55 protein-coding genes, 1 tRNA gene and 2 pseudogenes (2 of these 58 running past the window's edge) are annotated in these 55,796 nt (G+C 68.1%); 21 read left to right on the forward strand and 37 right to left on the reverse strand.

The features are described 5' to 3' along the window. Window positions 1–269, reverse strand: partial view of a hypothetical protein gene (locus tag IPG50_25885; GenBank protein MBK6695612.1) — the start only. 517 nt of this gene lie to the left of the window's left edge; the window shows 269 of its 786 coding nt (coding positions 1–269); it begins with the start codon at window positions 267–269; the stop codon falls past the left edge of the window. 56 nt (window positions 270–325) lie between these two features. On the opposite strand from IPG50_25885, the gene IPG50_25890 reads away from it, so the two are divergent. Together IPG50_25890 and IPG50_25895 are read left to right on the forward strand one after the other, a co-directional pair. Beyond that, the gene (locus IPG50_25890; protein ID MBK6695613.1) at window positions 326–856 is read left to right on the forward strand and encodes a hypothetical protein; all 531 of its coding nucleotides are present in this window, start codon (window positions 326–328) and stop codon (window positions 854–856) included. A gap of 10 nt (window positions 857–866) precedes the next feature. Next, window positions 867–1,682: a phenylalanine 4-monooxygenase gene (locus IPG50_25895; protein ID MBK6695614.1), complete on the forward strand. Its 816-nt coding sequence runs from the start codon at window positions 867–869 to the stop codon at window positions 1,680–1,682. Window positions 1,683–1,685: 3 nt separating this feature from the next. Here IPG50_25895 and IPG50_25900 read toward each other — a convergent pair whose 3' ends face one another. The 4 genes from IPG50_25900 to IPG50_25915 form a co-directional block, all read right to left on the reverse strand. After that, complete coding sequence (locus IPG50_25900) at window positions 1,686–2,132, reverse strand: hypothetical protein (GenBank protein MBK6695615.1); 447 nt, start codon at window positions 2,130–2,132, stop codon at window positions 1,686–1,688. Next, on the reverse strand, window positions 2,129–3,598 hold the full coding sequence (locus tag IPG50_25905) for a carboxypeptidase regulatory-like domain-containing protein (GenBank protein MBK6695616.1): 1,470 nt from the start codon (window positions 3,596–3,598) through the stop codon (window positions 2,129–2,131). Before IPG50_25905 ends, IPG50_25900 begins: the two co-directional genes overlap by 4 nt. Before the next feature lie 225 nt (window positions 3,599–3,823). Then, window positions 3,824–6,364: a sodium-translocating pyrophosphatase gene (locus IPG50_25910; protein MBK6695617.1), complete on the reverse strand. Its 2,541-nt coding sequence runs from the start codon at window positions 6,362–6,364 to the stop codon at window positions 3,824–3,826. 538 nt (window positions 6,365–6,902) lie between these two features. Next, window positions 6,903–7,748, reverse strand: coding sequence for a hypothetical protein (locus IPG50_25915; GenBank protein ID MBK6695618.1), 846 nt, complete (start codon window positions 7,746–7,748; stop codon window positions 6,903–6,905). A gap of 708 nt (window positions 7,749–8,456) precedes the next feature. Here IPG50_25915 and IPG50_25920 point away from each other — a divergent pair. Further along, window positions 8,457–9,041, forward strand: a complete 585-nt coding sequence (locus IPG50_25920; protein MBK6695619.1) for a 4'-phosphopantetheinyl transferase superfamily protein — start codon at window positions 8,457–8,459, stop codon at window positions 9,039–9,041. A gap of 75 nt (window positions 9,042–9,116) precedes the next feature. Here IPG50_25920 and IPG50_25925 read toward each other — a convergent pair whose 3' ends face one another. Both IPG50_25925 and nikR read right to left on the reverse strand, forming a co-directional pair. Further along, on the reverse strand, window positions 9,117–9,650 hold the full coding sequence (locus IPG50_25925) for a hypothetical protein (protein ID MBK6695620.1): 534 nt from the start codon (window positions 9,648–9,650) through the stop codon (window positions 9,117–9,119). A 255-nt stretch (window positions 9,651–9,905) separates the two neighbouring features. Then, window positions 9,906–10,385, reverse strand: coding sequence for a nickel-responsive transcriptional regulator NikR (nikR, locus tag IPG50_25930; GenBank protein ID MBK6695621.1), 480 nt, complete (start codon window positions 10,383–10,385; stop codon window positions 9,906–9,908). A 169-nt stretch (window positions 10,386–10,554) separates the two neighbouring features. Here nikR and obgE point away from each other — a divergent pair. After that, window positions 10,555–11,825: pseudogene (gene obgE / locus IPG50_25935) on the forward strand (GTPase ObgE). Continuing rightward, entirely contained in the window at window positions 11,822–12,889 is a 1,068-nt protein-coding gene (locus tag IPG50_25940; protein MBK6695622.1) for an EscU/YscU/HrcU family type III secretion system export apparatus switch protein, read from the forward strand. Before obgE ends, IPG50_25940 begins: the two are co-directional and overlap by 4 nt. Before the next feature lie 11 nt (window positions 12,890–12,900). On the opposite strand, the gene IPG50_25945 is transcribed toward IPG50_25940, so the two are convergent. Both IPG50_25945 and IPG50_25950 read right to left on the reverse strand, forming a co-directional pair. Then, a complete protein-coding gene (locus IPG50_25945; GenBank protein ID MBK6695623.1) occupies window positions 12,901–14,106 on the reverse strand; it encodes a hypothetical protein in 1,206 nt (401 codons plus the stop codon). A 29-nt stretch (window positions 14,107–14,135) separates the two neighbouring features. Continuing rightward, the gene (locus IPG50_25950; protein MBK6695624.1) at window positions 14,136–14,849 is read right to left on the reverse strand and encodes a PspA/IM30 family protein; all 714 of its coding nucleotides are present in this window, start codon (window positions 14,847–14,849) and stop codon (window positions 14,136–14,138) included. An 80-nt stretch (window positions 14,850–14,929) separates the two neighbouring features. Between IPG50_25950 and IPG50_25955 the strand changes: the two genes are divergently transcribed. Then, window positions 14,930–15,106, forward strand: coding sequence for a hypothetical protein (locus IPG50_25955; protein MBK6695625.1), 177 nt, complete (start codon window positions 14,930–14,932; stop codon window positions 15,104–15,106). 53 nt (window positions 15,107–15,159) lie between these two features. On the opposite strand, the gene lpdA is transcribed toward IPG50_25955, so the two are convergent. From lpdA to IPG50_26000, 9 genes are all read right to left on the reverse strand, one after another. Further along, the gene (gene lpdA, locus IPG50_25960) at window positions 15,160–16,566 is read right to left on the reverse strand and encodes a dihydrolipoyl dehydrogenase (protein ID MBK6695626.1); all 1,407 of its coding nucleotides are present in this window, start codon (window positions 16,564–16,566) and stop codon (window positions 15,160–15,162) included. A 58-nt stretch (window positions 16,567–16,624) separates the two neighbouring features. Continuing rightward, entirely contained in the window at window positions 16,625–17,800 is a 1,176-nt protein-coding gene (locus tag IPG50_25965; protein MBK6695627.1) for a 3-methyl-2-oxobutanoate dehydrogenase, read from the reverse strand. Window positions 17,801–17,908: 108 nt separating this feature from the next. After that, window positions 17,909–18,133 (reverse strand): hypothetical protein, encoded by a 225-nt coding sequence (locus IPG50_25970; protein ID MBK6695628.1) that lies wholly within the window; start codon window positions 18,131–18,133, stop codon window positions 17,909–17,911. Between the two features lie 123 nt (window positions 18,134–18,256). After that, complete coding sequence (locus tag IPG50_25975) at window positions 18,257–19,060, reverse strand: hypothetical protein (protein MBK6695629.1); 804 nt, start codon at window positions 19,058–19,060, stop codon at window positions 18,257–18,259. A 353-nt stretch (window positions 19,061–19,413) separates the two neighbouring features. Further along, window positions 19,414–19,908, reverse strand: a complete 495-nt coding sequence (locus IPG50_25980) for a DUF4149 domain-containing protein (protein ID MBK6695630.1) — start codon at window positions 19,906–19,908, stop codon at window positions 19,414–19,416. Then, window positions 19,905–20,969, reverse strand: a complete 1,065-nt coding sequence (locus IPG50_25985; GenBank protein ID MBK6695631.1) for a HEAT repeat domain-containing protein — start codon at window positions 20,967–20,969, stop codon at window positions 19,905–19,907. The genes IPG50_25980 and IPG50_25985 overlap by 4 nt, the downstream gene beginning before the upstream one ends. 17 nt (window positions 20,970–20,986) lie before the next feature. Continuing rightward, window positions 20,987–21,766, reverse strand: coding sequence for an ABC transporter permease subunit (locus tag IPG50_25990; protein ID MBK6695632.1), 780 nt, complete (start codon window positions 21,764–21,766; stop codon window positions 20,987–20,989). Then, a complete protein-coding gene (locus IPG50_25995; protein MBK6695633.1) occupies window positions 21,763–22,707 on the reverse strand; it encodes an ABC transporter permease in 945 nt (314 codons plus the stop codon). Before IPG50_25995 ends, IPG50_25990 begins: the two co-directional genes overlap by 4 nt. An 8-nt stretch (window positions 22,708–22,715) precedes the next feature. Continuing rightward, on the reverse strand, window positions 22,716–23,363 hold the full coding sequence (locus IPG50_26000) for a hypothetical protein (protein MBK6695634.1): 648 nt from the start codon (window positions 23,361–23,363) through the stop codon (window positions 22,716–22,718). 162 nt (window positions 23,364–23,525) lie between these two features. Here IPG50_26000 and IPG50_26005 point away from each other — a divergent pair, with 162 nt between their 5' ends. The 5 genes from IPG50_26005 (at window position 23,526) to IPG50_26025 (ending at window position 28,462) form a co-directional block, all read left to right on the forward strand. Continuing rightward, window positions 23,526–23,831 (forward strand): YfhL family 4Fe-4S dicluster ferredoxin, encoded by a 306-nt coding sequence (locus IPG50_26005; protein MBK6695635.1) that lies wholly within the window; start codon window positions 23,526–23,528, stop codon window positions 23,829–23,831. Window positions 23,832–23,881: 50 nt separating this feature from the next. Further along, a complete protein-coding gene (locus IPG50_26010; protein ID MBK6695636.1) occupies window positions 23,882–24,727 on the forward strand; it encodes a hypothetical protein in 846 nt (281 codons plus the stop codon). An 83-nt stretch (window positions 24,728–24,810) separates the two neighbouring features. Further along, complete coding sequence (locus IPG50_26015) at window positions 24,811–25,659, forward strand: hypothetical protein (GenBank protein ID MBK6695637.1); 849 nt, start codon at window positions 24,811–24,813, stop codon at window positions 25,657–25,659. 36 nt (window positions 25,660–25,695) lie between these two features. Next, complete coding sequence (locus tag IPG50_26020; protein ID MBK6695638.1) at window positions 25,696–26,523, forward strand: DUF882 domain-containing protein; 828 nt, start codon at window positions 25,696–25,698, stop codon at window positions 26,521–26,523. Beyond that, window positions 26,489–28,462 (forward strand): protein kinase, encoded by a 1,974-nt coding sequence (locus IPG50_26025; GenBank protein ID MBK6695639.1) that lies wholly within the window; start codon window positions 26,489–26,491, stop codon window positions 28,460–28,462. Before IPG50_26020 ends, IPG50_26025 begins: the two co-directional genes overlap by 35 nt. A 4-nt stretch (window positions 28,463–28,466) precedes the next feature. Here IPG50_26025 and IPG50_26030 read toward each other — a convergent pair whose 3' ends face one another. The 3 genes from IPG50_26030 to IPG50_26040 are packed head-to-tail and all read right to left on the reverse strand — an operon-like array spanning window position 28,467 to window position 30,584. Continuing rightward, complete coding sequence (locus IPG50_26030) at window positions 28,467–28,937, reverse strand: hypothetical protein (protein MBK6695640.1); 471 nt, start codon at window positions 28,935–28,937, stop codon at window positions 28,467–28,469. A 49-nt stretch (window positions 28,938–28,986) separates the two neighbouring features. After that, a complete protein-coding gene (gene tmk / locus IPG50_26035; protein ID MBK6695641.1) occupies window positions 28,987–29,637 on the reverse strand; it encodes a dTMP kinase in 651 nt (216 codons plus the stop codon). Between the two features lie 59 nt (window positions 29,638–29,696). Next, on the reverse strand, window positions 29,697–30,584 hold the full coding sequence (locus IPG50_26040; GenBank protein ID MBK6695642.1) for a pantoate--beta-alanine ligase: 888 nt from the start codon (window positions 30,582–30,584) through the stop codon (window positions 29,697–29,699). A 155-nt stretch (window positions 30,585–30,739) separates the two neighbouring features. Here IPG50_26040 and IPG50_26045 point away from each other — a divergent pair, with 155 nt between their 5' ends. From IPG50_26045 to IPG50_26055, 3 genes are read left to right on the forward strand one after another with little or no spacing between them, the layout of a single operon-like run. Next, entirely contained in the window at window positions 30,740–31,177 is a 438-nt protein-coding gene (locus IPG50_26045; protein ID MBK6695643.1) for a hypothetical protein, read from the forward strand. Continuing rightward, complete coding sequence (locus IPG50_26050) at window positions 31,174–32,076, forward strand: hypothetical protein (GenBank protein MBK6695644.1); 903 nt, start codon at window positions 31,174–31,176, stop codon at window positions 32,074–32,076. Before IPG50_26045 ends, IPG50_26050 begins: the two co-directional genes overlap by 4 nt. A gap of 1 nt (window position 32,077) precedes the next feature. After that, complete coding sequence (locus IPG50_26055; protein ID MBK6695645.1) at window positions 32,078–33,175, forward strand: hypothetical protein; 1,098 nt, start codon at window positions 32,078–32,080, stop codon at window positions 33,173–33,175. A gap of 15 nt (window positions 33,176–33,190) precedes the next feature. Here IPG50_26055 and IPG50_26060 read toward each other — a convergent pair whose 3' ends face one another. The 9 genes from IPG50_26060 to IPG50_26100 all read right to left on the reverse strand — a co-directional run bounded on the left by IPG50_26060 (window position 33,191) and on the right by IPG50_26100 (window position 41,399). Then, complete coding sequence (locus tag IPG50_26060) at window positions 33,191–34,036, reverse strand: hypothetical protein (GenBank protein MBK6695646.1); 846 nt, start codon at window positions 34,034–34,036, stop codon at window positions 33,191–33,193. A gap of 456 nt (window positions 34,037–34,492) precedes the next feature. Beyond that, complete coding sequence (locus IPG50_26065; GenBank protein MBK6695647.1) at window positions 34,493–35,410, reverse strand: hypothetical protein; 918 nt, start codon at window positions 35,408–35,410, stop codon at window positions 34,493–34,495. A 463-nt stretch (window positions 35,411–35,873) separates the two neighbouring features. Next, window positions 35,874–36,974 carry a serine/threonine protein kinase gene (locus IPG50_26070; GenBank protein ID MBK6695648.1) on the reverse strand — a complete coding sequence of 367 codons (1,101 nt, stop codon included), beginning with the start codon at window positions 36,972–36,974 and terminating at the stop codon, window positions 35,874–35,876. Between the two features lie 156 nt (window positions 36,975–37,130). Beyond that, window positions 37,131–37,328 carry a hypothetical protein gene (locus IPG50_26075; protein MBK6695649.1) on the reverse strand — a complete coding sequence of 66 codons (198 nt, stop codon included), beginning with the start codon at window positions 37,326–37,328 and terminating at the stop codon, window positions 37,131–37,133. Beyond that, a complete protein-coding gene (locus IPG50_26080; protein MBK6695650.1) occupies window positions 37,321–37,647 on the reverse strand; it encodes a hypothetical protein in 327 nt (108 codons plus the stop codon). Before IPG50_26080 ends, IPG50_26075 begins: the two co-directional genes overlap by 8 nt. Further along, window positions 37,644–37,859: a hypothetical protein gene (locus IPG50_26085; GenBank protein ID MBK6695651.1), complete on the reverse strand. Its 216-nt coding sequence runs from the start codon at window positions 37,857–37,859 to the stop codon at window positions 37,644–37,646. Before IPG50_26085 ends, IPG50_26080 begins: the two co-directional genes overlap by 4 nt. Window positions 37,860–37,903: 44 nt before the next feature. Beyond that, window positions 37,904–37,977, reverse strand: a tRNA-Ile gene (locus tag IPG50_26090). Window positions 37,978–38,144: 167 nt separating this feature from the next. Then, the gene (locus tag IPG50_26095; GenBank protein MBK6695652.1) at window positions 38,145–39,464 is read right to left on the reverse strand and encodes a hypothetical protein; all 1,320 of its coding nucleotides are present in this window, start codon (window positions 39,462–39,464) and stop codon (window positions 38,145–38,147) included. A 63-nt stretch (window positions 39,465–39,527) separates the two neighbouring features. Next, window positions 39,528–41,399: a bifunctional homocysteine S-methyltransferase/methylenetetrahydrofolate reductase gene (locus tag IPG50_26100; protein MBK6695653.1), complete on the reverse strand. Its 1,872-nt coding sequence runs from the start codon at window positions 41,397–41,399 to the stop codon at window positions 39,528–39,530. Window positions 41,400–41,432: 33 nt separating this feature from the next. On the opposite strand from IPG50_26100, the gene IPG50_26105 reads away from it, so the two are divergent. Then, window positions 41,433–43,493, forward strand: a complete 2,061-nt coding sequence (locus tag IPG50_26105; GenBank protein MBK6695654.1) for an FAD-binding oxidoreductase — start codon at window positions 41,433–41,435, stop codon at window positions 43,491–43,493. Between the two features lie 5 nt (window positions 43,494–43,498). Here the strand turns inward: IPG50_26105 and IPG50_26110 are convergent. Then, a pseudogene (locus IPG50_26110) lies at window positions 43,499–43,839 on the reverse strand (histidine triad nucleotide-binding protein). A 164-nt stretch (window positions 43,840–44,003) separates the two neighbouring features. Between IPG50_26110 and IPG50_26115 the strand changes: the two are divergent. Together IPG50_26115 and IPG50_26120 are read left to right on the forward strand one after the other, a co-directional pair. After that, window positions 44,004–45,413 (forward strand): serine/threonine protein kinase, encoded by a 1,410-nt coding sequence (locus tag IPG50_26115; protein MBK6695655.1) that lies wholly within the window; start codon window positions 44,004–44,006, stop codon window positions 45,411–45,413. Window positions 45,414–45,460: 47 nt separating this feature from the next. Then, complete coding sequence (locus IPG50_26120; protein MBK6695656.1) at window positions 45,461–46,372, forward strand: PEGA domain-containing protein; 912 nt, start codon at window positions 45,461–45,463, stop codon at window positions 46,370–46,372. 95 nt (window positions 46,373–46,467) lie between these two features. On the opposite strand, the gene IPG50_26125 is transcribed toward IPG50_26120, so the two are convergent. Next, window positions 46,468–46,887, reverse strand: coding sequence for a hypothetical protein (locus IPG50_26125; protein MBK6695657.1), 420 nt, complete (start codon window positions 46,885–46,887; stop codon window positions 46,468–46,470). Between the two features lie 289 nt (window positions 46,888–47,176). Between IPG50_26125 and IPG50_26130 the strand changes: the two genes are divergently transcribed. Then, a complete protein-coding gene (locus tag IPG50_26130) occupies window positions 47,177–49,054 on the forward strand; it encodes an adenylate/guanylate cyclase domain-containing protein (protein ID MBK6695658.1) in 1,878 nt (625 codons plus the stop codon). Between the two features lie 164 nt (window positions 49,055–49,218). Here the strand turns inward: IPG50_26130 and IPG50_26135 are convergent, their stop codons facing one another. From IPG50_26135 to IPG50_26155, 5 genes are all read right to left on the reverse strand, one after another. Then, the gene (locus IPG50_26135) at window positions 49,219–49,713 is read right to left on the reverse strand and encodes a hypothetical protein (protein MBK6695659.1); all 495 of its coding nucleotides are present in this window, start codon (window positions 49,711–49,713) and stop codon (window positions 49,219–49,221) included. After that, window positions 49,706–50,818, reverse strand: a complete 1,113-nt coding sequence (gene prfA / locus IPG50_26140) for a peptide chain release factor 1 (protein MBK6695660.1) — start codon at window positions 50,816–50,818, stop codon at window positions 49,706–49,708. The genes IPG50_26135 and prfA overlap by 8 nt, the downstream gene beginning before the upstream one ends. Window positions 50,819–50,820: 2 nt before the next feature. Next, window positions 50,821–51,894 (reverse strand): DUF1385 domain-containing protein, encoded by a 1,074-nt coding sequence (locus IPG50_26145; protein MBK6695661.1) that lies wholly within the window; start codon window positions 51,892–51,894, stop codon window positions 50,821–50,823. Between the two features lie 325 nt (window positions 51,895–52,219). After that, window positions 52,220–52,432 carry a 50S ribosomal protein L31 gene (gene rpmE / locus IPG50_26150; protein MBK6695662.1) on the reverse strand — a complete coding sequence of 71 codons (213 nt, stop codon included), beginning with the start codon at window positions 52,430–52,432 and terminating at the stop codon, window positions 52,220–52,222. A gap of 116 nt (window positions 52,433–52,548) precedes the next feature. Beyond that, window positions 52,549–53,061 carry a single-stranded DNA-binding protein gene (locus IPG50_26155; GenBank protein ID MBK6695663.1) on the reverse strand — a complete coding sequence of 171 codons (513 nt, stop codon included), beginning with the start codon at window positions 53,059–53,061 and terminating at the stop codon, window positions 52,549–52,551. 174 nt (window positions 53,062–53,235) lie between these two features. Here IPG50_26155 and IPG50_26160 point away from each other — a divergent pair, with 174 nt between their 5' ends. The 3 genes in view from IPG50_26160 to IPG50_26170 are tightly spaced (at most 9 nt apart) and all read left to right on the forward strand, a layout consistent with a single transcriptional unit that may run on beyond the window. Then, the gene (locus tag IPG50_26160; GenBank protein ID MBK6695664.1) at window positions 53,236–53,961 is read left to right on the forward strand and encodes a glycosyltransferase family 2 protein; all 726 of its coding nucleotides are present in this window, start codon (window positions 53,236–53,238) and stop codon (window positions 53,959–53,961) included. A 6-nt stretch (window positions 53,962–53,967) separates the two neighbouring features. Continuing rightward, window positions 53,968–54,333: a hypothetical protein gene (locus IPG50_26165; GenBank protein MBK6695665.1), complete on the forward strand. Its 366-nt coding sequence runs from the start codon at window positions 53,968–53,970 to the stop codon at window positions 54,331–54,333. A 9-nt stretch (window positions 54,334–54,342) separates the two neighbouring features. Next, window positions 54,343–55,796: the 5' portion of a glycerol-3-phosphate dehydrogenase/oxidase gene (locus tag IPG50_26170; protein MBK6695666.1), read on the forward strand. It continues 295 nt past the right edge of the window; the window shows 1,454 of its 1,749 coding nt (coding positions 1–1,454); it begins with the start codon at window positions 54,343–54,345; the stop codon falls past the right edge of the window.

The following is a 55,796-nucleotide window of genomic DNA, read 5'->3' on the forward strand; positions in this document are numbered from 1 at the left end:
TCGGTGCCCGCGTCGGCGGCGTCGGTGCCCCCCTCGCTGGCATCGCCCGCATCGCCGGCATCCGAGAGCGTCGCGTCGGAACCCGCGTCGACGTTGCCGCCGCCTTCGCTCGTCGACACGTCGGCGCCTGAGTCGGACGTCCCGACATCGGCGGTCGCGTCTTCAGGAACGTCGAGCGGACCGAGCTTGCCGCGATCGAACTCGACAAGGAGGGAACAGCCGGCGGCTGCGGAGCCTAAAATGAGGACGAGAGCTAGCCTTCTTCGCACGAAACCCTCCCAAACGAGAGGTCGCAGCGTATCATGACGGTGCCTTCGGCACGACCATGCACCTGCGCCTTTTTGCCACGCTCATTGCCGCGACGGTCTCGCTCACCGGTTGCTCCAAAATCCAGGAGAAGCTCACGGAGAAGGCGGCCGAAAAGGCGGCCGAGGCCGTGATCAAGTCCCAGACGGGCGAGAACGTCGAGATCAACGCCAAGGACGGAAAGCTCACGGTTCAGGGTAAAGACGGCGTCGCCACGTTTGGCGCCGGCGCCAAGATCCCCGACGATTTTCCCAAGTCGGCCCCGATCTACCCAGGCGCCAAGGTGCAGGGCGTCATGACCAGCGCCGGCGCGCAGGGCTCGGGAGCCGTCGTCACCCTCACGACGCCCGACGCGAGCGAGAAGGTCGTGGCCTTTTACAAGGCCGCCGCGAGCAAGGGCAAAAAGGCGCTCCTCGACATGGCGACCCCCGCGGGCCAAATGATCGCGTGGCAAGCGGCGGACGATGCGCAGATCTCCACCGTCATCACGACCGACCCGGCGGCCGGCGGGACACAGATCGTCGTCACGGCGGGCGCCAAGAAGCCGTGAGTCCCGCGGGATGAAACCGACGGCGCTCGTTACGCTCGATCGCGACCATCCCGGATTCCGCGACCCCGACTATCGAGCGCGACGCGACGAGATCGCAGCGCTGGCCCTTTCGTGGCAGCCGGGGCACCCGGTCCCGGAGGTGCGCTACACGGACGTCGAGAACGAAGTTTGGTCGACGGCTCTCCGCGAGCTTCGGCCGCTCCACCAGCGCTACGCCTGCGACGCGTTCGCGAGGGGCTGGGCGCGCCTCGCCTTCGACGAGCATCGCGTTCCATCGTTCCGCCGCGTCAACGAGCACCTTGCGCAGACGAGCGGCTTCACCCTCGTCCCCGTCGCGGGCCTCGCGTCGCCGGCGGAGTTCATGCTTGAGCTCGCCGAGGGGCGATTCCTCGCGACCCAGTACGTACGCCACGCCTCGCGTCCGCTCTACACGCCGGAGCCGGACGTGCTGCACGAGATCATCGGCCACGCGGCGCTCCTCGCCGACCCGGCCTTCGCCGAGCTCAATCGCCTCTTCGGCAAAGCGACGCGGCGCGCCGGAGGCGCGGATATCGAAGCGCTCATTCGCGTCTATTGGTACACGCTCGAGTTCGGCGTCGTCGGGCGGGGTGACGACTACGAGGTCATCGGAGCGGGCCTCTTGTCTTCCTTCGGCGAGCTTGGCCGCTTTCGCGAGAGCGTCCCCAAGCGCGCCTTCGACTTGGACGAGATCGCGCGCACACCGTTCGATCCGACCGACTACCAGCGCGTCCTCTTTGTGGCGAGCGACGTCGAAGCCATGAAGGCGTCGCTCAGCGCGTGGCTCGAGGCGATGGCGCGACGATAGTCGCTAGTCAATGGCCCCTGCGATGCGCGCGTGATCTTCGAGCGCGGCCACGGCCACGCCGTGCTCCTTCGAGACCTCGGCCATCCAGCCGCCAATGCGCGCGCGGACGGCGCGCTCCGCCACCCACTCGGCGAGAGCGAGCGCTCCGAGGAGCGGCGCAAAGAAGACCACGACGAGGGCCAAGGTGCCGAAGCGACCACCGAGTTGCTCCGCGAGGAACGCCTGACCGGTGGTCGCCAAGACGACGCCGAGAGCGAGGCCCGAGAGCATGCAGGTGAGCGACGCCTTCTTCCGCGTCCGCTGGATTCGTTCGTGAAGCGCCTGCGCGGCGCGGATCTCTTGATCGTCGTCGCCCGTCGTCTTGGCGCGGTAGCCGCTGGCAATGGCCTCGGAGGCGGGCGCGTTCGCCGCGTCGTCGGAGACGACAGCTTGCTCGTCGACGTCGCTCACTTCACCGGCGCCGTGGGCGCTTCCTTCTCGTCTTGCACGCAAGACGAGAGATCGAAGAAGAGAAACGCGAGCGCCTTCTCCTCCGGCGTCAGCGTCGTGCCGCACGAGGCGGGGAACGCGTCGTCGGGCAGGCCTGGCAGCGCTTGTTCGTCGCCAGCATAGAGGTGCATGTCAGCGAACGTCGCCTTGCCGCACTGTTGGTCGGTGGGCTTGCCGACGGGCGCGTTCACCGTGAGGTATTTCGTCGGCTCGGGGCGGATGGGATCGGCGATGACGCCCGGGATGACCCACTTCTTGCCGTAGACCCAGCGCTGCGCGGAGGTCGAGAGCACGCGGCCCACGTTCTCGCGCGGCTGCGAGATGGGCATCTCGCCCTTCGTGGTCGAGGCCTGCACGTTCACCAGCCAATCGGCCAGCGCCGCGCCCTTCGGGAAGCTCGTGTCGATGGAGAAGGGCCCGGGCGGATTCTCCGGGTTTCCCGGCGCGCCGAACCAGTCAGCGACGGACCGCAGCTCCGTCGGACCGTTTTGGAACCAGGTGTAGTGGAAGTGCGACGCGAAGACGCGACCGCCGGCTGAGGCGTACGCGTACATCGCGTCGAGGGCGGCCTGCGGTTTGGTCTCGTTGTGCTCGCCGCATTCGCAGGAGAGCATCACCATGTCGTAGGACTTGAGCTGGTTGACGTCGTTCCAGAAGAGCTGCGCGTCGGTGGTGCCGGCAGGCGCCGGTGCTGGCGCAACGGCGGCCGCGCCGAGCGGCTTGGCCTGACTGCCGCGGTAGAGGTGGAGGCGCCCCTTCGTCTTGTCGAGCGAATACTCGCTCGCATCGAGGCCGAGCTTGGGCAGGAGGCACGCGAGCTGATCACACCAGCCGGTGCTGACGGCGATCCTGGGGATGTGCCCCTCCGCCGAGTTCTTGGGAAGACGCGTGGAGTTCACGTCGGTGATGGGATTGTCGACGCACTTCTCGACGGCGATCTTGAGCTCGCGGCGCCACTTGCCAACCTGCACCACGAGCGGGATGTCTTGGCCTACGGGGACGTTCTTGAGCGTGAACTTTCCGTTGGTGTCGGTGATGGTCGCGACGACGGGCTCACCAGAGACGTTGCCGCAGCGATCGCAAGACGCACCCTCCGGCACCGGATCGAGCGGCTTGTTCGGCACGAACACGATGGCGTTGTAGAGCGGCAACGTGCCGTTCGGCGCGGTCACAGTGCCGGTCACCGTGGTGGTCACGCCGGGCCCGCACTTAACCTGAGCGCAGTGGAGACCTTCGCAGGGCTCCTTGGGCGCCGCATCGGCCTCGAAATCAACGACCGGGCCCGTGGGTGACGTGGTGGCCACACCGCCTTCGGGAACCCGAGTGGTCGCGAACTCCGAGTTGTCGGAGCCACAGCCGGCCTCCGCGATCCCGAGCAGCGTCAGGAACACGGCCGTTGCGCCAAGGACCTTGGTGGTTCGAAGCAAGCGGTTCCTCCGAGAGCGTGGGTGACTCGTTGGGTTTGCGAGGACCCGGCGAATCCGGGGCATTCTTTAGCGCGCCTCGGCCGGATGTTCCATAGCGCGTTTCACTGAGACGCAATTCGATGGTCCGGCGTATTTCAGCGCAAAAAGCTCGAGGCTCCCGGACACTTGGTCGGGAGCCTCGAGAGGAGCGGCCCCTGGGAGCCGCGGCTTGGTGTCAGTCGTGTGTCACTCGGCCGGCGAGGGAGCCGCGGCTTCGCCGGAGCCCTTCTCGCTGACTTCGATGCGCATGCCGTAGAAGGACTTCCAGACGAAGTACGACATGATCGCGAAGAGCACGACAGCGAGGTAGACGCGCTGGGTCGGGATCTGCTCGGCGAGCTCGACGGCCAGGAGGCCGAAGAGCGTCGTGAACTTGATGACCGGGTTCATCGCGACGGACGAGGTGTCCTTGAATGGATCGCCGACGGTGTCACCGACGACGACCGCGTCGTGGAGCGGCGTGCCCTTGGCCTTGAGCTCGACCTCAACGATCTTCTTGGCGTTGTCCCAGGCGCCGCCGGCGTTGGCCATGAAGAGCGCCTGGAAGAGACCGAAGAGCGCAATGGCGATGAGGTACCCGATGAAGAAGTACGACTCAAAGAACGCGAACGCGAGGGTCCCGCAGAAGACCGTGAGGAAGATGTTCCACATGCCCTTTTGCGCGTAGATCGTGCAGATTTCGACGACCTTCTTGGAGTCCTCGATGGAGGCCTTCACAACGCCATCGAGCTTGATGTTCGCCTTGATGAACTCGACAGCGCGGTAGGCGCCGGTGGTCACGGCCTGGGTGGAAGCGCCGGTAAACCAGTAGATCATCGAGCCGCCGACGATGAGGCCGAAGAGGAACGGCGGGTGAAGGAGCGAGAGCTTCGCCATCTTCTCGACGTTCGAGAGGCCGTCGGTGAGGACGACAATGATGCTGAAGATCATCGTGGTCGCGCCGACGACGGCGGTTCCGATGAGCACGGGCTTGGCCGTCGCCTTGAAGGTGTTGCCGGCGCCGTCGTTCTCTTCGAGGAAGTGCTTGCCCTTCTCGAAGTTCACGTCGAAGCCGAAGTCCTTCTTGATCTCTTCCTTGATGCCCGGAATGGACTCGATGGTCGAGAGCTCGAAGACGCTCTGCGCGTTGTCGGTGACCGGGCCGTAGGAGTCGACGGCGATGGTGACCGGGCCCATGCCGAGGAAGCCGAAGGCCACGAGGCCGAAGGCGAAGACGGCGGAGGCGTCGACCTTGCCGACGGTCATGAGGACCCCGAGGCCCTGCATGCTGAACCAGTAGGCCGTCCCCATGAGGACCACGAGGATGATGCCCATGTAGTAGGCGCTGAAGTTGCCGGCCGTGAGGCCCGACAGGATGTTGAGCGACGCGCCGCCTTCACGAGACGAGGTGACGACTTCGCGAACGTGACCCGACTCGGTCGACGTGAAGACCTTGATGAGCTCGGGGATGATCGCGCCGGCGAGCGTGCCGCAGGTGATGATGGCCGAAAGCTTCCACCAGAGCGACGGGTCGCCGGCGAGGTTCGCGATGAGCGAGTGCGAGACGGCGAACGTGAGGGCGACGGAGATGAGCGAGGTGATCCACACGAGCTGCGTGAGGGGGGCCTCGTAGTTCATCTTGTCGGCGTTCAGATACTTGGCCTTCGCGAGGACGTCGTTGATGAAGTAGGCGACGGCGCTGGCGAGCACCATCACGATGCGCATCACGAAGATCCAGACGAGCAGTTGCACCTGGACGGCGAGGTTCGCCGAGCCGTCGGGGTTCTTGACGGCGAGGAGGATGAACGAGATGAGCGCGACGCCGGTGACGCCGTAGGTCTCGAAGCCGTCGGCCGAGGGGCCGACCGAGTCGCCCGCGTTGTCGCCGGTGCAGTCGGCGATGACGCCGGGGTTGCGCGCGTCGTCTTCCTTGATCTTGAAGACGATCTTCATGAGGTCGGAGCCGATGTCGGCGATCTTCGTGAAGATGCCGCCGGCGATGCGGAGCGCCGAGGCGCCGAGCGACTCGCCGATGGCGAAGCCGATGAAGCAGGGGCCGGCGTAGTCACCGGGGATGAACAGGAGGATGCCGAGCATGATCAAGAGCTCGACGCTGATGAGCAACATGCCGATGCTCATGCCGGCCTTGAGCGGGATGGCGTAGGTCGGGAACGGCTTGCCAGCGAGCGAGCCGAAGGCGGCGCGCGAGTTGGCGAAGGTGTTCACGCGAATGCCGAACCACGCGACGAGCGAGCTGCCCGCGATGCCGACGAGGCTGAAGATGAGGATGATCGCTACGCGCGAGAGCTCAAACTTGAGGATCGCGCCGTAGTAGATCGCAACGACGAGTCCGATGAAGGCCTCAAGGATGAGGATGAACTTCATCTGCGTCATCAGGTACGTCTTGCAGGTGGCGTAAATGAGCTCGGAAACCTCGAGCATCGACTTGTGGACCGGCGCGTTCTTCAGCTGGCTGAAGATCACGAGGCCGAAGGCCACGCCGAGGGCGCAGACGCCGAGTCCCATGTAGAGGAGGCTCGAGCCCGGCATGCCGAAGAAGCTGGCGATGGTCGGGTCGTTCAGCTTGGGAACGATGAGGTTGGCTTCGCCACCACCGTGGTGGGGCGCCCCTTCGCCGCCAGCAAACGCCGGCAGGGCGACGAGCAGGGTAAGAATCGACGCCCAAACGCTCGCGAAAGCGGGGCCAAAGCTCGTGTGAGCTTTGTCGTTACGAAACGCGGATTTCATCAATGACCTCTCCGAGTGGGGGTCCGCCGCGTCCCGGGGCGCCTTATGAAGCGCGTGACCGAAAGTGTGCCCGAGATTGACGGAAGACCCGCGATCTCGAGGGGTTGGCCGTCGGTGGCTGTCCGCCGACGCTTCAGCACGCCTCGTCTTCCCTCCTACGAGGAGGAAGCGGCGGCGATGTAGCAGACGGCCCTTCACCTGTAAAGGACGGTTGGGCTGGTTCTGCTTGCCTCAGCGTCCCAAGCCCACAAAAAGACCAAAGGCACGGGGCGGAGGACCCCATGCCTTTGTGCCTGTCGCACCGCGATAGCGTCCGCGAGCGAGGACACGGTGGAGCGTCGCTCTCGCGGGCACGACTTCTTGGGCGGCAACCCGGACCAGGGTCACCGCGCCATCTTTAGCTGCCCACCATTCCTTCCGCCGACAGCCTGAAATTCATTCTCGACATGTCACACCTGGGACTTTCGCGGGGCTCGCCCCGACCAACGGCCGAGCGGGAGCCACGCCAATTTTTTTTTGATTCGCGTGAAAGGCGGGCTCAGAGCGGCGCGCCGGTCACCCGAAGCTGGCTGATCGTGGTCGCCGTAAACGGCGAGCAGTCATTCCAGTCGACGCCCTTTTCGGTGATGGTGCACGTGCGGTTGTACGCGCGGCCACCGTCGACCGAGAGGAAGGTCTGGGCGAGCACCTGCTGGTCACCGTCTTGGTAGGTGTACTGACCCGCGCCGGCCGCAGAGACGAACCGAATGCCGTAGTCCTTGAGCGGAGCACGCGCACCGAAGCCGCACTTGTAGGAGGCCACGAGCGGGCTGGCGTTGGCGTTCACGCAATGGCGGTCCCAGAGCAGGGAGCCGTCGATGCTGAGCACGCTCTGAACGACCACGGACTCTCCGTCCACCGAGGTGTAGGAGTAGTGCATGTCGTCACGGAGGGAGGAGGCGCCCGGAACGTCGAGCTGATGGGTGTCGATGGCGAGCTTCTCCCAGTCGCTGCACTTTGCGTTGACCGGCTCGCGCTCGATGGGGCAGATGCGTCCCATTCGGCGGTCGCCGCGTTCGCTAAAGACGGTCTGAGCCAAATACTGCTGGTCGAAGTTGCCGGTCTTCTCGGTCCACACGTAGGTGTTCATGCCCGCGATTGGGCCAAAACCCGGTAGGCCGAGGTCGGACACGTCATGACCGAGGTCCCAAGAGCTGCACGTGCTCCAAAGCACTCCGCCTTTGGGGCCGACGCGGCAAGCTCGCGTCCAGTAGGTGTGGCCGCTCTCGTCGATGAGCCACTGAGAGAGAATCTGGTTCTTGTTCACGTCGCGGTAAACGAACGTCGAAAGGTCCCGGTACACCTCCGAGAACTGGGCCCTCTCGTCGCCGAAGTGCGTGTCCACGATCCTCCGAACGTGGTCGACTTGCGACTGGTCGCTAAGGGTCGTCGTAGGACGACCTGCGCGCGGGTCTTCAGGCGTCGGTCCAGGGTCAACCCCCGCCGCACACCCGGTTGCGCTGAGTATTGAGATGATTCCGGCTAGGCCGGAGAATTTAGGGCAAATGGGTCCTCGCATACTTCCTTGATACGGGGATCGCGCAAGGACCTCAACAATTTGTTTTTGTGCCAGCGAGGTTTTGGAGGAGCACTTCGCCCCATGTCCCAGGCGCGTCTCTCTCGCCCTACAGCGGCACCTCCAGCGTAGTCAGAGCGCTCGCCAAGGGCCAAATTCAAGCCATATTTGGCCAACTTCCGCCCGCCCGCGACGACATCATTTGCAGCGGCCCACGCGTGGCCAGGCGTCGATCGCGCGCTGGCGAACGGAGCTCGCGCCGAGCGATCGGGCTCGCGATATTGCAGTCTACATTCTTGCAGAATACATACATAGCCTCCCGCGGCGCGCGCCGGGAATGGACGCGCGAGGCGGCCCCCGAGCGATCTATGCTCCGCCGCGATGTGGAGTCTCGCGGCCGACGAAGCGCGGATCTTTCTGGTGGATCCGGCCTCTCTGGAGCCCGGCGCCGCCGCCGCTCGCTATGGCGACTGGCTGGCGCCCGACGAGCTCGCGCGCTGGCGACGGTACATTCCGCCCGTCGTGCGCCATGAGTTCATGGTCACGCGAGGCCTTGGGAGGCGCGTGCTCGCAGAGCTCTTGGGCGCCGAGCCGCGGGCCCTTTCGTTCGAGCTGGGGCCCTACGGGCGACCAGAGCTGCGCGACGTGGCGGCGCCCGCAATGGCACCGGGCCGGCGGCTTCGCTTCAACTTGTCGAACACGCGAGGCCTGGTGGCCTGCGCCGTCGCGTGGGACGTCGACATTGGGGTGGACGTCGAAGCCATGGACCGAGCCACGGAGACGGTCGGCGTCGCCGACCGCTTTTTCTCCGAAGCGGAAGTCGCGGGGTTGCGCGCGCTGGCGCCCGAGAGGCAGCGCAGACGCTTCTTCGAACTTTGGACGTTGAAGGAGGCTTACATCAAGGCGCGCGGCCTGGGCCTCGCCATTCCTCTTGGGAGCTTCTCCTTCTCGGTCGACGGCACCATGCGCCCCACGGCGACCTTCGACGAAAGCGCCGGGGACCCCGGCGGCGGCTGGTTCTTCGAGCAGGCGTTCCCTTCAGCACGACACGCCATGGCGGTCGCAGTGCGGGGTAACCCGGGCCCGCTGCGCACGATCGTCACTTGGCTCGACGCGCCATGAACGGCGACCACCGCCCCTTCGCGCGCCCACGCGGCGGTCGCCGAGGCTTCTAGCTCGCCGGCCCGAAGATGCGCCTCAGGCGCCGCCGGGCGCCGCAAACGGCTTCTTCTTCCAATAGGAGAAGGCCCTCCTCGAGCGAACCTTTGCGAGCGGCTCCGCCCAACAGGTGCCCGACGTGTACCCCGAGAGGCGGTATTCAACCGGCAGCGCTTTGCACAGGCGAAACGACTCTCGCATCACGCGCAGGCCGCTCTTGAGGCAGCGCTTCCGGTCGTCCACCAGATCTTGTCCCGTCCACTGCTCGGGCGTCTTGCCGTAGACCTGTACTTGCAGAATACACCAACTTCGCCCGTTGTCGCCGCGCAGCTTGCCCGTGTCGACCTCGCGGCGAAAATCCGATTCGAGCGAGGCCACGGCGGCGAGCAGCAAGGCCGTCTGTGCGCGGCCGGTGGGACCGTCGAAGAGCGGAGCCTGCTCCGCCTCGAGGGCCACCGACGCGAGGTCGCGAGCGATGGCGCCGTACCGCGCGAGGGCGGCGTCCGCCCCTTCCTTGTGGTGGTTCTGGGGGGGGCTCCAGGACACCATCGCTCCCAGAAGCCAAGTCGCCATTGCATCGACCGTCATTGCACGGACCTCCTTTCCGGGCCGCGCGACACCATCGAGATGGAGCGTTGCAGCCAGCGAGCCTGCCGTTTTCCGACTTCGGGCCGATCACGTAAAGAGGGTTATTTTCCCCACCGTAGGCGCGATCGTTGGTGTGCCAACGATTGTCGCCTGATCTCGGCGAGTTTCGAATTCGTGCCAACGAAATGAAAATTCGTCCAGCTGGACGAGTGAGCACGCGTATTAGGGCGATGAACGCCCCTACGGATGCGCGTGCTTGCGCGGCGAGGCGCCGGGGCGCTCGGTCCGAACGAGCTCGAGGGCGCCGTGTTTTACGCCCTTGGTGCCCAAGAGCCGGTCGGCCACCTCGTGCAGTTCGCGCGCACGGCCCATGAGCACGATGACTTCAAGGCAGTGATCGTGGTCGAGGTGAACGTGCAGCGTCGAGCGGACCGCGTCGCCGAGGTCGTGCTGCATTTGGTTGAGCTTCTCGCTGAGGTCCCGCACGTGGTGGTCGTAGACGAGCGTGAGGGTTCCAACGGCCTTCGCGTCGGAACGCTGGTGGGCACGGGTGATCTCGGCGCGGGCAAGGTCGCGCAGCAACTCGGAGCGCGTGCTCCGACGCGCGTTAACGATGGCGTCGAACTCGTCAAGCAACGAAGCCTCCATCGCGACGCCGAAGCGAACGAGCGGGTCGCGGGCTGGTTCGGTCAGTTCGGGCGGACGCTTCTTGGCTGCCATGGTGGGCGCCAAGGTACGAAAACCGCGCGACCTCCGCCAGCGAGGCCGGCGGCCTGGTCTCAGCCATTCGCTGGCTCCCCTTCCGCGCCCCAGACAGGCCCACGACGCGCATCGACCCCGTGAATCGATGCACTGGAACGTGGGAAAATAGGCGTATAACCCACTCCCCATGAAGTTCGTCGACTCAACCCTCGTGCATCTGTTCGCCGGCAAGGGAGGCAACGGTTGCGTAGCCTTTCGCCGAGAGAAATTTGTGCCCCATGGCGGGCCCTCGGGCGGCGATGGAGGCAAAGGCGGCGACATCATTTTCGTCGCTGATCCCGGCCTCTCGACGCTCCTCGACTTCACGCACCAGCGAAACCTTCGCGCCCCCGATGGCGAGCCGGGGCGCGGCAAAGACTGTTACGGACGCGGCGGCGCCGACCTCGAGATGCGCGTCCCCGTGGGGACCCAGATCGTCGACGTCGCGACGCACACCCAGATCGCGGACTTGAGCGAACTCGGCGCGCGCGCCGTGGTGGCCCGCGGCGGCCGCGGCGGCCGCGGCAACATTCACTTCGCGACGTCGTTTGACCGGGCACCGCGCCGCGCGGAGCCCGGCGAAGCGGGCGAGGAGCGTGACGTTCGCCTCGAGCTCAAGGTGATGGCGGACGTTGGCTTGCTCGGATTTCCCAACGCCGGCAAGTCGACGTTCATTCGCGCGTGTTCCGCCGCGCGTCCGAAGGTGGCCGACTATCCGTTCACAACCCTGGTGCCACACCTGGGCGTCGTTCGCGTCGATGACGAAGCATCCTTCGTGATGGCGGATATTCCAGGCCTCATTCCTGGCGCGTCGCAGGGAGCGGGGCTCGGCGTTCGCTTCTTGAACACGTCGAGCGGACTCGGGCGCTCTTGCACCTCATCACGTTGGACCCGGGCGAGGACCGAGAGCCGGTGCGCGACTACGACGTGCTCATGAAAGAGCTGAGCCGCTTCGATGCGGCGCTCGCCAAGAGGCCGATGATCGTCGCCCTCAGCCAAGCGGACCGAACCGATGTCCGCGAGGCCTTTCCGCGTATCCGCGCGGCCCTGGCGAAGAAGCGCGTGGACGTGCGGCTTGTGTCGGCCGTCACCGGTGAAGGCGTTCGTGAGCTGCTCCTCGATCTCTTCCGCATCGTGCGTGGCGAGGTGCTGCCGTCTCCGTTCGGAGAAATCGCGCTCGAGCACGCAACTTCGGCTGCGAACTCGCCGAAGAAGAGAAAGGCCGTCGCCAAGAAGGTGGCTGCGCCGGCAAAGAAGGTCGCGAAGAAGCCTGCGCGATCCAAGACCAAGACCAAGACCAAGACCAACGCGAACACCAAGACGAAGTCGAAGTCAGCCGTGAAGAAGTCGCCAAAGAAGGTGGCCGCCAAGGCGGCAACGAGACGGAAGAAGGCAAAGGCCCCCGCACGCAAACGATGAGCGCGAAGACCGAAGCACCGACACCAAGGCGCCTCAAACAGGCGCGGGAGCGAGGCGACAGCGGCGTAAGTGCGGCGGCGACGCAATCGGTGACGTTCGCGGTCGTGGTGCTCGCGGTGCTCCCCTTCGCGGCGCGCCGACTCCTCGAGACGGCGACCCACGGAATTGTCGCGGCGACTTCTTCGAGCCCAAGCACGAGCCTGACGGAGCTGGCCACGCTGGAGCATCGAGCGGCCGAAGCCCTCGCGCTCGTCGTCTCGCTCTCCTTCCCTGTCCTCTTGGCGGCACTCCTCGTCAGCGCCGTCGCGACCATGGTGCAGACCGGCGGTACCGTAGCCCTCAGTCGCCTCGCTCCCGACGCGTCGCGCCTCAACCCTGTGCGCGGTCTTGCGGAGCTCGCGACTCCGACGCGGCTCTTCGCGACCGTGCGCGCGCTCTTGGTCGCGAGCGCCATTTGCGCCATCGTCGTGACCACCCTTCGTGACCACCTTCCCGATCTGTTGGCTCTCGTACGCTTGCCGGCGCGCGGCTCGCTCGCGGCGCTATCCGTCGCCGCCGTTCTCGCCCAGTCCATCGCGTCGTGGGCCGTCGCGCTCGGACTCGGCTTGGGTGCCGCCGACTTGGCGTTGACGCGACGCGGGTGGATGGCGCGCCTCCGCATGACGAAGGCGGAGGTGCAGCGCGAGCACAAGGAGAGCGAGGGCGACCCTGCACTCTTGGCCGCTCGGAAGCGCGCGCACGAGGAGCTGTTGGCCGCGGCGAACGCGGGCGCCGTGAAGGGAGCGACCGTCGTGATCGTGAATCCGACGCACTTGGCTACGGCGCTCCACTACGACAGCGAGGGTGAGAGCGCGCCGGTGATCCTCGCGAGCGGTGAAGGCGTCGTCGCCGAAGCCATTGTGCGTGCGGCCCGTGACTTTGGTGTGCCCGTCGTGCGCGACGTGCCCCTCGCGCACGCGCTCCGCACGTTGGAGGAGGGCGCCGAGATCCCGGAGGCGCTCTACGAGGCCGTCGCGGAGATCTTGAGAGAGATCCTCGTTCAGCGCGAGGACCTCGGACCCTAGGCCGGGAAAAACTAGGGGGAAGCGTCGAAGTCTTCGAGATCGATGTCGACATCGAGCTCATCGAGCAGGGGCTCCGACGGCGGCTCGAGGCGTGCCGCGGTGAGGCGGCGAAGGAAGCGCGCGCAGGCGTCGGCGGCTAGGGCGTCACCTAGTTCGCGAGCACGCGCCAGCGCGTCGAGCGCTTCAAGGAGCGCGTCGTCGGCCTTGCCAACGCCGGCGAGCATCACCGCGAGGGCCAGCGCCGCCTGCACGCGAGCGCCGCCGCGCGCTTCGTCGCGCGCTTGCTCGAGGGCTCGGAGCGCGGGGCCTACGTCGCCGCGCGTAAAATCCGCAAAGGCCCGGAGGCGTCCCGCGGACGTCGACGCTCCGCCCTCCAGCGTGGCCGCGGACTCGGCGAGGGCGAGCTTGTTTCGGGCGAGGAACGCCGCGCGTGATGTGCGAACGGCGGCGGCCATCTCGGCAGCGGTCGCCCGCGGGCGCGGCGTCTCGGGCTTTTCGTCGTCCTCGATGGCCACGATGGAGGGTGCGGGAGGACGATTGGGGATCGTGCGCGCCTCGCTGCTCACCGACAGGCGCGCCTCGTTGGTCACCGAAGGGCGCGGTGGTGGCACGGGCAGCGCCGCGGCCGCGCCGCTAGCCAGGTTGGGCGCCTTCACCGCTCCGGGAACCGCGGCGAGCTTGGCCGGCGGCGGCGGGGGGCTCGGCTCAACGGCAGCGCCCGAGTGAGGCCGGCGGCGCCAGGGGCGCTGAGGGTCAAGGCGGCTGCCACGCACCTCGAGGCCTCCGTCGGTTGCTGCGCGCACCTCCATGAGTCGAAGGGCATCGATGGCGGAGAGCCCCGTGTGTACGAGCGCCTCGCCGGAGCGCGCCACCCGCGACAAGGTCAGCGACACAACGAGCGGCTCACCCCAGGCAAGCTCGTTGCGCTTGTCATCGAGCGTCTCCATGGAGCCCTCGGCCACGCCGGCAGCCCAGCGTTCGCCTTCGGGGCTCACCTCCGTGATGAGCGACACTACGAGGTCGATGGCCTCTTCGAGGGCATCAACCGGGAACGCGAAGGCGACGGTCATCGCGCTCCACGAACAGAGGGTGGCGCCGAGGGCCTCGGCACGACTCGCGAGCGACCGCGACCGCACGAGGTAGCTCGACGGCTCCCCGGCGCGCACCCCTTGAGAGGGCATGCGGAACGTGACGACGATGCGGCGGTCTTGGGTCACGGGTCGGAATGCATCCGGTCAGGGCAAGATCAGGTCACGCGGACGCGTTTCTTGAGCGCGGCGAGCTCTTCTTCGATCTCCGAGCTCGCGCCACCGCCACCACCGGGCGCCTTTCCGCGCTCAAGGTCGCGGAATTTCGCCTCGAGGTCGTCGTGCTTCTTGCCGCCACCAACGGCCTCCTCGACCTCGCGCATCGCCGCGGCCTCCGCTTCGCGGCCCTCGATCTTGTCTTCCATGCGGCGGAAGTTGTCGAAGGCGCTCGAGCCGCCACGCGCCCCCAGTCCTTCGCTGCCGCCGCCGGCCTTGGCCTGCTCGGAGCGCGCCGCGATGGTGCCTTTGCGAAGGCGGAGCTCGTCGAGCTTCTGATCCATGCGCTCCAGCTCGGCCTTCATGTTGAGCGCCTGCGTCGCTTGCTCCTGCCGCGCCTTCTCGGCATTTTGCGCTTCCGTCGAGACGCGCTTCTTCTGCTTGAGGGCGTCTCTCGCAAGATCTTCGTCGCCGGCCTTCATGGCGAGCTCGGCCCGCTTGTCCCACTTCTCGGTGTCGGCCTCGAGCTCGGCGACGCGCTTCTTGAGCTGCTTTTCCGAGGCGACGGCCGAGATGACCTCCTGGCGTCCGCGCCGCAGCTGCTCCTCCATCTCCTCGACGGTGAGGTCGAGGAGCTTCTTGTCGTCCTCGGCGCGGTCGAGCAGGTTGTTGACGTTGCTCGAGATGACCTTGCCCATGCGATCGAAGATGCCCATCGTAGGTTGCTCCGGCGTCGGCTAGGGACCGTTCGCTTGGCTTAGGTTAACATGGCAACCCGAGCCGAGAGGAGGCCCCCATGCCGATCTGCAAAGAATGCGAGTCCGAGGTCGATTCGCTCGTGAGCGTCAAGGTGGACGGGAAGGCCAAAAAGCTCTGCGAAGACTGCGCCGATCGAGCGCGCGAACAAGCCGAGATCGCCGAAGCGAGCGAAGGCGCGGTCCAGCAAATGATGGGCTTCAAGGGCCGGCGCTGAGCGGGCCGGCGCGCTCTCGGACCGGCCCCTGCGCGGCGCGGCGCCCGGCCGGCCTACTTGTTCATGACGTGGACGGCTTGGCCCAGGCCGTGAAGGCTCGCTTCCATCATGCCCTCGCCGAGCGTCGGGTGCGGGTGGATGGTGAGGCCGATGTCCTCGAGGAAGGCGTGCATCTCGAGCGCGAGGGCGCCCTCGCTGATGAGATCGCTCGCCGAGGGCCCGACGATGTGGATGCCCAGGACCTCGTGGGTTTTGGCGTCGGACACGACCTTGAAGAATCCGTCGGTCTCGGCGACAGCCATGGCGCGGCCCAGCGCGGCGAACGGGAACTTCCCGATGCGCACCTCGAGGCCTTTCTCCTTGGCCTGCGTCTCCGTGAGACCCGCCGTCGCGATCTCCGGATCGGTGAAGATGGCCGCGGGAATCGCCACCCAGTCCTTTGCGGCCTTGTGACCGGCGATGATCTCGGCCACGACCTCCCCTTCCTTGCTCGCTTTGTGGGCCAGCATCGGGTTGCCGCTCACGTCACCGATGGCGTAGATGCTCGCGACGGTCGTGCGGCCGGAGATGTCTACGGGCACGTAGCCGCGCTCGACCTTGACGCCGACTTCCTCGAGGCCGAGGCCGGCCCCGTTGGGGCGCATCCCGACGGCGACGAGGACCACGTCGCACATCACGGTGTCGTGCTTCCCGCCGCCCATGTCGACCTTGACGGCGAGCGAGCCGTCGGCGTTTCGCTCGTAGCCCATGGCCTTGGCGTTCTTGATGATCTTGGCGCCGTGTTTCACGAGCTTCTTCTCGACGACGGCCGTGAGATCGGCGTCGACGCCGGGCAGGAGGCTCGGCGTCGCTTCGACCACGATGAGCTCGGAGCCGAGCTTCTGGTAGACGCTGCCGAGCTCGAGGCCGATGACCCCGCCGCCGATGACGAGGAGCCGCTTGGGCACGGACTTCAAGCTGACGGCCTCCTTGGCGCCGATGATCTGCTTGCCGTCGAACTTGAAGGTCGGAAGCTCCACCGTCGAGGAGCCGCTCGCGACGACGATGGCCTTCGCGGTGACGGTCTCCTTCACTCCTTCACGGGTCACGATCTCGACGCTCGTCGGTCCCGTCACGCGGGCGGTCCCGTAAACAAGCTCGGCGCCATTGCCCTTGAGCAGCGTGCGCACGCCGCCGGTGAGCTTCTTGACGATGCCGTCCTTCCACTCCTGCATCTTGGGGACGTCGACGCGAATGCCGTCGACCACGAGGCCCATCATGCCGCCGTCGCGAGCCTTCTCGTAGGTGTGGCTCGCCGAGATGAGCGCCTTCGAGGGGACACAGCCCCAGTTGAGGCACACGCCGCCAACCTCTTCCTTCTCGACGCAGAGCACCTTCTGCTTGAGCTGGCCAAGCCGGATGGCGCACACGTAGCCGCCAGGTCCACCACCAATCACGATTGCGTCGTAGCTCTTCGACATGTTTTGTTCCTCGACCTATCTCTCAGTGCGCCCGCTCGCGGCGGGCGTTCGTGTTCTCTCAGCCGTGTGTAGGGGCCGGCGGCAATTTGGCGAGCGCGGCCCTCTGCTCTTCGAGGTGCCAGGGCAACGTGGCGTACACGTCATCGAAGAGCGTCGCGCGATCGGGCGGCGGCAGGGCCTCGACGTCTTTGATGGCAGCCCCTATCTCCGAGGCGAATTCAAGGTCGAGCGCCGCGTCCGACGCATCGGTCACGAGGCCCAGACCGGCGAGGTGCTTGCGCAGCCGATCGACGGGATCTTTGCGGCGCCAGTGCTCGACTTCCTCGTTGGAGCGGTAGCGCGTCGGATCATCGCTCGTGGAGTGCGCGCCCATGCGGTAGGTGACGCACTCGACGAAGCTTGGCCCTTCCCCGCGGCGAGCGCGCTCGAAGGCCGCCTTGAGGACGAGGTACACGGCCAAGAGATCGTTGCCGTCGACGCGTGCCGTGGGGATGCGATACGCGCGCCCCTTGATGGCGAGGGTGCGTGACGCCGTCTGTTTTGACGTAGGAACGCTGATGGACCAGTGGTTGTTCTGCGTGACCAAGACCGCCGGCACGTCGTATCGGACGGCGAAGTTGAGAGCGTAGTGAAAGTCCGGCTGGCTGGTGGCGCCGTCGCCGGAAAATCCGACGGCGATGCGGGGGCCGTCTTCGGCGCGGCGCCGCTTCATGGCCCACGCGGCGCCCACGGCCTGCGGGATCTGGGGGCCGATGTTCGACGACCAACTCACCTGATGAACGGCGCGACCCGAGTGGTGGCTCGGCATCTGCCGCCCCTTGAGGACATCGCCGGAGTTGCCAAAGACCTGCGCGATGAAGGCCCGAAGCGGAAAGCCACGCACGAGCATCACGCTCTGCTCGCGGAGCGCCGGGAAGACCCAATCGTTCGCTTCGAGCGCGAGGCCCGTGGCGATGGGCACCGCTTCCTGGCCCGTGCACGCGCCGTAGAAGCCGACGCGCCCCTGCCTTTGCAGCACGATCATGCGCGCGTCGATGGCGCGGAGCCGGCGCATCTCGCGGTAGCCGCGGAGCAGGATGTCGGAAGGAATCGTCGGCGCGCCTGCGGCGGCCCGCGCTTCGTCGTCGAGGACGCGTAAGAGGCCGACGTCGTGGGGGTCGGCGTCGCTCGCCACGCGTGGAGCGCCCCAGGGTAGAGAGGCGGAGGAGCCCGAGTGACCGGTGTCGAGCGTCATGCGGCGCGCAGCATACTCAAGCTTGCGGCGTTCGACGACGGCGCACTTGGGCGCCCCGCGAGCGCGGCAACGGGGGGTCCCTCGGGGGAGCCTGCGTGCGAGAGCTGTTTAGCGATCCCCTAGCCCGGGCGCGGCGTCGGCTGGGGCGGGGGCCGCCGACGCGTCGCCAAGGTCGATGAGCCCGGGGCGCGCGAGCCTCACGCGCTGGGTGGTTCGGCTCTTCTGAAGGTCGGTGCCGGGGGCGGTGCCCTCGCTCGACGCTTCGCCGCACCGTCCGCAGGCGGCCAGCGAGAGGGAAATCGCTGCCAAGGGTAACCAGGAGGGAATCTTCATGCTCTTCCTTGAATCAAGGGACCACGTCGCGGAGCAACGCTCACAAAGGAGCGAACAAAAAGACAGAGGGGCGGCCCCGCGAGGAACCGCCCCTTGTCATGTTCGCGTCACGTTGGCGAAGGCTCAGCCGCCTTCGGTCGGCGAATCCTTGGCCGCGTCCGTGCCGCCGTCGGTGGTCGCCGTGCCGCCGCCGCAGAACAGCGTGGCGAGGTTCGTCGCGCGCTCGAGGAAGCCGGTGCCCTCGAGGCACTTCTCAGCCGCGCCGCCGGCCTTGGTGAGGTCTTCCGCGCAAGCCGCGTCGGTCGAGAACGACTCGCAGCCGCCCGAGAGCGCTGCTTCGGTGCACGCCTGGAACGCCTTGAAGCCTTCCGTCGTGTCCGTGGGGCAGTTGGCCTCGCACGCTTCATCCGCGCACTGATCAGCCGCTTGGACCTTTGCGCCGCAGTCGGCCGCGGTGGTCTTGCCTTCCGAGTTCGCGATGCAGCCTGCGATGTTGAGGCTGATGACGCCGCCGGAGGTGGAGACCATGAGCGGGCCGGGGTTCTTGGCGCTGGAAGGCGTGTAGATACACGCGAGGCAGTCCTTGTTCGCCGCGTCCTTGCTCGCCTTGTCGCAGGTGGCCTGGTCGGCGTTGTCGTCGATGGCGCACATGAGCGCTTCGATTTGGAGATCGGTGCACTTCTTCGTCCCGAAGGCCGCGGGCACCTTCCAGGTCGGCTTGAAGGAGGCCACGTCGCCGGGGCTGCAGGTTTCGGTCGTGCCGCCGTCGCTGGTGCCGGTGGTGCCGTCCTTCTTAGTGGACGCGTCACTCGCGGGCGTGGTGCCGGAATCGCCGCCGCCGACCGCGGTCTCCGAAGACGAACAGCCATTCGCGAGCATCATCAAAAGAGCCGCGCTGGAAGCGAGACCCAAGGACATCTTCAACATGTAATTGCCTCCTCATCGCGGCCGGGGCCGCAAGCCAACGAAGTCGCCGAAAGGAAGGAACGATGATCCGTCCGCTCGGGCCCGTTACCGTGACGCCCCTTGGACCGTGGCGCAAGCTGCGCCCTGGCCAAGAGTGCGCGGACTATACTGACCGGCCCCCGAGCGTCAACACGTTCCCATACCTTTCGTGCTGTCTCGACCGCATCACAGCTCCCGGGCGGGTGGGGGCGGAGGGGCGAAACGGCGCCGGAAGCGCGGTTTTCTACGTGGAGCGGAGCGGTCAGCTGCGGCATGAAGGAAGGAAGTCCAAGGGGCCGGCGCGGGATCGCACGCCAGCACTCGGCCGTGACTCTTCAGACGGGGAGCCGCTTCTTGGTATTCACGCGGCCGAGGAACAAACACCCCGCAAGCAGCAGCACCTGCGTCTTCGCCGAGCGCTCGGCCCAGCGGTGGAGCACCTCGAGGCGCTCGCCGGGAGCGCCCCGGCCGCGCACGGCGCCTTCGCGATGCAGGGCTTCGATGGGCGCCGAGAGGGCCATGGCTTGGACGAGGGCCAGCGCCGCAGCCGCGAAGAGCATCACCGTGTGGCTCCGCACGCGGGCGTAGCCCCACGCGAGGGCGGCCCCTTCAGCGAGGCACGCGACGATCGCTGCGCCAAGAGCGACGCTGTCAAAGCGACGAAACACGAGCGTCATGGCGTCGGCCGCCGTGGGCATCGGCACGGTACGAAACACGATGGGCGCGACGACGGCGCCGAGCACGACGAGGCCGCCGAACCAGACGGCGAGCGCCAGCGTGGAGACGGCATCGAGGGCCAGGGCCCGACGCGGCGGTCGCGGCGCCTTCAAGGTGCGGCCTCGTCGAGGAGCCCAAGCGCCTCGCGCCGAAGGGCCGCATCGACGGACGCGTCGTCGAGCGACGCGATGACGCTGCGCAAGGACACGAGCCGCGCCCGGCCCGCCGCGACCACCGCCGCGGCGCGCGTCGGGCCGCGCCGCGCCGTGAGATCGCGCGTGATCTGCTCGATGGCGCGACCGTGCCCCAAACGCGCGAGGGCGATGGTTGCGTGGAAGACGCACGTATCGCGGAGGAGCCGCGCGGCGCCGTAGGCGCGTCGCTCCAAGTCGGGCACGAGGTCTGAGAGGCCAAGCTCGCCGGCGAGTTCGACGGCCTCCTGCTCGTCTTCCTGCTCGATGGGCGACAGCGCGCCGCGCACCGCGTCCCTGACGAAGCGCGCCGCTTCGTCGCGACGGCCGGCACGGGCGAGGAGGATCGCGGCTGGGAGCACGAGCCGCGGCTCCAAGCCTTTCTCCACGCAAAGGCCGGCGGCGGCCTCGACGAGCGGCGCAAACGCGGGCAAGGCCGCGGGGCTATCTTTGACGAGCTCGACGAGCCGCTCCTCGCCGACGCGAAGGGCGATGTACCGGACCGCTCCATCCGAGTCGGCGAGCGACGCCGCGAGCACCTCGGCGATTTCCGAAGGCGACGCGAGGCGCGCCACGGCGATGACGGCCTGGTACCGAACCTCGGGGCGCTCATCGGTGAGCGCGCGCCGTAGCCGCGGCAACGCCCGCTCGTCGCCGAGCTCGCCGAGCGCCGTGAGCGCCATCTGGCGCACGTCGTTGTTCTCGTCTTCGACGCAGAGCAGGAGGCGCGGCAAGCTCTCCTTGGCCTCGAGCTCACCGAGGCCGAGCGCCGCCGCCGAGCGAACGAGGGGCGCCGCGTCTTCGAGGGCCGCCGATAGCGCTTGCACGGCCCGTTCGCGCAGCTTCGCGTCGGCGAGGGCGTGCCGCGCCACATCGCGCGCCGCCGCCGCGCGCACGTCGGACTTCGTGGAGCCGACATCACGGAAGGCAGCCTCGATGGAGCGGGGCAGCGGAGGGGAGCAAACACCCGCGCAGTCTTGCACAGGCCGAAAGCGGTGCGTCAGCGATCGCTACGAATCGGCGTCGCGGAGCCGGAAGCCACGAGCAACGCTCCGCTCGTGACGAGCACCGAGAGCGAGCCCAACGCGAGGACGTGCGGCGCGCGCAACATGCCGGCGACGCCTTGATCCATGAGCGCGCCGAGCGACACGCCGTCGGCGGGGCCAAGGCCCACGAATGCCAGCGCCGCCTCGCCCACGACGACGCCGGCGGCCGTAGCGCCGAGCTGCACGCGCCCGACACCAACGAGGTTGGGAACGATGTGACGCAAGAGCACGTGGCCCGGAGCGGCGCCGAGGGCCACGGCCGCCGAGACGAAGGTCGCCTCTCGGAGGACCCGCGTTTGCGAAAGCGCGAGGCGCGCAAAGGGCGCCCACGCGGTCAAGAGGAAGACCGCCCCCAAGTGAGCGCGCGACGGCGCACGCACCGCCGAGAGGACCACCATCGCGAGCAAGAACCCGGGAAGGCTTGCAGCAGATCGCGTGCGCTCGGTGGCGCGCTCGACGGAGCCGCCGCGCAGCGCCGCCGCCGCTCCGACGACGGTGCCGATGACGAAGGCCAGGGCGGCCACGCCCGCGGCGAGCACGACGCCGCGCAAGATCCCGTGCGCCACGAAGGGCAAGAGGTTCACGCCTCCCTCGCCGCACCCAAGGAGCCGCGATGCTGAGGGCGCACACCAAGCGTGCGCCGGCTCAAGGCGCGTCGGTGAGCCGTGTCCCTTTGCCAAGAGACACGCCGCCGTGACGAGCGCGAGCGGCGCCATGCGCCACGGTGCTTTCACGAGCGCACCCGCGGGTCGAGCGCCGCGTGAACGAACGCGGCACCGGTCTGCGCGAACACGAAGAGCGCTCCGGCCGCCACAACGCCCGCCTCAAGCACCGGCAGATCGCGAGACGCGTAGGCTTCGAGGATCAGGGTCCCGAGCCCGGGCCGCTCGAAGAGTCGCTCAAGGACCACCGCGCCGCCGAGGAGCGCGCCCAACTGCGTGGCGAGGACCGTCACGACGGGGCCGACGCACGCCGGCAATGCGTGGAGCCAGAACGCGCGAGCGCTGCTGCCGCCCTTGGCGCGCGCAACCACGATGAAAGGGAGGTCGACGACCTCCGCGAGCGCCGCGCGGGTGATGCGTCCAAGCTGCGCCGCCAACGGAATAGCCAAGAGGCCTGCCGCGAAGAGGGCGCCGCGAAAGCCCGCGTCGGGATCACCGGGCAACGGCACCACGCGCCAGCGAGCCGCCAGCAGGTACGTGAAGAGCGGGGCGAACGACAAGAGGGGCGTGGCGGCCACAACGACGAGCGCCCGGTCGACGTAGCGCCGACGGCGACCAAGCCACGGTCCCACAGCGAGGACGGCGACGGCGAGCCCGCCCGTCGCGCCGATGCCCATGGCCAGGAAGGTGAGCTCGGCGGTAGGACCGAGCGCGACGGCGACGCGGCTGGAGGCCCGCACTCCGGGGCGACGGAGCGATTCGCCAAAGTCGAGCCGCGGCAGGCCCCACAGGAAGCGCCCGTATTGTTTCGCCATCGGTTCGTCCAGATGGAGCCGATTGCGCAAGAGCGCGAGCTCGCGAGGGCTCGCTTGATCGCCGAGGACAAGCGCCGCCGGATCGCCCGGCAGGAGCCGGAGCGCGAAGAAGACCAGGGAGGCGAGCAGGACGAGGACGGCGAGCGCTTCGCCGGAGCGGGTAACGACGAGACCGATCGCCGGGGCGCGCCGTGCCAAGTGGGAAACTACCCGCCGCTCGCGGCGTCGCTCGGTAGCGCGGCGTCGGTGCCCGCGTCGGCGGCGTCCGTGTTGCCAGCATCCACGATGGGGGTCGCGGCATCTCGCCCTGAATCAGCGCCTGCATCTGGGGCCACCGAGACCCCAACCCCCGCGTCGCCCGAGAATGCCGAACAGACGGGCGCCGACGCCGTGAGCCGCGTGGCCGTAGACGGGGTCGCTGGGACGATGCAAACACGCTTGCTCGTGTCGTCGTCGAGGATAACGCCGAGCCAGGGCGCAGCCTTCGCGTCGACGCAGACGTAGCCGCCGCGGCAGTCGGTATCGTCGGCGCAAGCCGCCATGCAGTAGGAGCGCCCGACGCGACTTGGGGCGCGACTGTCGAACGCGCAGCCGGGGACCGTCGCCTCGAAGAGGACGCAGGCGCCGTCGTCGGGGCAGCCGTTGCCACGGCAGTCGCGAATCGTGCAGTAGCCGCCCGGTTGAGATGTGTCGCACGTCCGATCGCCGCGGAGCGAACAGTCGGTCGAGAGGACGCACGGGTCGCCGAGGACCGGGGTGCATCCAGCGGCCAGGGCGGCGAAAAGCGCCAAGGCGGCGTAGTGCACGAGGCCGATGCGCATCATGGGCGCGGTCACGCTGGTGCCGCTTGCCATTCACGTCGAGCGATAAGCAGCGAGCGGAGGCGCAGCTGTCCGCGACGGCGCCTACCGCCACGCGACCTCGGCCTCCGGAGCGGCTCGCACGGGGTCATCCAAAAGGCCCTTTCTTGGTGGCGAAATGGGCTATAGAGACCCCGAGGTTTCGGACCAAACGCCATGGCGACCCACATCACGGCTGACTGCATCAATTGCGGGGCTTGCGAGCCCGAGTGCCCCAACGAAGCGATCAGCGAGGGCGATGAGATCTACGTCATCGATCCCGAGCTGTGCACAGAGTGCGTGGGCTTCTACGACCACGAGGCCTGCCAGGCCGTGTGCCCCGTCGAGTGTTGCCTCCCCGACCCCGCCCACTCGGAAGCCGAACAGAATCTGTTGGAGCGCGCGTTGCGCCTTCATCCCGACGACGAGGAGCTCAAGAAGCGCGTCTCGACGAACGTGTTTCCGTCCCGGTTCCGCAAGTAGTGCAATCAGGGGTGGGCCGGCGCGCGGTCGCCGGCGAGCGTGAACGCCACGTGTCGTCACGACCTGTCACAGCGCACGGCAGCCTTGCAGCGAGCCGCGTGGCGCTCCTGGTGCCGCTCTCCGTTCTTTGCGCGTGCGGCGGCGGAGGCCCACTCCTTCATCCGGCCCGAACCCTGTCTCGCGGCGACGTGCGCGCCGTCGCCGGGACCAGCGCCCAGTTCGCGACCGGCGAGCTGACCGGCGCGCTCACGTCCGCTCGCGAGCAGGCAGCCTCGGGTGCGGCCGTGCCAGGACCTCCCGGGACCAACGCCAGCTACGCGCGTGGCGCGCTCGTGGCGGCCGCGGTCGCGCCGGGCTTGGCGCCCTTCGTCGCCGCGCGCGCCGGCGTAGGCGCTTCGTTCGAAGGCGGTCTGGCTTACACCGGGCGCGGCCTGCGGATCGACTTGCGTCGCAGCTTCCCTCTCGCGAGCCAGTGGGACCTTTCGCTCGGTGCCGGCGCGTCGGCCCCGTTCTACGGCGGTGACGACGGGTCGCTCCGCAACGTGGACCTGTCGAAACTCCGAGGCTACGGCGCCGACGTTCCCGCGCTCGTGGGCTACGAGAGCCCGTCGAGCGCCTACAAGGCGTGGTTCGGAGCGCGCGGCGGCTTCGACCGCGTTTCGCTCGAGAACGTCTCGACCGATCCCCGCCCCGGCGTCGCGGAAGCCGTGGTCTTGGAGGCGGACCGCCTCAGCCTGGGCGCGGTGGTCGGAGGAGCCCTGGGCTATCGCTACCTGCACGTCGGCTTGGAGCTCCAAGCGGGGTTCATTTCAATAAGTGGTCGCTACAACGAGACCGCCGCAAAGGTCTCGGGGCTGGCCATTACGCCCGCAACGGCGCTGAGTTGGACCTTCTAGACCGACCCTCCTTGCCTCCTTTTTCGACCCCCGTGCGCTGGAGCGGTTGCGGGAGCATGGGCACCCCAATAAACTGGGTAGGCATGCACGGCCGGTTGCTTTTTGCGTCGCTTGCCCTTGCCGGCGCCTCCGGATGTTCCGCCAACGTGGGCGCGTCCGCCGAGCTCGACGCCGAGGCGAGCGCCGCCGCCGCAGCGATCGTCATCGAACGCGTAACGGGTCCCGATGGCACCCGCAGCGACGCGAAGGCTCGCTTTGTTCGGGGCCGTGCGGGCCCTCTGACAGAAGACGTGCTGCGCTTCCTCGCCCTCGACGAGGCGCCGCCGCCCCTTGGATCTTGCGTGCGCGCGAGTGGAGAAGTCCCTTCCGTGCCCGTCGGGGGCCTGCGACTCCTCGACGTCGGCAAGGTGACGCTGCACGCAGACAGCACGGCGGCGCCGTTCGAGCTAAGCAAGCGCCGCGTGCCCGACGTCGTCGACGTCGTCTCCGGCGTCATTTACGGAGCGAGCCGACTCGACGTTGCGAGTCGCGCTCCCCTGGAGGTTCGCGTCGCTGGCGAGCCGGAGCTAGGGCCGGTCCGCGTCGCGATTGAAGCGCCGGGCGACGTCGGTGGTCTGCGAATGGATGGTCACGACCCCGCGCATCCCGTCGCCGCTGGCGGGGACGTGGAACTGACTTGGGAGCCGAGCGCCGAGCGCGAGCCCATCTCCGTCGACGTCACGGCCATCGACGGCGAGGGTCGGCGGAGCACATGGCGGTGCGGTCAACTCGACACCGGCCACGCCACCGTCGCAGGCGCTCTCCTCGGCGACGGCGACGGCATCATCGCCGTACGCCGATCGCACCGGACGACGTTTCGTTCGGCGGGGATCGACAAGGGCGAGCTCCGCGTCGACTTCGTGCGCGAGCTGCCCTACACGCGGCGCCGCTGATCGCGTCCTCGCCTCGAGAAAGCCGCCACCTCTCCCATGAAGGCCGTTGCCCTCGCGCTGACGCTCGCATGTTCGCTCTCGGCGTTGGCCCTCGCGACGGACGCAGCGTCGGCGCCCCCGAAGAAGGCCGTACCGCCGAAGCGCGCCAAGCCAGAGCTAACGGCGAAGTATGTGCAGGCGGTAAAGGCGTGGCACACACGACCAACAGGACGAACGGCGCCGCGCGACGAAACGGGACGCGCCAAGCTGGTGCTCGCATCGCTCAATACCGGGGACCGCGTTGAGATCGCGGCGGCGACCGACCGCGGCACGTTCCTGGCGCGTGACCTGGACAAGGCCGCGAAGGCTCTTCGCGACTCGTCTAGCGCCTCCGAACATCCCATCGAGCCGCGCCTCATCGATCTGCTCTACCAGCTGCAACGAAAGTTCGACGCGCCGGAGGTCCGCCTCGTCTCGGGCTACCGGCCGGGACGTGCCGCGAGCGAACGGCCGCCGGTCCGCGGCCGCGGCTCGAATCATTCCTGCGGACGGGCCGCCGACATCGTCATCCCCGGCGCGCGCGACGAAGACGTGGCGAAGGCGGCGCGCGACTTGGGCTTCGTCGGCGTGGGGCTCTACCCGACGAGCGGATTCGTCCACGTCGACGTGAGGGAGAGAAGTTACTTCTGGGTCGATCGGAGCGGTCCTGGCCGCAAGAACCGTGAACGGGGCATCCTGGCGGACCTCGCATCGAAGAGCGACGCCCGCGCGAAGACGCGCGGTGAGGAGCCGACGAACCCCTTCGCCATCGGCGCCGAGGTCGAGGCCTCGCTCGACGCCAGGACCGACGGTGAACCGGTCCACGACGAAGACGACGAGGACTGAGGTGGACGCCGACATCGAGCGTCTCATCCTTGCGGAGCGCTTGCGGGAAGCGGCGACGCTCGCGGAAGCGCGCGGCGACTTGCAGCTCGCGGCCGAGCTCTACGAGCGGGATTGCCTCTTTGCCGAAGCGGGCCGGGCAGCCCTTCGCGGGAACCTCCCGGAGCGCGCGCTCCTGCTCGCCTGCGAGGCCCACGACGACGACACAGCGGAGTCGGCGCTCGCCGACCTAGACGACGCTCGCTTGCCGACGCTCGCGAGCGCGCTCTCCATGAAGGGACATCACGGGTGGGCCGCGAGGCTCTTCGAGGCTATCGGACAAGGGGACGCGGCCGCCACCGCTTGGTCTCGCGCCGGCCGCGAGGAGCGCGCCGCCGACATCCTCGAACACCGGGGTGATCCGGCGGCCGCGGCCCGCGAGCTAGAGGCGGGCCTTCGCCGCGTCCCGGAGCGGTGGGACCTCAAGCTACGGCTAGGCCGCCTCCTCGACCGACACGGTCGTCGCGAAGCGGCGATTCGCGCACTGCAGGAGATCCCAAAGGGGGCGGCGGAGCGCGGCCCCGCAACCATGGAACTGGCGCGCATCTTCGGCGCGATGAACCTCGGCGCTGCCCAAGGCGAGTGCCTCACGGAGCTGGCGGCGCTCGGCTTCGAGACGAGCCCCCCGTCGCAGCGCCCCGCGGCAATGGCGCGCGACGAGGAGACGTTCTTTGGTCGCTACCGGCGGAAGCGCGACGTGGCGTCGACGGCGAACGCGCGCGTCATCGAATGCATCGATACGCTGACGGAGGAGCACGTCGCGCTAAAGGTCTTTGCCGGCAACGGTCTCCGCGGCGTTGGGCGCGATGCGCTGGTGCGCTTCGAGCGCGAGGTCACGATCTTGCGCGGACTTCGCCACCCCAGCGTCGTCCCGCTGCGCGAATACGTCCCGGAAGGTCCCGCGCTGGTGCTCGCGTGGATGAGCGGTGGCTCGCTCGCGGAGATGTTGGCGAAGGAGCCGCTCGCGCCGGCGCGCGCCGTCGAGATCGCCGCGGCGGTCCTCGACGCGTTATCCGCGGCGCATCGCGCGGGCGTTATCCATCGCGACGTCAAGCCGTCGAACGTTCTCTTCGATGGCGCCGGCGCAGCCCGACTCGCGGACTTCGGGGCCGCGCACCTCGGCGATCTCGCAGCGACGGCGACGGCCGGCGTCATCGGGACGTTCGCCTACATGAGCCCGGAACAAAAGCTCGGCCACCCGGCAACCATCCAGAGCGATCTATACGGCATCGGGGCCATGCTCTCGGAGATGCTCGTGGGCAGCGCGGCGGCGGGCACGCTACCGAGCGCGCTTCATCGCGACCTCGATCGGCGACACGACGCCGCGCTCGCCGCGCTCCTCGCGAAAGAGCCTCAGGCACGCCCCGCGGACGCCGCCGCCGCGCGGAAGCTTCTGCTCGAGCTTCGGTGGCCGACCAGCTTCGAACCGGTGGCGCGCCCTCTCCCAGAAAGTGCACCGGAGCTGCCCGCAAAGTCGCGACTCGAAAGCCTCGGCAACGACCTCTACCGCGACGAATGGACCGGCCGTTTGGTTCGTCTGGTGCCGCTCACCGAGTCGACGTTGACGCGGGCCCGCGCCTTCGCGCAGGCCCTCGCGAGCGTGACGGGCGGTGTTGAAGTCGTTCTCCGTGTCGACGCCTCCGCCGCAAAACTCTGGATCGAAGCGCGAGAGGGCGCGCCGCTTGAGCGGCCGCTCACGGCATCGGAGAGTCGGCGCCTCGGCGCCGTGTTGTCGGTGCTGCACCAGGCCGGCGTCCCTCACGGCCGCGTCGATCGAGCACACATCCGTCTGTTGCCCAGGGAGGGCGCTGTCCTCGCGTTTACCGCCGAGACCACGCCGACGGCAACGCCCGATCTCGACCTCATCGCGCTCTCGGAGCTGTCGCGAGGCGCGAGCAGCTGAGGGACTACTTCTTGGCCCGATCCTCGATGGGGTAGCGCAACTCGCGGGGCTGACCGTTTCGCTCGACGATCACGCGAAGCTCGGGTGCCGTTTCGAGGCCATGAAAGACCGCGAGGGCGTGCTCAGGGCGCTCGATGCTCGTGCCGTTAATGGAGAGCAGAACATCGCCCGGCTGCAGGTCGACGCCGGCCCAAAAGGACGGGTCACCGACGAGACGCGCGACGCGAAAGCCCTTGAAGCGGCCTCGCTCGAACGCAGGCTGCTCGGTCAGCTCCACACGTTGCAAGAAGGCGCCGAGGCCGTCGCGAACGGTGCGACGAACGTCGTCGCGGCGGAGGAATCGGGGCGCCGCAGCGCTGCTGACTTCCGTTGCGACGGGCGGTGCCGCCGTGGGTGACTGAGCCGAACCGCGAGCCACCGGCTCTTGTGCAGCGCAGCCAGAGGTGACGAGCAAGGCGAGGACCCAAAGGCGCATGGCGGGAGGATGCCAATGGACACGTCGCAGGGCAAGAAACCCTCGCGGTTCAGCGCTTTGGCGAGGTAGCCGCGAAGTCCCGAAAGGCCGCGTAGACGAGCTCCTGCACCTCGTCGATGGGCTTCGAGCCATCCACGACGACGACCCGATCATCCGGCTGATGCTTCTGCAAGTCCTTGTAGAAGTCCGCCAGCGCGCGCTGCACCTCGTTTTGTTCGTAGAGTTGGGCCGCCTCGCCGCGCGACTCGCGGCGCGACGCCCCGACGCCGGCGCTCACGTCGAGGACGATGGTGAGGTCGGGGCGACGGGCGTGTCGGTTGATGTGACGGATCCACTCGAGCGCTTGAGCCCCCTCGGTTCCGCTCGTGACGCTTTGGTAGGCGAGGCTCGACGCGTCGTACCGGTCTGACACGATGACGCCACCGGCGGCGATTTGCGGCTCGATCTCGCTCTCAACATGATCGAGGCGGTCGGCGGCAAAGAGCAACGCCATGGTCGCCCAGCCGGGAGCGCGACCACCGGGGACCACAATGCGCCCTGTGAGGACCTGCCGCACCATCATGCCGACGGGACCATCGCTCGGCTCGCGGGTCGCGCGCGCATTGACACCGTCGCGACGGAGGCGCTCCACGAGCCTCGCCGCTTGCGTCGTCGTGCCGGCGCCATCGATGCCTTCGAGTACGACGAACAGGCCTTCCATGATCGTTTGCCTTCCTTCACGTAACGGAGAGTCGAAGATCGCGCGGGGCGCGCTGCGCGTCAGTGCTGACCAGAGGTGATCGGCGGCGGGTCTTCGCCGAGGACCGTGTTGTCGATGAGGCGCGTCTTGCCGATGTGACACGCGATGGCGAGGAGCGCCCGCTCGGGGACGGTCCCAGAAAGCGGCGCCAAGGAGTCGGCGTCGGTCAGGTCTACGTAGTCGATGCGATCGGCGGCTGGCTCGACCTCGCGACGCACGCGCGCAACCAGGGCGCCGATCGACCGCTCGCCGGCCGCGAACAGCTCCGCCGCAGCGGCGAGGCCACGTGAAAGCGCGCGCGCTCGCTCGCGCTCCGGCGGCGTGAGGTATGCGTTGCGAGAGCTCATGGCGACGCCGTCGGCCTCTCGAACGATAGGCGCGCCAACCACCGTCGTAGGCAGGTAGAGATCAACGACAAGGCGACGAATCACGGCGAGCTGCTGGTAGTCCTTGCGGCCAAAGATCGCGTCCGCCGCCCCAACAATTGAGAGCAGCTTCGCGACAACCGTCGCGACACCTTCGAAGTGTCCTGGACGGAAGGGGCCGCACAGCCCTGCGGCGAGGCGCGGCACGGCGACCCGCGTCTCATCACCAACGGGATACATTGCGTCACGCGGTGGCGCGAACAACAGATCGACGCCAACGCCGTCGAGGAGCTTGGCGTCCGCGTCGAGATCACGCGGGTAGCGGGCAAAGTCCTCGTTGGGACCAAACTGCGTCGGGTTCACGAAGATGGAGACCACGACGAAGTCCGCGCGGGCGCGGGCCTCACGCACGAGCGAGAGATGACCTTCGTGAAGCGCGCCCATCGTGGGCACGAACGCGACACGCGCGCCACGGCCTCGTGCGGCATCGCAAGCGCTGCGGAGCGCCTCGGGGCGCACGACGATGGGAAACCTGACCGCCATCAGAATCGTACGCTACCGCAACTTGATGACCCATGGGGGGCTTGTACCTGGCGAGGTGCGAGGCCGGGAGCCTGTGGCGTTTGCGCTCTTGTCCTAGTACGTTGCCGCGCGTGGTAGCCCAAGCGATTCCCCTCTGCGCGCGAGTTCTTGGGCTCATGGTTCTCGCGACCGCGATTGGGTGCGGCAGCCGTGGGCCGCTCGACTTCGAGCCCCTCGGCGACGCGTCGGTCACCGCGGTCGCTGTCGATGCCGCCGTTTCTGCCGATGCGGGCGTCGACGCCGCGGGTCCCCCCGATCCCATCCAGGAGCTCGTCGGCTGCGCGACGTGCGTCGCTCAGAAGTGCGGCAGCAAGGTCACCCGCTGCTTGCAGCAGCCGGACTGCAATCGCGTGCTGCAGTGCGTGGCACAGAAGTGCCTGGCCGCGAGCCTTGACCTTCAATGCCTCGGCACCTGCACGACGGACCCGCAAGCGTCCCTGAAGGCCTTCGAGATCGTGCAGTGCGTCACGGGCGTTTGCGGCAACGCCTGTGGAGGCGCCTTGCCGTTCGGTGGACTCGGCGGCCTCGGAGGACTCGGAGGGCTCGGCGGATGAACGCGCGCGCGGCGCTCGCCGTGCTGCTCTTCGCCACGGCGTGGCCCGCCGCCGTCGTGGCGAAGGAGCCCAGCTCCGCGGAGCTGGCACAGGCTCGCGAGCTCTTCTCGCTCGCGGAGAAGGACGAGAGCTCCGGTGCGTGGGCCGCGGCGCTCGAAAAGCTGGAGCGCGCGGTGCGCATAAAGGCGACACCCGGTCTGCGCTTTCACGTCGCCCTCTGCCTCGAGAGCCTAGGCCGCCTCACCGAAGCCCTGGAGGGCTACGAAGGGGCCGCCCGCGCTGCCCAAGCCGAGAACGTGGCCGAGGTGCTCGAAGCGACCAAGGCCCCGCTCGAAGACCTCCGCGCGCGAGTCCCGTCGCTCTCCGTCGCGCTTGTTGGTGTCACTGCGGCTGAAGTCGACGTAACCCTCGACGCGGCCCCCATCGACACGACGACCCCGCTACGACTCGCGCCTGGTCGTCACCGCCTCACGGCTCGCCGCAAGGTTGGCGACGGCTCGCTGTTCATAAAGCAGGTAGACCTGAGGGAGCGGGAGGCAGTGACCGTCGAGGTGAAGCTGCCGAAGGACGAGCTCACGTCGACGCCCGCGTTGTCGGCACCGCCTGGGCCACGAGGCTTCGGAACCGCGGCGCTCGCCGCGGCCGCTGGGGCCGTTGTCGTGGCTGGCGCCGGCGTCGGTGCGTTCTTTGTCGCGGGCAACGCTCAAGACGAGCTTGCCGATTGTAAGACCGTCGCCTCATGCGAGGACACGCGCGACCGCGTCCGCACGTGGGACACGGTGGCGCTCTCGGGCTTCGCCGTCGGCGCCGCCCTCGGTATCACCGCCGGCATCTTCTGGTGGATGACGCCCGCGAAGCGAAGCACCGCGCTTCCGGCGACGCTGCGCGTGAGGTTTTGACGTGCGACGGTTCGCCATCGCTGCGGCCCTCGTCATGCCAAGCGGCGTCGCCGCTTGCGTCGACCTGTTTCACGACACGAGCTACGAGCTGCCCGAGGCGGGTTCCCTCGACGCCAGTGTTGAAGCCTCCGCCGCCGACAGCGCGACGCAGCTCAAAGAGTTCTGCGACCTCGACTTCGACGAGGCGACCGCGATGGCCAAGCGCTCGTGCGCGCTGCTCGCGGCCTGCGAGTCACCGATGGGAAGCAACGCGACGGGAAAATGCCTCGAGGACGCACTCCCGACCTTCGCTTGCAAGGCCGCGCCGGGGCGCGCGCCGCGCGGCGCACGGCTCGAGTACTACCGATGCATCGCCGCCGCGAAGACCTGCGACGATACCGTCAAGTGCATCTTCCCGACCGGCGTACCGGCCGACTGCGGTCAAATCGCTGATGGCGGGATTACCACCTGCGGAGCGGCCGCCTCGCCGCTCGCCGAGGTGCGTCTCGATTGCCGTCGCTCGGGAAGCCGCGCCTACGGCGAGGCGTGCATCGCCAAGGGGCGCACCTGCCGCCGCGTGGCCGACTACCGCGGCGAGTGCACCGGAAGCGGTGGCCTCGGCGCCTGCGCCTCCAGCGGTTGCGTTGGAACGAGCCTGCGCCAGTGCGTCGGCGGCAACGACGTCGGTTTCGACTGCGCGAGCGTGGGCGCCGGTCGGTGCGTCGACGTCGCGCACGGCTCCGCGTGCGTGCCGACCGGGAGCGGCACCTGCCCTGCCAGCACCGTTGTGACGTGCCAAGGCACAACCGCGTCGGGTTGCCCTGGCGGCGTGCCCGAGGTCATCGACTGCGCGGTCTTCGGCTCGACCTGCCATCGGATCGCGGGCGCCAGCGCCGACGCCGGTGCCCGCGAAGGCGGTGCGCCTCGGTCCTGGGACATTGCCCGCGCCTGCGACGTCCCCGTCGACGCCGGCGCATGCTCGGCCGATCGCTGCGTCGGTGACAAACTCGTCGCGTGCGTGCGGGGCGCGCCCATTGAAATCGACTGCCGCGCGCTCCTCGGCTCCCGTTGCGGGAGCTGGCTGACCGCCGAGGGTGAGCGCTTCGCCTGCGTGCGCTAGTCGCCGCGCCGCTCGCTAGAGGGCGCCTTCGAGTTGCGCCTTGGCGAGGGCGTCGGCGGCGGCCGCGGTGATACCCAGCTTTTTGCCGAGTTTCGGGGCGTCGCCCTTGTCGCTCTTCGCTTCAGCCTTTTCGACCTTCGCCTCCGCTTTCTCGACGCGTTCGGCCTTGGCTTCCGCCTTCTCCGTGCGTTCGGCCTTCGGCGACTCCTCCTCGCTCTTGTCGTGTCTCTCCGCCTTCTCGGCGCGCGCGAACCGCGGCGGCTCGCGACGTACCGGCGCCGCAACCTTCACTTCCGTCTTGGCAACGGCGCGCACGGGGCCTTTGAGAGTCTCGATGTTCTTGCGAGGACCGCCGAGGTCGATGGGCTCGCCAATGATGGGCGCTGCGGCGGCGACGACGGCCGTGCCGTGGGATGGCACCTGCGCCGCGTGCGCCGGCTCGGGCCGGGGCGCGGGAGCTGGCGCCGACGGTGGAGCCGACAGCGGCGGCATCGCAGCGACCACCGGCAGCGTCGCCGGCCGCGGCATCCCCATCGTTTCGGCGCTCGGATCGATGAAGGTGACGCCGGCGCGAAGGATCGAATCGGTTTCACCGCCGGCCACAATGGCGGTCACGACCCCGCCGAACACGCCGAGCGCGACGAGGGCCATCGCCCACGACGCGCTTGGCCGCGCGATCGGCGCCGGGTGGTGCGTGATGGACATCGGCTCGATGGCGTCGGAGCTCGGCGGCTTGCGTTGAGGAATTGGCGGCGGGAGCGCTTCGGCGAGCAAAGCGGCCACGGCGGTCCCTTCGCGCCCGGCGGCTCGGTCGAACTCGTGACTCGGGGGCGCCATGACCGACGCACGGGGTAGCTCCATCGGCGAACGACCGGGTCGCGCCGATCCCCTCGGGGACGCGGGACGTGCGGTCGGGAGGGGCGGCGGCCCCTTGGACGGTCTCCGGCCGAAGACCGGCGAAGGCACCGGGGCCGGCGTACTGAGCGGCGACGCCTGAACCGAGGTGATCTCATCGGAGACCGACACCCGAGCCTTCTTCGCTCCGAGGGCGAAAGGATTCGCCGCTGGCTCTGCCGGTACCGTCCGCTTACGAGGGAGCATCTTCCTCCGCCCCGGTTGGTTGGGGGGCGGATTGTCCAGTGCACCGAGCGGGCCATCGCAGGGTCGACCCGAAACTCAATCTATCTACTTGAATTCAATCGCTTCCACGCATCCCACATGGGGGCATCAAGGTGGCGTTTTCGTGCGACCAATGGGCTGACCGTGGGGGTCCATTGATCCACCCCCGGCGCCGGCGCGACCTAGAGATTTTCACTCTCAGAGGAGTGACTCGAGCTGCGCCGCCGCGATGTTCTTGGCTTCCTCGGAGAGCGCCCGCTCCTTGCGGGGCCGAGGCGCGGGCACCGCAGCCGCGGTGGGCTCGGCAGGGACGAAGCGACTCGCTCGACGCGGGGCGGGCGCGGCAGCCGGCGAGGCCACCGGAGCGGACTTGGCAATCGCAGCGGGTGCGACGGGCGCGGCCATCGGAAACGCGGGTCCTGGGAGCGCACCCAACGGGAGCGGAGGAACGGAGCTCGCGACAACGCCGGTCATTGCGCGAGCCGTGGGCGCCGGATCGAGGACGCCCGCCGGAAGCGGCGGGAGGCCGGAGTTGATGGGAGCGGCGACGCCTTGCGCGACCGCGGGAGCGGCAACAGGTGCGGGCGTGGCGGGCAGGGCCGCGGGAGCAACTGGAGCTGCGGGCGGCGCGGCAGCCGTGAGGGCGGCGACGGTCGGCAGCGCGGGTGTTGCGGGGGCTTGTGCCGCGAGAGCCTTAGCGCCAGCCGCCTTCTTCGCCGCCTTGCCTGGCGCCTTCGCCGCGGCCGCGGCCGTCGTCGCCCTCGATTCGGCGCTCTTCATGAAAGCACCACCGATACCGACGAACACGCCGAGGGCAACGAGGACGACGGCCCAGGAGACCGTGGGACGAGCAACCTTCGCGAGGGCGCCGGTACGAACGCGCGCCGTCTGAACGTTGATGCTGGGCGCCGTGTTACCGATGGCAAAGCCGTGAAGCGACGACGGCGGCGCGGGAACAGAAAGCGGCGTCGGCTGGGGAAGACTGGAGGCGGCGATCGAGGGCAGGGTCGGCTGACGACCGACGACTTGCTCAACGGGAGACCACTGCCGGGGGATCCGCGCCGTATGCGCGTCGGGCGGCGGCGGGAGGGCCGCGGCGCTCCTCGACGGCATCATCGTCGTCATTTCTTCGTCGCGAACCGGGGCAAAGTCCGGACGGACCGAGCGCGCGCCGCCAGCGACTGAGGGGCGAACCGTGGAGACCGGCCGAGTCGTCGGCCGCATCGTCTCTGGGGTTCGAGGGGAAGCGGTTACGCCACTTCGCCGCTGATAGGGCAGCACCTTGGGAGCCTCCTTGGGTTCGCAGGGACCGATGCAGGCCCCGCGCCAAGAAGATTTCCAGCCCTGCTGCGCGCCAACTGCGCAATTACCGCGGTCGGCGAGCGCCGTGCCCTTCCCGTTGTTGCCCTAGTTGAGCAACATGGGGGTCTCCCGATCCAGCGCCTTTTCCGGTGAAAACGGACGAAAGTGCTACTGGGTAAGCGCCACAACCACCAAGATGCCGAGCACTACAACGGCCCCTACAATGGCTGGGATCAGCCATGCGGGACGCCCGGAAACGGGCAAGACCAGCGGCTCTTCACGGGACGCAGCGAAGGCCTGATCCATCGCCATGGCGCCTTGAGCGCCCCCCGGCCACGAGAGCGGCTGGCGGAGGCGCGGCAAACGGATCCGCCGCCGCCTCGAGCGCGCCCACCTTGGGAGCCATGGCACGGGGCAGCGCGTCTTGAACCTGGGCGCCGAGCGCCTGCTCCGACGTCACGGCCCACACCTTGTGATCACCCGCGAGGCCGTATGCGTGACCGAGCGCGTCGGCGAAGGCGCCCACGCTCGGCGTCCGGTGCGCCGGATTCTTTGCGAGGCCCAGGTCCAGGACGTCGTCCATGGCTGGCGGAATCGGCGACGGCGCATCCTTCCCCTTCACCGTGGCCGGTAGCGGATCTTGCGTGAGGATCGCGAGGAGGATCGAAGGGCCGTTGTGGCCGCCGAAGGGGACGCTGCCGGTGATGCACTCGTAGGCGATGGCGGCGAGGGCGAAAACGTCCGCGCGCGCGTCGAGGGTGTCGAGTCCCTGAGCCTGCTCGGGCGCCATGTAGTACGGCGAGCCGATCGTGGTGCCGAGCACCGTGAGCTTCTTCGCGTCCGTGTTCTTGTCTTTCACCGAACCGAAGTCGAGAATTTTTACGACGTCGCCCTCACGGGTTCCACAGAGAAACAGGTTGTCGGGCTTGAGATCGCGGTGAACAACTGGCTGCCCGTGCGCGGCGTCGAGGCCAATGGCGACCTGCGACATCATACGAACGAGCTTCTCGGGCTTGAGAAACTTGTCGCGCTTGAGGACCACGCGGAGCTCCTCGCCATCGAGGAACTCCATGGCCAAGAGCCACACCTTGGAGGTGAGGTCCTGCTGGAAGTCGAGGACCTTGACGATGTGGTCATGGGGCAACCGCGAGCTGATTTGGTACTCGCGCTTGAAGCGCTCCAGCGAGACGTCATCGCGCGAGACGTCGTCGTGGAGGACCTTGAGTGCGATGCGCGTGTCGGATTGCTTGTCGACGCCTTCGTAGACGCGCCCCATGCCGCCATCGGCCACGACGCGCCGAATCTCGTAGCGCCCCGCGAGCCGCGAGCCGATGCGGGCGTCCTGGTCGGGCGCGACGGGCACGAGGCTCGTCGACATGAGTGGCGTCCCATCGCTCGGACAAAAGCCCGCGTCGTTGGGAAAACTACGCTGGCATTTCGGACAGCTCTTCACCGGGCGCTCTGCTCGTTCGGCGCGAGAATCATCGCGTCGACGTTGGTAGGTTCGTTTGGGTCATCGCCCAGCGCTTGACCATCATCCACCGGCCGCAGTGGGTGGGGCGACGAAGTAGATGAGGCGGAAGCACGAAGGGCACTGCTCCAGGAGCGGTTCGCGACGCAGGCGATGAAAGAGCTGCGGCGGCAGCGACATGTGGCACGCGCGGCAAGTGCCGTCGGTGGTTTGCGCGATGGCGGAGCCCTTCTTGCCTCGGACCGTCTCGTACTTACGCAAGAGCTGCGGGGGAAGCTTCTTCTGGGTCGCCTCGCGCTTGGCGAGGTACTCGGCGCGGCCCGTTTCGATCTCGGCGATACGCGCCTGCGCGGAGCCCCTCGGTGGACCCGAGCTCGGCCCGGACCGTGGCGGCTTCACCGTCGCTGCTCTCGATCTGGAGGCGCACCGCGTCGGCGTCGGCCGTCGCGCGATTCGCGTCGACCTCGCGATCGCGAACCAGCTTGCGAAGCTCCTCTAGCTCACGCTGCGCCGCGTTGGTCTCGCGCTCGTTGCGCGCCCGATTCATCTTGTCGCGCGAGTGGTCGATCTGTCCGCTCAAGGTGCGCAGCTCGCCAACCATTTCGTTGCGCGTCTTCTCCAGCAGCGCGAGCTGCGCGCGATCGGCGAGAAGCTTGTCATCGAGACGCTAGGGGTCGCCTTCATGCCGTCGAGGCCGGCGCGCTCGAGGCCGAGCTTGTCGTCGAGAATCTTGAGCTCCGCGTCGATGGCGGCAAGCTCTTCGAGGGCTGCGATGTGGTCGGGGATGCTCAAGCGGCGGCTCCTCTGTACGGCAAAGACGAAGAAGAAAATGGACGTGGGCCCACCTGGGTTCGAACCAGGAACAGCCCGGTTATGAGCCGGGGGCTCTGACCGATTGAGCTATGGGCCCCAAACGCGGGGCAGACGACGCCAGAAACGGTGCTTCGCGCTGAGCGGGCGGGCCTTGAACAAAGTCGAGTCGCAGACGAATAGGGCACTCACGCTCTCCTGCACGACACCCGCGAGGGCGGCCGCGGCTCAGCGGCGAGCGGAGCCTAGTCCAACCGCGACGTGCATTCAACGCTCGCAGAGCACGAGATGTGCCTCGGCACCGCGGTCAGTGACCGACGCGCCGATGATCATGACATCACTAGGAGAAGCTGGCTTCGCCCCCTTTGGCAGGGCCCCGTCGCGCAAGAACGGTCCGAAGGCCGCGGCGGAGCGCCCGACGAGCGGGCGCACGCCATCGAAGGCCGCCTCGGGAAACGAGCGCGGGCTCGGTTCGGCGGCGTCCGCCACGGCGTCCTGAGGTACGAGGTGCGTGCGCTCCGCGGGGTCGCCCACGAGCACAAGGCCATCGCCGCCCGGTGGCACGAGGAGCGGCTCGCGACCGCCGACGCCGTCGCGGAGAAGGACGCGCGCCGCCTCAAGGCCAAGGCGGCCGTCACTGAGCTTCGCCACTTGCCTCACGAGGCGAGCACCACGCGCGTCTCCGACATCGTCGCGCATGAGCACGAGGGCGAAGTTGTCACCGGCGCCAAGGTCGAAGTCGGTCACCCGCGAAGGCTCGAGGCGCACGCTGGCGGCCACGTCGCCGGCGCGGGTCACGTGCGTGATCTCGACCCATCGGATTTCGCGCGCTTCCGGCGACCTCTCCAAGTAGTCTGCCCCGCCGTCCGCCTCAGCGGCGCGCGCGATCCACGCGACGAAGACGCCGCCCTGCCCGTCGCCGACGAGCCGCGGCGACTCGGCATCGCTGCGCGGCGGCGAGATGACAAGCGGCGCGCCGGCGTCGCCGGTGGCCCAAGCGCCGCGAATCACGCCGACGCCGCGGTCGTCATCGTCCCATGCCGCGAAGGCCGCGTCGCCGCTCGTTGTAACGTCGAAGGCCAGCGACTCGTCCTTCGACTGCGCGAAAGATGCCACCTCGGTACCGGGCGACGCGACCGCTTGGAGCACGAGGCGACGAGAGGTGCGCGTTGAAACGAGCCGTGCCGACATCAGTTGCTCACGCAAGAAGAACGCGTGCGGCGCCGGATCATCGCCGGTGGCGGAGCCAAGCTCGGCGAGCGTCGGCTCGGCACCGATGGTGAACGACGCGACGGCCGCCAAGCTGCCGCCGTCTCCGCTGCGGGCGAGGCCGATGGCCACCGTTCCCTTGGCGTCGATGGCCGCCTCGCCGACGCTGATGGCCCCGCCGATGGCGAGTCGTCGCGGCGGCGACGCCGCGCGGCAGCGCGGTTTGACGAGGCCACCGTCGGCCATTCGTACGGGCTCTGCGGTCTCCGACTCCGCGTGATGGACTGGCTTCTCCATCGTACGCACCAGCACCCAAGCGGCGACGAAGGCCAGCAGGGCAACGAAGAGCCATGTGAGGCGGTCGGACGACTTTGCCATCGCCGCGTCTCGCCTCAGCTCACGAGCGCGCGCGGAGACGCGAGGGGACGCCCCGCGAATCCGTCAACGACCTCGAGCAAGCTCGTAGCGTTCGAGCGGCGGCATGACGTACGCGCCGACCACTCGATCGTGAACGGCGGAGAGCATCTCGCGCGCGATGGCGACGCCCTCTTTGCGTGCGGCGGCGCCGGTGCCGGCTCGGCGCATTCGTTCGCGCACCGACTCGGGCACCTGCATGCCGGGGACCTCGTTGTGCAAGAACTCCGCGTTGCGGTAGCTCGCCAAGGGCAAGAGGCCCACGAGGACCGGCAGCTTCAAATGGGCGATGTCGTCGAGGAAGCGGAGGAGCACCGCCGGATCGTAGACGGGCTGCGTCATCACGAGCTCGGCGCCGGCGGCCTTCTTCTGGGCAAGGCGCTCGAGCTCGCGTTGATAGTTGAGCGCTGCCGGTTCGGCGCCGGTGGCGAGGACGAAGCTGGTGGTGGCACCTAGCGGCTTTCCGCCTGGGTCGATGCCGTGGTTGAGCCGCGCCGCGAGCTTCAGGATGCCGATGGAGTCGAGGTCGTAGACGGGCGTTGCGTCGGGGAAGTCGCCCATCTTGGGCGGATCGCCGGTGATGATGACGAGGTTGCGAACGCCGAGATCGTGGGCACCCAAGAGGTGCGCGAGGGTCCCGAGAAGGTTCCGGTCGCGACCGCAGACGTGCAAGATCGTTTCGACCTCGGCTTCGCGCTGCATGCGCACGGCGAGAGCGAGGTTGCTCATGCGCGACTGCGCCCGTGCACCGTCCGCGATGTTGATGACGTCGACGGTCTTCTTGAGCATCTTCGCGGCGTCGATGGCGCGCTTGGGGTCGATGCCAATGGGAGGGTTCACTTCTACCGAGACGACGAACGTGTGGCCGAGCTTCTCGGCGAGCGTGCTTCGTTTTGCAAATGGCACCGGATCGTGGCCTGTTGCCGCGACCGCGAGCATGCTCCCGACGCTAATGGCCGTGGCGCTGTCAGCCCGCTCGCGGGCCTCGTCGTGATCGTCGGAGGCGCCCACCATGCGCGCCGAAGCGGCGATGCGGCGCACGTGCTCCGGCGTGGTGCCGCAACATCCACCCACGAGGTGAACGCCAAGTTTGTACATGCGGCGCGCGTAGACGCCGAAATACTCGGGCGTGGAAACGTAGACGAGGCGGTCGTCGACGCGGTGAGGCAAGCCGGCGTTGGGAAGCGCACAAACGGGAACGCCGGCGGAGAGCATCCGCTCGACCGCCGCGAGAACGTGCATCGGACCATCGGAGCAGTTGACGCCAACGGCTGACGCTCCCCAATCGACCATCATGCGCGCGATGTCGGCGGCGTCGGTGCCGTCGGCCATGCGGCCGTGCTCGTCGAGCGACGCTGCGGCGATGACCGGCAGCTTCCCCCCCGACGCTTCGACGGCGGCTTCGATGGCGACGCGCAGCTCCGCCGTCTGACGCACCGTCTCGACCATGAGGACGTCGACGCCGCCTTCGACGAGCACCTGGGCCTGCTCCAACAGGGCGCGCTTGACCTTTGCGAGGTCGTCGGCGCTCGCTTCGCCGAGAAAATATCCGCTGGGGCCCATGGCACCGGCAACCCACGCGCGCGAAGCGGCGGCCTCTTTGGCGAGCCTGCAGGCGGCGAGGTTGAGCTCGCGGATGCGCTTGTCGAAGCCGTGCTTCTCGAGGCGCATGGCGTTGGCGCCGAAGGAGTTGGTTTCGATCAGCACGGCACCGGCCGCAAGGTAGTCCTCGTGGATCTTTCGCACGAGCTCCGGGCGCGAAACGTTGAGCTCCTCGAAACACGCGCTGTAGAGGACGCCGCGCTCGTAGATCTGCGTTCCCATGGCGCCGTCGCCGACGAGAAAGTCGGTCTTGAGCGCGTCGAGAAACGGACGTCCCGGTGTGAAGCGCGAAGCCATGATGGGCGCATGTATACTCCAGATTGAGGCCCCGTGACGCAGCGCCATCTCCACACGGCCGATCTGGCCCGCGACCTCGCGGCGGCTTTGCCCGGTCTCGAAACGAGCACCAACGAGGCCGATCGCTCAAGCTACGGCCGCGACCTTTGGCCTCGCCACCACCTTGCGGTGCGCTCCGGGGTGGCCACATGGAGCAAGCCGGCGCTTGTCGCCTGGCCGCGCTCGACGGAAGAGGTCGCGACGCTCGTGCGCTTTGCGGCGCGGCGCAGCGTGCCCGTAGTCCCTTTCGGTGCTGGCAGCGGCGTGTGTGGCGGCGTCCTGCCCGGTGAGGATGCGCTCGTGCTCGACCTGAAGCGCCTCGCATCGTGGGATACCTCGGCGGCGCACCACGGCTCGCGAAGGAGACTCGCCGCCGACGCTGGCGTCCTCGGGATTCACCTCGAGGAGGCGCTAGCTCGCGAGGGGCTCACGTTGGGCCACTTCCCGTCCTCGATCTTGTGCAGCACCGTCGGCGGCTGGGTGGCCACGCGCAGCGCGGGGCAATGCTCCGGGTACTACGGCAAGATCGAAGACATGGTGATGGCCGTTGAGTGTGTGACCGGCGAAGGCGAGATCGTCACCTTGCCTCGGCGTCGCTACGGGCCCGATCTGTCGGCCCTCGTCGTTGGCAGCGAAGGCTCGCTCGCGGTCATCACGCGCGCCGACCTGCGCGTTCATGCGGCGCCTCAGGGACGCACTTTCGGCGCTTACGGATTTCGTGACGTCGCGGCGGGTCTCGAGGCGATGCGCTCCATCTACCAGAGCGGCCTTCGGCCTGCCGTGTGTCGCCTGTACGATCCCTTCGACGCGAGCCTCGCGCGCGCAGGGCGCGTTCGAAAGGAGCAGAGCGCGCTGACGCGAAGCCTGAAACACCGAGCGCTTCGCGCCATGTTGTCTCGCCCTCGGTGGATGAACCGTGCCGTGCACGGCCCCTTCGGCGATCACCTTTTCGGGGAGCCGCTCTTGGTTGTCATGTTCGAGCGCGAGACCCACGAAGAGGCGGAACGCGACATCCGCGACACGAACGCGCTGCTCGCCTCCGGCGGCGCCCGATACGAAGGAGAATCCCCTGCCCGCTCTTGGTTCGAGCACCGCTACGCGGTCAGCTATCGCCAGGCGCCGGCCATCGCCACGGGGCTGTTTGTCGACACCTGCGAGGTCTCGGCGCCGTGGTCGAAGCTCCTTGAAACCTACGACGCCGTACGGGAGGCGGCGCGCGACGAGGCCTTCGTCATGGCCCATTTCAGCCACGCTTATCCTGACGGATGCTGCATCTACTTCTCTTTCGCTGGCGGCGCCGCGCCGGGCGTCAGCGACGGTGACTACGAGGCGTCGTCGGCCCGCCGCTACGGGGCGCTCTGGCAGAAGCTCATGACCGCGGCACAGGGGGCCGGCGCGACCGTCTCACACCATCACGGTGTGGGTCGCTCGAAGGCGGCGGGCTTCGCGCGCGAGATCGCGGGCGGACAAGCGGCGCTTCGCTCGCTCAAGCGCGCGTTTGATCCCCACGGGATCTTGAACCCTGGGGTCCTGTGTCCCCTCGATACACAGGAGGCGGAGCCTCCGGCAGTCGCGCTCGCGGCCCACGGCGAGTTCGAGCTCGACGACGAGAGCCAGCTCGTCTTCGCGAAGGGCTCCCTTCGCCTTGGTGAACTGCGGCGCGCGCTGGGTTCGCGGCTCTCGGTGCGGGGTCACGCACCGGACGAGAGCGTGACCGTCGCCAACTGGCTCGCGACAGGTGCGCCCGGCAGCCCCGATCCCTGGGACGATCCGGTGGACCACCTCGTCGCTGGCATCTCGCTCACGTTGCCCATCGGGACGGTCACGATCCCCAGGGCCCCCCGGCGCGCCACGGGCCCCGATTTCGGGGCGCTGGCCGTTGGAGCGCGCGGCGAGTTCGGCGCAACCATCGACAGCGTATGGCTCCGCGTGGACGACGCGTCGCGCACATCCCGAAGCCGTGCCGAGCCCGATGGGCCGGCCGACGATCCGACCGTCTCACCGCTCGAAGCGAAGCTCACGGCCCGCGTCCGACGCGAAGTGGGGGCCGGGTAGCGCTCTCAACCGGGCGGCCACGCCAGGGCACGACCGGCAAGCACGTGCGCGTGCAAATGAAACACACTCTGCCCGCGTCTTCCCCGTTGTTCAAGACGACGCGGAAGCCGCCTGGACCGAGGCCCAGTTGATCGGCAACGGCCTTCGCGCCGAGAAGCACTTGGCCCAGCAGCTCGGCATCGTCGCCCCTGGCGTGATCGATGCGCTCGATATGCTTCTTGGGAATGACCAAGACGTGGGTCGGCGCCACGGGGCGCAGATCGTGAAACGCAACGACGTGCTCGTTTTCGAAGACGAGCTTCGACGGGATGTCTTTCTTGGCGATCTTGCAGAAGATGCAGTCCATCGGCGAACGCTACAGGGCTTCGGGGCGAGAGCCGAGGGCTCCGTCGGCAGCGCAACGGGTTCGACGACAATGGCCGGAACACCGCGCCGGCCCCGCCGCTGTGCGTTGGTGTGTGCGCCACACAAAGGCGACCTTCGAAGGGGGAGGCGCTAATCTGTGGAGCGATGGACTCGCGGATCGTCGATCGCTACGCAGTCCACGGAGTGCTCGCGTCCGGCGGCATGGCGACGGTGCACTTTGGCCGTCTTCGCGGCCCCGTGGGCTTCTCCCGCACCGTGGCCGTGAAGCGGCTGCTCCCTCAGTTCGCGTCCGATCCCGAGTTCGTGGCCATGTTCGTGGACGAAGCACGCCTGGCGGCGCGCATAAGGCACCCGAACGTAGTGCCCACACTCGACGTCGTAACCGAAGGCGACGAGATCTTCATCGTGATGGAGTACGTGCACGGGGAGTCGTTGGCGCGGCTGATTCAGCTCGCTGGGCAGGCGAAGACCCGAATGCCGACGCGCGTCGCCTGCGCCATCGTTCGCGACATGCTGAGCGGCCTCCAAGCGGCGCACGAGGCGCGCGACGAGCGCGGCGCAGCGCTCGGCATCGTCCACCGCGACGTGTCGCCGCAGAACGCCATCGTCGGGACTGACGGCGTCACGCGCCTCCTGGATTTTGGCGTGGCCAAAGCGCGCGGCCGCTCGCAGGTTACGCGGGAGGGGCAAGTCAAGGGCAAGCTCGCGTACATGGCGCCAGAGCAATTGCTCGGTGACCAGATGACCCGCAGCGTCGACGTGTTTGCCGCCGCAGTCGTGCTCTGGGAGGTGCTCACCGGCCGGCGCCTCTTTCGCGCCGACAGCGAAGGTCACGTCGTGACGCGCATTCTGCACGGCAACATCGACTTGCCGAGCGCCGTTGTACCTGAGCTGGGAGCAAGCTTCGACGAGGTCGTCATGAAAGGCCTCGCGCGTGATCCGGAGGCGCGCTTCGCGTCCGCACGAGACTTCGCCCAGGCGCTCGCGCAGGCCGGCGACATGGCCGACGCGGCCGAGGTCGGCGACTGGGTGGCGCGCACCGCCAGTGGCAGCCTCACCTGGCGAACGGAGCGACTCGCCGAGGTGGAACGCGACTCGCTCCGCCTCCTCAAGGCGGCGCCGCCCGCTCTGCCGACCGACGCGGTGAGCCACACGGAAATGGGCACGCTCACGCAAGCGACGACGGTGGCCGAGACGAGGATGTACCCGAAGTCGGAGCGAAGGGCGGCGTCGCGACGCTGGGCGCCGCTGCTGGCGGCGGCGGCTGCGCTCGGGGTCGGAATCGTCGCGGTTGCCGTCGCGCGTGGACCGAAGGCCGGGGGCCAGTTAGCGAAAGCGGAGAGCCCGGCCCCAAAGGAACGGCCCTACGAGGCAGACGCCGCCGTAGCGACCGCCGATGCGGTCACGCCTGGCGGAGCGGCTACGGAGACGGCCTCACCGGCGCGACCCGACGCCGATGACTCGAAGGCCCGCATACCCGTGCAGCGCCCGGCAAAAAAGCCTCCTCCCAAACCCAGTCGACCCGCACCGGTCGCCATTCCCGATCGGCTGTGATGCGCCGCGTGACGCCTTCGCCGTTGGGAGTCGCGTTCGCCTGTGCGGTGTCGCTTTGGCTCGCGGCCAGCGAGGCGGCGGCGCAGAAGGCAGCGCCTGGCAAGGGCGCGGGCTCGGCCGAAACGGCCCCCGCCGCCCGAGCCGCAGCGCTCAAAGCCAGCGGTGACGAAGCGCTCGACAGGAAGCGCTTCAGGGAGGCACTTGCGGCCTACGACGCATCGCTCGCGCTGGGCGCCGACCCCGCGCTGCTCTTCAACCATGGCCGCGCCCTGGAGTTTCTCGCGCGCTATCCGGCGGCGCTCGCCTCCATCGAAGAGTTCGACGCCAAGGCCACGCCAGCGCTGCGCGCGCGCGTCCCCGGCCTTGCGACGCTGCTCGCCGATCTGAAGACCCGCGTCGCGACGATCGCCATCAAGTGCGCGAGCGCCGGCGCTCGCGTCCTCCTCGACAAGCGCGAGCTTGGGACCTGCCCGCTCGCGCCGACGCTGCGAGTCAATGCGGGGCGCCAGGTCCTTGAGGTGATCGCGGAAGGGGCCTTCCCCTATCGGCGCGACATCGACCTCAAGGGCGCCGCGGTAACGGAGATCGACGTTCAGCTCACGTCACGCGACGCAAGCGGACTCTTGGTGGTGAAGAGCTCGATGGCCGGCGTGCGCGTGCGCGTCGACGAACGTGACCTCGGCCTCGCGCCGGCAGAGACGGGCCTGTTGCCAGGAACGCACCAGGTGACGGTGGGCAAGGACAGCTACGAGACTGCGTCGACGCAGGTGGTCCTCGGCCGCGGGGAGCGCAAGGAGCTCGTCCTCGACCCCATCGCGAGGCCGGGCCTGCTGACGCGTTGGTGGTTTTGGACCGCCATCGGAGTCGTCGCCGCCGGCGCAACGACGTCCGTCATCTTGCTGACGACGGAGCGGTCGCCGGGGAGCGGCGATTTTTCGCCTGGGCGCGTCACGCAGTAGTCGCGTCTCTTAGGCGACGCCCCGTCGACGTCGCGCGAAGACGGAAGACCCATGCGATCGCAAACGCCTTGCTGGCCGGCGAGCCGTCAACGCCCTCACGGCACCGGGATTTCCGTCCACGCAGACGTGGCGCGGCCTGATGGCGCAAGCGTGGGTCGGAGCGCATCCCAGCGAACGAACACGCTTCGGAAGCGAAGGTTCGAGAAGCCCGGCGCCCCAAAGGAGATGCCGCGGTCGGACAGGAGAAAGGTCTTGGCGAGGTTCTTCTGGGCGGCCTCGGCGCTCATGATGGCCTTCAGCTCGACCTTGTCGGCGTCGGTCATGTCGCGCGTCCCCATGGCGTCGATGGCGACCTGGATGGCCGCCGCGAGCTCGGCGTCCTTGCCCGGCGTGAGCACGTCGCCGAACAGCTCGATCTTCGAGCCGTCCGTCAGCATGAGGTTGAGGCGTTGACTCGCAGCGAAGCGAACGCCGTCGTTGGGGAGCATGACGGTGAGGCCCGCATAGATGGACACGAGATCCCTTCGTACGACGTTGAAGCCGGAGCTGCCGGTGACCGCTTGGGTTGGCGCGGCGACTACTGAACGGCGGCGTCCATGAGGCCGAGCCGCTTGTCGATCAACGCCTCGAGGCGAGCGTCGGCGAGGCCGAAGATCTCCGCCGAGCCGAGGGTGACTTGGCAGCCTTGCTCGGTCTTATCCTGGTGAAACGAGACCGCCAGCGGGCGACCATCGGGGTGGCTCGGCGCGATCGGGAGGAGCAGCAGAGCGGGTGGTGCGCGGCGCGTGATAGCCTCGCCGAACCATGAGCGACAATGCGCTCGTCGCCGGACCGCCGAGCCTACGCGCGTTCTTGGGGCGGCATCCGTGGCCCGAAGAGTGGCTGAAGAAGGCAGCACCGCTCGATTGCCTCTGGCACTTCGAGATCGCCGCGCGACCCGAGGAACTCTGGCCGATCGTGAGCGACACGTCCCGAATGAACCGCGCGATGGGCGTCTCGCGCATGCAGTTCACCGAAAAGGACGGTGTGCTCCAGGGCTCCAGCGTGAACGCGGGCTTCGAGCAGCGCTGGGTCGAGGTGCCTTGGCGTTGGGTCGCGGAGCGGGGCCTCGAGAGCACGCGCGTCTACGAACGCGGCTTCGCCTTCGTCGGGAGGGGCATCTTTGAGATGGCGATGATTGGCGAGGAGCGTACGCGCTTCGACGTCTATTTCGGTTGGGTGCCCCGCGGCCTTGTTTCCCGCGCCCTCCTTCGCATCGGCATGTCGAGCTTGAAGAGGCAGTTCGGCCGCGTACTCGGTGAGATCGAGGCCGACGCTCGCGCCGGGCGCCCCGTGCTGGCGCCAGTGCGCGAGTCGCGCATGCCCATCTCGCCCGACGGGGCGGCGCGCCTCGAGAGCCTCGCCACGAGGCTCACGAGCCAAGGCACCGCGGTCGACGTCGTCCGCAAGCTCGTCGACTTCATCAAGATGGCCGAGGACGGTGAGCTCTATCGCGTTCAGATCCTGCCTCTTGCGCGCCGCTGGCAACTTGATGCGGACGCGCTCTTGAGTGCATGCCTTCGCGCAACGCGGGTGGGCCTCCTCGAGCTCAGCTGGGACGTCATCTGCCCGCACTGCCGCGGCGTCCGAACGGAAGCGAGAATGCTCGGCGAGATCCCGGCGAAGGACACCTGCGAGCCATGCGGAATTGACTTTTCGACGAACGGCAACAACGCCGTTGAGATCACCTTTCGCGTCCACCCTTCCATTCGCGAGGTGGAGCGTGTCTTCTATTGCAGCGCCGAGCCAGCGTTCAAGAAGCACATTCAAGTGCAGCAGGTCGTGGGGCCCGGGAGCGAGCTCACTCTTGAGACGGCGCTGCGACCGGGCAGCTATCGGCTACGCGTCGGAGCGGAGACCGACGCAGCAACGCTCGAAGTCGGCGGCGTCAGCGACGCCCGTGAGATCCGGTGGCGGGCGTCGCAGGCCAAGGATGACGTCCGTGCGGCGCCCGAGCCTACGCTTGTGCTCGTGAACGATACCGACGCGCCGCTCGCTTTCGTCGTCGAAGGGCGAAACTGGGCCGATGAAGCGCTGCGGCCGGACCGGCTCCTCAACTTTTCCGAGTTCCGTGATCTCTACAGCGAGGCGTACATCGGGTCCGACGTGCAGCTCTCCGTGGGAAAGCAGACGGTGCTGTTCACCGACGTCGTCGGTTCCACAGCGCTCTACGCGTCTCGCGGCGACCCGGGCACCTTCGTGGACGTGAAGCGACACTTCACGGAGATCTATGCGGTCATTCGCGAATGCCGAGGCGTGGTCGTCAAGACCGTCGGCGACGCCGTCATGGCGGCCTTCGCCGAGCCCGTCGACGCGCTGCGCGCGAGCCGCGGCATCCACCAATGTTTCCCGCCGGGGCGAGCTGACTTGGCCATTCGCGTCCGCGTCTCGCTGAACACGGGCCCGTGCATCGCCGTGAACCTCAACACGGGGATGGACTTCTTTGGGAACACGGTCAACGTGGCCGCCAAACTCCAGGCCTTCGCCGGCGCCGGCCAGACGTCGTTCTCGGGAACAACGCTCGACCAGCCCGACGTCCGTGCGTACCTCGACGGAGAGAAGGCCGTTCTCGTAGAAGCTCGTTACCGCGTGCCGGGGGCCGCCAACGATATGCTCGTCTTGCGCTGGGACGTGAACCCGTGAACGACGGCGGCGAAGGTTCGTGCGGCGCTGTTAAAGGCGCGTGAGACCACGACGCCCCATCCTCAAGGGGCCATCTGCGAGCGCGGCGCGAACGGCAAGTGTGGCTTCCGGCAAGCGCCCGCGCTGGCCGCCTGCCTCAGTCCCCGACCTGTCACCGGCACCGCCTATTCTTCAGCGGGCGCCGACACCGACGCGCGGGGCGCGGGCCTCGGCGTCATGGCGCCCATGGCTATCGGTAGCCGCCGCAAGGTGTGCTCCACCACAACGCGATCCTCGTCGGCGCATTGAATCGCTTCGCCGCCGAGCCGCGCGACGAGGAACCGAACGACGGCGCACTCGGCAACACTGACGTCGATGCGCCTCGAGTACGAGATGCGCGGAAGCTCGTAGGTGAGCATGAGTCGGCCCGCGGTTTTTGACGGCGCAACGCGCACGTCACGCGCGCCGCCGCCGGCGAGCTGGCGAACGGCCGTACGGAGCGCGATGGCACGTCGACGCGCCCGCTTCAGGCGCGGATCAGAGAAGAGCGAGAACATCTTGTTGCGCGAGTAGAGGTTTGGAATGACCGACATCGCCACGACGAGCGCGTCTTCGTCGAAACCTGCGAGCAACTCGGCGAGCTTGGGGCCCGCCTCAGGGTCGGCCTCCCGCTCACTCATCGTCGAACGACCCTCCCCCAAGGCCACCGGTGCGGGGCGCGGCGCCGGCGTCTTGCAACAGAGCCGCCTGCCGCTCGGCGCGCAGTGCGGAGATGACCTCCGTGAGGTCCCCTTCGATGATGCGATCGAGCTTGCTCAGAGTGAGCTTGATGCGGTGGTCGGTGACGCGGTTCTGCGGATAGTTGTACGTGCGAATCTTCTGGCTGCGCTCGCCGGTGCCGACCATGCCTCGCCGCTCGGCGGAGACAGCGGCTTCTTGTTTCTCGCGTTCAATGTCGAGCAGGCGGCTCCGCAGGACCTTCAGGGCCTTGGCCTTGTTCTTGAGTTGCGAGCGCTCGTCCTGGCACTTGACGATGATACCCGACGGCTTGTGGAGGATCTGCACCGCGCTGTTGGTGGTGTTGACGCCTTGCCCGCCGGGGCCCCCGCTGGCGGCGATGGAGATCTCGAGATCCTTCTCGTCGAGCTCCACGTCGACGTCGTCGGCTTCGGGGAGAACCGCAACGGTAGCCGTTGACGTGTGGATGCGGCCCTGCGCCTCTGTGGCCGGTACACGCTGCACGCGGTGCACGCCGCCCTCGAAGCGCAGCTCGGCGTAGACCTCTTTGCCGGAGATGAACGCGATCACCTCCTTGATGCCGCCGCTAGCGCTCTCGCTCATGCTCGCGAGTTCGACGCGCCAGCCGCGGGCCTCGGCGAAACGCGAGTACATACGAAAGAGGTCGGCGGCGAAGAGCGACGCCTCTTCTCCACCTTCACCGGCGCGAATCTCGAGGATCGTGTTCTTGCGCTCGTCGGGATCGGGCGGGATGAGGAGGAGCTGGATGGAGCGCTCGAGGTTGCCACGCTCGAGGTTGAGGTCCGAGATCTCCAGGGCCGCTAGCTCTCTCAGCTCAGGGTCGGCGAGCGCCTCTTCGGCTTCACGGAGCTTTCGTTCGAGGTCGCGGTAGCGGCGAAACTCGTTCACCACCGGCTCGATCTCGGAGCGCTCCTTGTTGAGCTTGGAGAGCTTCGTGCGGTCCGAGAGGACGTCTTGCTGGCAGAGCAGATCGTCGAGTTCGGTGTATCGCCGCGAGAGCTGCTCGAGCTTGTCGATGGGGAGCATGCTTATTCCGCGAAGGCAGGCGCGGCAACGGGCGATGACGCTCGCAAGCTGACGGCGGCGGCCAAGGCTTCGTAGGAGGGAAACCGAACGTCGGCGGGCGCCACGTCAGCCTCGCGACCCTCTTCGCGGAAGAGCGTGGCGCGCAGCGACGCGAGGGCCACCTCGAGCTGGTCGTCATCGGGCTCGATGGTGGTGATCTTCTGCACCAAGAAGCCCGGCCACAAGAGCGCGCGGAGCGGCCCGGTGGTGCAGTAGCGCGCAAAGATTCGCTGCAGCTCAAAGGTGACCGACGCGATCACCGGCAAGAACGGGAGCTTCACGAGGAAGAAGGCGACGTTGTTGAGGAGGCGGCTCCCTGTGTCAATGCGCGGGAGGAAGCCGCCCACGGCGGTAAAGACGAGGATCGACACGAGCGCGACCATGACCAGGAACGTGGTGCCGCACCGCGGATGGAGCGTCGTCTTGGCGCGCGCGTTCTTCACCACGAGCTCTTCTTCCGCTTCGTAGGTGCTGATCGTCTTGTGTTCGGCGCCGTGATACTGAAACACGCGCCGGATGTCGGGGACGCGGCGAATGGCCAGCAAATAGCCCACGACAACGCAGAGCTTGAGGGCGCCGGTCATGGCTTGAAACGCCGGCGACTGCACCTCGAGGTTTAGGCCAAGCAAGCGGCTGACGCCTTCGGCGGCGGCCTGCGGAAGGGCGACAAAGAAGGCGACCGCGACGAGGGCCATCAAGAGCGAGCCCGACTTGCCCGACGTCGAGCGCACGCCTTCGCCATCCTGCGCCGTGGCGGCGGCAAAGACCGACAGGCCCAGCGCCGAGAACACGTTGAGCACCTTCGGAGGCGCCGCCTTCTCACGCTCTTCCGCTGCCAGATCCTGTTCCATCTGCTCGACGGAGAAGCGAAGCGCCTCACTGCCGAGCTTCAAGGACTCGACGAGCGACACGACGCCGCGGACGAACGGGAGCCGCGCCGCGCCCTTGCGACCGTCGAGGACGGCGCGCTCACGAACCACCAGCGAGCCATCCTTGCGACGCACGACGATGGCAAAGGACGTCGGGGCGCGCATCATCACGCCTTCGAGCACGGCTTGACCGCCGATGTACGGACGAGCGGGGCTCGCGGAGGTCTCTTGCTTCGCCATCGCCATAGACTAGTCCCAGAGATCGACTCAGTCGACCTCGCGTCCCGCCCGACGGCGCGACCGTTCGTTGGGCGGGAGATCCCGTTGGGCGGGAGATCTTTCGCTCGCGCTGACCGGCCACCCGAAGACCCGCGCGGCCTCCGCGACGGTCCCACATGGGCGCTGGGCCGTAAGCACGGCCCAGCCCGCCCGCGAACTCTCGCGACAAGGCCGGCGCGGCGCGCCGCAAACAGCGGCGCCCGACGCGACGGACTCAGGCCTTGGGGGCAGCCTTTTCGTAGCGCTTGCGGAAGCGATCGACCCGGCCAGCGGTATCCATCAGCTTCTGCGTGCCCGTGTAGAACGGGTGGCACGCCGCGCAGACGTCGACCTGAAAGTCACCGCGGGTGGACTTGGTGACGAAGCTGTTACCACACGCGCAGGCCACGGCGGCCGGCGGGTAGTTGGGGTGAATGCCTTCTTTCATGGTCTTTCTCCGAGGTCGCCCCGACCCCGCTCGTAAGTGCGGAGCGGATAGGGGCGGAGGGGGGCCGAAGAACTTAGTCGCGGAGTTCGCTCAGGGCAAGGGCCGTTCTCAGCCCGTCAGAACGGGATTTCGTCGTCGACGTCGAAGCCGGGACCCCCGTATTCGGGCTCCGCCGGCGCTTGCGAGGCTGGCTTGGCCGGTGCGCGTCCGCCGCCGCCGCCGCCGCGACTCTCACCGCCACCTCCGCCGCCACTCGACGACGGCCCGTCGTAGTCGCCGCGCCCTTCGCCAGCGCCGCGACGGCCCCCCGCAAGGATGATGTTGTTGGCGACGACCTCGGTTCGGTAGCGCTTTTCGCCGTCCTTTTCGTAGCTCGACGTGCGAATGCTGCCTTCGACGAAGATGCTCGAGCCCTTCGAGAGAATTTTCGAGAGCGCCTCGCCGCGTTTTCCCCAGACGGTCACCGAGTGCCACTCGGTCCGCTCCTGACGGGTGTTATTCCGGTCCAGGTAGGTTTCCGTCGTCGCGATGCGGAGCTTGAGGATCGATTGTCCGCCAGGGGTCACCCGGAGCTCCGGATCAGCGCCGAGGTTCCCGAGCAAAAGCACCTTGTTGAGTCCTTCGGCCATGACGTTCTCCGCGTTCGCACCGGCGGTCTAACCCGCTGGGATCGCCACCATACGTTGAGCGCCGCGGGCGTCAATGCGCAACGCGGACGGCGCCCCCGGGCTGCCTCCTGACGACGCCATGCTCAAGAGGTCTTGTCGTCGGGCGCCGGGTGCGAGTAAAAGCGAGGCCGGCGCATGGTCGAGCCCCGCATCTCCATCGTCATCCCGGTTTACAACGAGCAGGCCATCCTCCACGCCGCAGTGGTCGACCTGCGCGAGCGCCTTCGTCCGCTCGGCTGGTCCTACGAGATCATCCTCGCGGAGAACGGCTCAAAGGACCGCACCGTCGAAATCGCGCAAGACCTCGCGTCGAAATACGCCGACGCGACCGACGGTCAAGTGAAGCTCATGAGCCTCGGCGAGCCGAACTACGGCAAGGCCCTACGCCAAGGGATCCTGCTGGCCCGCGGCGAGATCGTGATCTGCGACGAAATCGACCTTTGCGACGTCGACTTCCACAGGCGCGCCGTCGAAGTGCTCGACAGCGGCGAAGCCGACTTGGTCGTCGGTTCCAAGCTCGTGGCCGGCGCCGAAGACGCGCGGCCGATGCTCCGTCACGTCGCGAGCCAGGCCTACTCGGGCATGCTCCGCGTCGTCTTGGGTTTCCGTGGGACCGACACCCACGGCCTCAAGGCCTTCCGGCGCTCGGCCTTGCTCGACACAGCGCGCGCGTGCCTCGTCGACAAGGACGTCTTCGCGAGCGAGTTTGTCATCCGTGCCGACCGAGGCGGCGTCCCCATTCGCGAGATCCCGGTGCACGTCATCGAGAAGCGCCCGCCGTCGATCAACCTCTTCAAGCGTGTTCCGAACGTCATGAAGAGCGTGGCCAAATTGGCGTGGGCCATCCGCGTGCGCGGCTGAGGCAACGTGACAGGAGCCGAGCGAATCCAGCGGATCGAGCGCGAGACGCGCTACGCGACGATGTCGCTGTTGCTCTTTGGCTCGCTCCACGCGCTCGGCCTCGCAGCGCTGTTCTGGATGAGCGCGAACCCGTGGAACGTGCGTGTCGCCATAGCGGGCATCGCGTGCCTCGTCTCGTACCTCGCGGCGTGGCTCGTGTGGCGCACCGCCGGCACCTTCGCCCTCGTGCTCGGAGTCGTCGCCATCGTCGGTTCGCTGGCGCGCCTCGCCATTCCCCTTGAGCTGAACGCGAGCGCCGCCGTCAGTGTCACAGTGACCGTGCTCTTCGCCGCCCCGCTCGTGCGCGCGCTCCTCGTCGTGTCGCGGAGCTAGCGGCCCAAGATGGCCACTCCCGAATCGTTTCCGCGCTCGTCGTTCGCGCCGCCGGAGCCTTCACCCGACGGCGGCCACCTCCCGACCGACGAGGGGCCGACGGAGGGCGACGTCGATGCCGTCATCATCGGCGGCGGCATCAACGGCACCGGCGTTGCGCGCGACCTCGCACTGCGGGGCGCCAAGATCGTGCTCTACGAGCGCAACGATCTCGCCTTCGGTGCCAGCGGCAACTCGAGCGGCATGATCCACGGAGGCGTCCGCTACCTCTCAAAGAGTCCCAAGGTTACCCGCGAGGCCTGCCAAGACTCGGGCTACATCCAGCGCATCGCGCCGCACCTTCTGTTTCGCATCCCGTTCTTGATGACCGTCAAGGCGGGCGCCGCGGGCCGCGTGATGCTGGAGTTGGTTGACGCGTATTTTCGCGCTTACGACGACTTTCAGCCGCTCAAGCGCGGCAAGCCCCACACGCGACTCTCGGCCGACGACATGGCGGCCCTCGAGCCCGGCCTAAGCGCGCAGGTTTCCGGCGGCGTCGCCTTCGACGAGTGGGGCGTCGACGGGGCGCGCCTCTGCGTGCTCAACGCGCTCGACGCGGAAGGCCACGGCGCCCGCATCTTCACGCACACGTCCGTGGAGTCCATCGCCAAGGCGCCACCGGCCGGCGCCGGCGCGCCGCTCCGGTACATTGTTCGTGCGCGCGATCGACTGACCGGCGCGCGGCGTTCGCACTCGGCACGTGTCGTGGTGAACGCCACCGGCGCGTGGGGCCCCATCACGGCGGCCTTGGGCGGCGTGCACTCGCCGAAGGTGCGTGTACGACCTGGAAAGGGCATTCACGTCGTCTACGATCGTCGCCTCTCCAACTACGGCGTCATCAGCGAGACCATCGATGGTCGCCAGGTGTTCGTCTACCCCTGGGAGAACGCCAGCGTCCTCGGGACCACCGACGACGACTACTTCGGCGACCTCGACGACGTTGCGGCGACGAGCGAAGAGGTTCGCTACTTGGTGCAGGCCATCTCCCGCGTGTTGCCATCGATCCGCGCGGCGCGGGCCATCGGCACCTACGCGGGTGTGCGGCCAACGCTCTACGAATACGGCCCCAACGAAGACGAACTCTCGCGCGAGCATGCCATCGTGGATCACGTCGCCGACGGCGCGCCAGGCGTCTACAGCATGATCGGGGGCAAGCTCGCGAGCTTTCGCCTCTTCGCGGAAGAGCTCTCGGCGCTCGTGGCGCCGCTCATCGCCCCTGGCACACGCTGCACCACGCACGAGCGTCCCCTGCCCGGCGGGAGCACCGTGCCCGACGCCCTCGGCTTCGCGGAGCGACTCTCGGCGTCACCGGTCGCGGCGCGGCGCCTCGTCTTTCGCCACGGCATTCGCACCGAACAGATCGCCGAGCGCATCGCACGCAATCCGGCCGAGAGCGCCGTCATCTGTGCCTGCGAGCCGATCCT

It is taken from the genome of Myxococcales bacterium, from assembly GCA_016703425.1.
GTDB lineage: Bacteria > Myxococcota_A > Polyangia > Polyangiales > Polyangiaceae > JADJCA01.

What these genes read in the sequence shown, in the direction of transcription:
- IPG50_26060 (MBK6695646.1), bottom strand. Translation starts at nt 34,036, where the DNA reads ATGGAGCTACCCCGTGCGTCGGTCATGGCGCCCCCGAGTCACGAGTTC.
- IPG50_25895 (MBK6695614.1), top strand. Translation starts at nt 867, where the DNA reads ATGAAACCGACGGCGCTCGTTACGCTCGATCGCGACCATCCCGGATTC.
- IPG50_25925 (MBK6695620.1), bottom strand. Translation starts at nt 9,650, where the DNA reads ATGGCGACTTGGCTTCTGGGAGCGATGGTGTCCTGGAGCCCCCCCCAG.
- IPG50_26050 (MBK6695644.1), top strand. Translation starts at nt 31,174, where the DNA reads ATGAACGCGCGCGCGGCGCTCGCCGTGCTGCTCTTCGCCACGGCGTGG.
- IPG50_26000 (MBK6695634.1), bottom strand. Translation starts at nt 23,363, where the DNA reads ATGGCAAGCGGCACCAGCGTGACCGCGCCCATGATGCGCATCGGCCTC.
- IPG50_25890 (MBK6695613.1), top strand. Translation starts at nt 326, where the DNA reads ATGCACCTGCGCCTTTTTGCCACGCTCATTGCCGCGACGGTCTCGCTC.
- IPG50_26020 (MBK6695638.1), top strand. Translation starts at nt 25,696, where the DNA reads ATGAAGGCCGTTGCCCTCGCGCTGACGCTCGCATGTTCGCTCTCGGCG.
- IPG50_25950 (MBK6695624.1), bottom strand. Translation starts at nt 14,849, where the DNA reads ATGGGCATCTTCGATCGCATGGGCAAGGTCATCTCGAGCAACGTCAAC.
- IPG50_25955 (MBK6695625.1), top strand. Translation starts at nt 14,930, where the DNA reads ATGCCGATCTGCAAAGAATGCGAGTCCGAGGTCGATTCGCTCGTGAGC.
- IPG50_25975 (MBK6695629.1), bottom strand. Translation starts at nt 19,060, where the DNA reads ATGTTGAAGATGTCCTTGGGTCTCGCTTCCAGCGCGGCTCTTTTGATG.
- nikR (MBK6695621.1), bottom strand. Translation starts at nt 10,385, where the DNA reads ATGGCAGCCAAGAAGCGTCCGCCCGAACTGACCGAACCAGCCCGCGAC.
- IPG50_25940 (MBK6695622.1), top strand. Translation starts at nt 11,822, where the DNA reads ATGAGCGCGAAGACCGAAGCACCGACACCAAGGCGCCTCAAACAGGCG.
- IPG50_26070 (MBK6695648.1), bottom strand. Translation starts at nt 36,974, where the DNA reads ATGTCGACGAGCCTCGTGCCCGTCGCGCCCGACCAGGACGCCCGCATC.
- IPG50_25965 (MBK6695627.1), bottom strand. Translation starts at nt 17,800, where the DNA reads ATGACGCTCGACACCGGTCACTCGGGCTCCTCCGCCTCTCTACCCTGG.
- IPG50_26130 (MBK6695658.1), top strand. Translation starts at nt 47,177, where the DNA reads ATGAGCGACAATGCGCTCGTCGCCGGACCGCCGAGCCTACGCGCGTTC.
- IPG50_26100 (MBK6695653.1), bottom strand. Translation starts at nt 41,399, where the DNA reads ATGGCTTCGCGCTTCACACCGGGACGTCCGTTTCTCGACGCGCTCAAG.
- IPG50_26040 (MBK6695642.1), bottom strand. Translation starts at nt 30,584, where the DNA reads ATGGCGGTCAGGTTTCCCATCGTCGTGCGCCCCGAGGCGCTCCGCAGC.
- IPG50_26155 (MBK6695663.1), bottom strand. Translation starts at nt 53,061, where the DNA reads ATGGCCGAAGGACTCAACAAGGTGCTTTTGCTCGGGAACCTCGGCGCT.
- tmk (MBK6695641.1), bottom strand. Translation starts at nt 29,637, where the DNA reads ATGGAAGGCCTGTTCGTCGTACTCGAAGGCATCGATGGCGCCGGCACG.
- IPG50_25920 (MBK6695619.1), top strand. Translation starts at nt 8,457, where the DNA reads ATGGTCACGCGAGGCCTTGGGAGGCGCGTGCTCGCAGAGCTCTTGGGC.
- IPG50_26135 (MBK6695659.1), bottom strand. Translation starts at nt 49,713, where the DNA reads ATGAGTGAGCGGGAGGCCGACCCTGAGGCGGGCCCCAAGCTCGCCGAG.
- IPG50_25970 (MBK6695628.1), bottom strand. Translation starts at nt 18,133, where the DNA reads ATGAAGATTCCCTCCTGGTTACCCTTGGCAGCGATTTCCCTCTCGCTG.
- IPG50_26045 (MBK6695643.1), top strand. Translation starts at nt 30,740, where the DNA reads ATGGTTCTCGCGACCGCGATTGGGTGCGGCAGCCGTGGGCCGCTCGAC.
- IPG50_26095 (MBK6695652.1), bottom strand. Translation starts at nt 39,464, where the DNA reads ATGGCAAAGTCGTCCGACCGCCTCACATGGCTCTTCGTTGCCCTGCTG.
- IPG50_26030 (MBK6695640.1), bottom strand. Translation starts at nt 28,937, where the DNA reads ATGCGCCTTTGGGTCCTCGCCTTGCTCGTCACCTCTGGCTGCGCTGCA.
- prfA (MBK6695660.1), bottom strand. Translation starts at nt 50,818, where the DNA reads ATGCTCCCCATCGACAAGCTCGAGCAGCTCTCGCGGCGATACACCGAA.
- IPG50_26015 (MBK6695637.1), top strand. Translation starts at nt 24,811, where the DNA reads ATGCACGGCCGGTTGCTTTTTGCGTCGCTTGCCCTTGCCGGCGCCTCC.
- IPG50_26065 (MBK6695647.1), bottom strand. Translation starts at nt 35,410, where the DNA reads ATGATGCCGTCGAGGAGCGCCGCGGCCCTCCCGCCGCCGCCCGACGCG.
- IPG50_25910 (MBK6695617.1), bottom strand. Translation starts at nt 6,364, where the DNA reads ATGAAATCCGCGTTTCGTAACGACAAAGCTCACACGAGCTTTGGCCCC.
- IPG50_26005 (MBK6695635.1), top strand. Translation starts at nt 23,526, where the DNA reads ATGGCGACCCACATCACGGCTGACTGCATCAATTGCGGGGCTTGCGAG.
- IPG50_26145 (MBK6695661.1), bottom strand. Translation starts at nt 51,894, where the DNA reads ATGATGCGCGCCCCGACGTCCTTTGCCATCGTCGTGCGTCGCAAGGAT.
- rpmE (MBK6695662.1), bottom strand. Translation starts at nt 52,432, where the DNA reads ATGAAAGAAGGCATTCACCCCAACTACCCGCCGGCCGCCGTGGCCTGC.
- lpdA (MBK6695626.1), bottom strand. Translation starts at nt 16,566, where the DNA reads ATGTCGAAGAGCTACGACGCAATCGTGATTGGTGGTGGACCTGGCGGC.
- IPG50_26160 (MBK6695664.1), top strand. Translation starts at nt 53,236, where the DNA reads ATGGTCGAGCCCCGCATCTCCATCGTCATCCCGGTTTACAACGAGCAG.
- IPG50_26115 (MBK6695655.1), top strand. Translation starts at nt 44,004, where the DNA reads ATGGACTCGCGGATCGTCGATCGCTACGCAGTCCACGGAGTGCTCGCG.